Genomic DNA, 57671 nt, shown 5'->3' with positions numbered 1-57671 from the left:
CAAGGTTTTTTCTGTCTGACAGCGAATTGAGAAGAGAGCTCTTGCCTACATTGCTTCTTCCAAGAAATGCTACTTCGCTGAGGCCTTCGGGCGGAGCCTCTCTGATAGAAGGTGCGGAAATTACAAAAGAGGCATTTACTGCCCTTATCACTCCGTAGCCTTTGAACTATTATCATCTATTTTAAATATAAATTTGACAGGTTTGCTGTCTTTTCCGGTAACTTTTGCCTGTCCGCTCTCTTTGTTGATAATGATTTTTTCACCATAAATTTTTCTGTCTTCCGGTTTTTGATGAATATATACATTCTTTTCAAATATATATTCCGCCTTCTTCGGCAGATATATTATTTTTCCCGCTCTTCCCGAATATATTTTGTTTTTATTCAAAATAATTAAAAATTTCACATTTTTAATCGCTTCATATTTGAAAGGTTTTTTGTTTTCATCAAAATAGACAATGACTTTCGATGCATTTATTTCGTCACTTCCCCTTTTTATATTAACATTGCCTTCAAAAATAGATATTCTTTTCATCTCGTCGGCTTCAAAGCTGTTTGATACAATTTCAACATTTTCGGCCAGCATAAACATAGGCAGTAAAATTGCGGCAATTTTCATAAATTTCATCAAATTTTCCCATTTTCAAATATTTTTGCATCTATTTTTTTCGCTAAAATTTTACCTCTTTTTCGGTAATAAATCAAATCTCTCCCATTGACAACAGCGCTTTTTGTTATAAGAGTAAATTTAGTATCAGTAGAGACTATCTCTTTTTTCGTATCATATTTAGCACGCTGTGACTTGAAGATAAAATCTTTCCCTTTTTTATAGACCACATCCCCAAAGACTCTGACTATATCATTTTTATAAACTCCTCTTTTTGCGGTCAGTTCTTCAAAGTCACCGTTCTTTTTAAAATATTTTATCTTATCTATCTCGTATCTGTCGGCAAACTTTCTACCTTCTTGCCCTATAATATTTTTTTTGATGCCCTCTTGTTCAATCTCCAGTATTAGAAAATTCTTAAAAACAAGTTCGGCGGTACTTTTTGCCTCTTTTTTTTCTAAAACTCTCGGTTTCATAAACAGTGTCCATAACAATGAACCGGCTAAAATAAAAAAAAGAAAATGGGAGAGTTTCATTCAATCCACTCTTTCAGAAACTCTGCTTCGAGTCCCTCTTTTTTTATCAGATACTCTATCATTTCTCTGACGGCGCCGTCTCCACCCTTTTTGCTTAAAATCACATCTGCAACCTGATGAAGATATGGTGAAGCATCTTTTGGAATAAAACTTATTCCCGCGTTTTTAAGCATTTTATAGTCGTTAAGATCGTCTCCGATAACAGCTATCTGGGAAAATTCAAGATGAGATTTTTTTCTTATCTCATCAAGCGCTTCAAGTTTGTTACTGCTTCCCTGATAGAGATAATGAACTCCCAACTCTTTAGCTCTTCTCTCAACAATTTCGGAATTTCTTCCGGTAATAATTGCCACTTTTTTACCGAGTCTCATCCAGGCTTTTATTGCAAAACCGTCCTTGACATTGAAAGATTTTATCTCATCTCCGCTGTTAGTATATATGATTTTACCGTTTGTCATACATCCGTCAACATCAAGAACAATCAGTTCAATCACAACACACCTTTTGTGCTTGGAACCTTGATTTTCTCATTTGGTCTCAAAGCTCGTCTAAAAGCCACTGCAAAAGCTTTATATGCAGCTTCGGCTATATGATGTCTGTTTTTGCCTCTTTTTTGTACAAGATGAAGAGTAATTGAGGCATTTAAAACAACAGCTCTGAAAAACTCTTCAAACAGTTCCGCATCAAATTCGCCTATCTTGCCATCTATATCAATATCGTATACCAGATATGGTCTGTTGCTCAAGTCCAATGCCGCTTCAACGGCTGCTTCGTCCATAACCACCACAGCATCGCCGAATCTCTCAATTTTTTCTATTGGATAGATGGCTTTTTTGAGTGCAGTGCCCAAGACAATACCCACATCTTCTACAGTATGGTGAAAATCAACATGCAAATCACCTTTGCACTTTATTTCAAGATCTATTAATGAGTGTTTTGCAAAACTCTCGAGCATATGATCAAAAAAACCGATCCCTGTAGATATTTTATATTTTCCGCTGCCATCAATATTTAATATCAACTCTATATCCGTCTCTTTTGTTTTTCTGCTTATTTCCACCATGTATCATCCTTGAGTTTTGTTTCGGACACTATTCCCTGACAATAAATGCACCGGGGAACTCGCCTCTGTTAATAAAATCTCTCGCTTCGGCTTCACTTTTGAAACCTTTAAGCCATACTCTGTAAAGAGGTGCTCCTTCAAAATAAAACTTTTTGATAACCGCTCTGTACCTTCCGTCAACGAGTGAATATCTCTCTTTGGTTATTTCTGCTCCCTGTATACGTCTAAAAGATCCGATTTGAACGGCAAACTCGCTAATCATAACCTCCTGTTTGGTACCTGCAAGTCTTGATATGGTACTATCAAAACCAAGTACTTCTACAATAACAGGGGCCGTGCCCACTCTGTCCATTCCTATTCTCTTTGCCGCAGCATAAGAGAGGTCTATGATCCTGTTCTTTACAAACGGTCCCCTGTCGTTTATTCTTACGACAACACTTCTGCCGTTATTTAGATTTGTTACTTTTACCATCGTATTCATAGGAAGAGTCTTATGGGCTGCAGTAAGCGCATGCATATTGTAGTATTCCCCGTTGCTTGTCTTCCTGCCGTGAAAATCTCTTCCGTACCAGCTTGCAACCCCTCTGTATACAGTACCCACACTTACCACTGTCGGATAGTAGGTTCTGCCGTTGATGGTATACGGTTTCATAGTAGCCCTGTGCACGGCTTTGGATGTTTTTGGCTTGCCGTATGTGGGAACACTTTCATAGACTCCGTAATTATATGTTCTTGTACACCCGGCAAAAAAAACGGCTATCACAGCAAATAAAAAAATTTTTCTAATTGAGAATGACAATTTTTTCTCCCACTCTTATGGTAGAAGTTTTAAGACTGTTTATTTTTTTGATTTTTGCCACACTCAAACCGAATCTTTTGGAAATCGATATAAGAGTATCGCCTTTTTTTACAGTATATACTCTTTTTTGTGCCTTTGCAACAGGAATTACAAGTTTTTGATTGATTCTTAAAATATGACTTTTCAGATCGTTAAAGTCTTTGATGATTTTATAAGATACTCCGTATCTTTTCCCGATTTTTGAAAGGGTATCTCCCTTTTTTACTTTATATACGATAAATACTTTTTCTTTGTTTGAAGGTCTGTAGTTCTCTTTGAAATCAGCAAGTTTGATATAAGGAATATAGATATTGTATTTTTTGGAATATGGAGGAACAAAGTCATACTTAAGATGCGCGTTGAGCTTTTTGAGCTCTTTGTGGTCCATTTTTATCGACCTTGCGATATCTCTTAGTAGATCACCGCCTGTAGCTTCAACGATAGCAAGAGAATATGCCGACCCTCTATTCAATATATAGTCAAAATCATCTTTAAGCATAAACTCCGTATTTCCTGCCATCAAAGCAAGTGCAACGATTTTTCTCAGATATCTTCTGCTCTCTCTTGGCAAATATCTTTTTTTAGGATCGATCAATACGCTTAATTCGTCTGTTCCCGCTTTTTTGATGGCTCTTTTTACTCTTCCTTCTCCCGTATTGTATGCAAGAGCGGCAAGATACCATTTTCCGAAAAGATTGTGAAGATGTTTCAGGTATTTTATAGCTGCCTTTGTGGATTTGATAGGGTCTTTCCTCTCATCTACATAATCGTCTATCTTCAAACCGAACTTCTTGGCGGTTGCCGGCATAAACTGCCATACACCGGTAGCTTTTTTATTCGAATAGGCATGAGGAGAAAAATTTGATTCCGCCATAGCCATAAACAGAAACACCTGTGGAATTCCGGCCTCGTTTATCAGTCTTTTGATAGTAGGAATATATATAAAAGCGTTATCTATAGTTTTGAAAAAATGCTTTTTTCTATATTTTTCCAAAAACTCGTTCTGAATTTTCATAAACTCAGGATCATTCAAAAAACGCGGATCAATATCCAGACTATTCAATATCTCTACTTCTTTTTGGTACCTGTTCGAAAAGTCGAGACTGGCAAACATATAAACCGAGATCAAAAACAGAAACACTAAAACTCTTATCGGCAAAACTTCTCCTGTAACAATAAATATATTTTTCAAAAGCACTATTATATCAATTTATCGAATCAAACTCCCTGAAGAGAGTTTTTGCATTTCTTGTCGTCAATTCACAAACCTCATCAAAGTCCATATTTAATATTTCGGCTATTTTTTCGGCAATGTATACGGTATATGCCGGCTCGTTTCTTTTTCCACGGAAAGGATGGGGGGTCAGATATGGCGCATCGGTTTCTATCAAAATCTTTTCACGTGGCACTTCAGGCAGTATCTGAACAAGCTTTTTGGCGTTTTGAAACGTTATCACACCGCCTATTCCAAAATAGAAGTTTCTCTCAGCCATATCAAGAAGCATTGGACTTGCATTATAACAGTGGAGCACACCTCCTACCTCTTGCGCCCCCTCTTTTATCAAAATCTCTCTTGAATCGAAACTTGCATCTCTTATATGGATAATCAACGGCTTTTTCAGCTCCTTTGCAAGGGCAATCTGGGCTTTAAAAACAGCTTTTTGATTCTCTTTTTCTTCGATTTTCCGCTTCTCATCATCAGGCAATCTGTAATAGTCTAAACCGCATTCGCCTATAGCTATGCATTTTTCGTCTTTTGCAAACTCTCTAAGTCTTTCCTCATCATATTTTTTCCATTCATAAGGATGAACTCCCACCGCAAAAAATACGCCCTCATATGTATAGGAAAGCTCCCGTGCTCTTTCAAGATCATCAGGGTCGGCTCCCGGTATAAGAAAACCTTTTACATCTTTTTCTCTCGCTCTTTTTATAACTTCATGAATATCTTCATCAAATCTTTTATCGTCCAGATGACAGTGGGTATCTATTATCAACCATTCTCCTTTAAAACCTTTTTTGCAAATTCAACTGCTTCCTCGGTTACCTTTTCTCCGCTTACAATTCTTGCTATTTCAAAAACCCTCTCTTCGTCCGTCAACTCTTTTAGACAGCTTTCCCCTTTATCTTTGTAAACAAGGAAATGCTGGTCTGCAACGGATGGGAGCTGTGCTTGATGAGAAATCGCAAAAATCTGATATTTTTTTGAGAGCTCTTTAAGTACTTTTGCCACTCCCATAGACTCTTCACCGCTTAGATTTGCATCGATTTCATCAAGAATAAGAACTCCCTTTTCATCTTTTGGAGAGGAGGCTAGAAAAGCGAGTCTTAGTCTGTTAAACTCTCCAGAACTTATCTTGTCAAACCCGACACCTTCCAATTCTATCGAAGCTTTATCTCTCCCATATTCTGAAAGTTCGGTATGCGAAATCTGGACCGACGCAGCCGGCAGTTTCAAAAGTGCCGTATAGCTGTTGATTTTTTCTTCAAATATTTGTGCACTTTTTTTCCTGTATTCAGATATCTCTTCAGCCATTTTTTCAAGACTCTCTTGGCTCTTTTTCAGATAATCTTCAAGCTCTCTCTTTTCGAAAGAGAGATTTTGATATCTTTCAAGTTCCATAATTTTTTTGTTTCTATACTCCAGAGCCTCTTCAATAGAGCCGTATCTTCTTTTCAGATCGGAGAGTTTTTCTATCCTGTCAAGAACCTCTTCAACATCGATATTCTCAAGTTCCAAAAGCATCTCTTTTGAGTTTTCGAAAATATTTCTCAGCTCATTCATCGTTTCGTCAAAAAAGGAACTGTCTATATCAAGAAGCTGCAGAGCTTCGTTTACAAGATATTCCGATTCAAATATCAACTGAGCTCTGCTTACGGCTTCTTCAATCTTCTCTTTTTTGGAAAGATCTTTTTTTATCGCATAAAGTTCTTCAAGTTCACCTGTTTTGGGTGAGATTTCGTCAATTTTTTCTATTTCAAATTTTGCAAATTCTATAAGATCGTTTACCTTTTTCTCTTCTTCATATATTCTTTCCAGTTTTTCCAGTACCTCTGTGTATCTCTTATACTCTTCGGTATAGCTTTTTTTCAGCGAAGAAAAACCGGGGAAATTTTTTGATGCGGTAAGATCCAGAACTTCAAGTATATTTTTAGATTTGAATATTCCCGTATCTTTCTGGCTCAAAAAGCTCACTTTAGAAGCAAAAATCTCGTTTAAAACCCTTTTTGGCACACTCTGGCTGTTTATAAAAAATCTCGTTTTCTCCTTTTTGATTCCTTTGACCACAACAATATCGTCTCTCTCTATTCCGTATTTTTCAAGATCCATATCATCTGCAAACACTATTTCGCTCAATTTCGCCTCTGCCGGTTTAAATCCGGTAAGCGATAAAATGGAGTTTATAAGAAGAGACTTTCCCGCTCCGCTTGGACCGGTAAATACAACAAGTCCTCTTTTAAACTCCGCAGCAACTTCTTCAAATGAAAAATAGCTCTTTATATAAAGTCTCTCTATCACTATTTACCCCAATGAAGTTTTTCTCTGAGTACTTCAAAATAGTTTCTCTCAAGCCTATGCACAAGTTTGGCACCGATTTTCGCTTTTTTTATGATAATAGAATCTTCAGAAGTAAATTCGTATATCTCCTGACCGTCGATTACCATAAGAGCGCTTTCATCTCTGACTTTTATCTCGATCTCAAATTCCGCAGGCAAAACAAGCGGTCTTTGAGTAAGAGAGTGAGGACAAATGGGTGTGAGTATATATGCATTTGTAAGGGGATAAACAACAGGCCCTCCAGAGGCCAGATTGTATGCGGTTGAGCCGGTTGGAGTCGATATGATAAGCCCGTCTCCAAAATATGTATTGAACCATTTTTTATCTATAAACGCTTCAACATGAATCATTTTTGAGATTGAAGGCCGTGTTATAACAATATCGTTGAATGATACAAGCTTTTCTCTTTTTCCTTTGAATTTCGCTTCCATCATCATTCTTTGGTCAATTCTGAATCTGTTCTTTTTAATGTTTTTTACAAAATCTGCCACCTCGTGAGGCATAATATCTGTCAGAAAGCCTAGTCTTCCCACATTTATGCCCAGGACGGGTTTATGAAAAGGATAGCTTCTTCTGACAAGAGATATAAGAGTTCCGTCACCGCCGATTGATATGAGTATATCGCTTTTTTCACATACCGTATCAAAATCCTGGCCCAGAACTCCTATCATTCCTGCACTGATGCTGTCTATAAGAACTTCCATATTCTCTTCTTCGAAAGCGCTCTTTACTTTGAAAAAAAGCTCTTTCAAATCTGGAGAGGATGGACGTAAAACAATACCTACCGTTTTAATCTGCATATATTCTCCGTTTATACTCTTTTGAATAAAAAACTAGCATATTTTAACATAACTAAGTCCCTGGAGTATTGCCGTATTCACTTTTTGCTAAGAAATACTTTGCTATAATCACGCTAAATTTCAAGATAAAAAGGAAAGGCTTGAGAACGCACTACTGTACTGAACTGACCGAAGAAGATATAGGCAAAGAAGTGGTTCTTTGCGGCTGGGCAAACAGCTACAGAGATCATGGCGGGGTTGTGTTCATCGACCTCAGAGACAAAAGCGGAATAATACAGCTTGTCTGCGATCCTGCAGATGACGAAAAAGCCCATAAAGTGGCTACTGAAGTAAGAGACGAGTATGTGCTTATCGCAAAAGGCAAAGTGAGACTCAGGGGAGAAGGTCTGGAAAATCCCCGACTCAAAACAGGAAAAATAGAAGTTGTGGTCAATGACCTGACTATCGAAAACAGAAGCGAACCGACACCTTTTGTGATAGGTGATGAAAACGTAAATGAAGAGATAAGACTCAAATACAGATATCTAGATCTTCGAACACAAAAAGCATATGAAACATTCAGGCTCAGAAGCAAAGCGGCAATCGCCGCAAGGAACTTTCTTGATGCAAACGGTTTTTTGGAAGTAGAAACTCCTATACTTACAAAATCTACCCCCGAAGGTGCAAGAGACTATCTGGTTCCTAGCAGACTATATCCCGGGGAATTTTTTGCACTTCCTCAGTCACCTCAACTTTTCAAACAGCTTCTGATGGTAGCGGGATTTGACAGATACTTTCAACTTGCAAAATGTTTCAGGGACGAAGACCTCAGAGCAGACAGACAGCCAGAATTTACCCAGATAGATGTTGAGATGAGTTTTTGCGACGACGAAGAGGTAATGAATGTTGCCGAAGGTCTTATAAAAGCGATATTCGCGGCTTGCGGAATAAACATCCAGACACCTTTTAAAAGAATGAGCTACAAAGAAGCTATGGAAACATACGGATCCGATAAGCCCGATTTGAGATACGACCTGAAACTGGTAGATGTAATAGATGTATTTGAAAATACAGAGCTTAAAGTCTTTAGAGATATAGCTCAATTTAAAAAACTAAATCGTATAAAAGCACTATGTGTTCCGGGTGGAGAAAAACTTACAAGAAAAGAGATCGACTCTCTGACCGATTATGTTGCAAAATTTGGAGCAAAAGGCCTTGCCTGGGTAAAAGTAAAAGAAAATAGGGAGTTACAGGGTCCGATAGTTAAATTCCTTAGCGATGAAGAAAAAGCGGCTATATTGGAAAAAACAGGTGCAAATACCGGTGATATAATATTTTTCGGGGCAGGAAGCAAAAAGACAGTTCTCGACTATATGGGAAGACTAAGGAACAGAATTGCCGAAATCTTGGGACTTATTGATAATGACAGATATGAATTTGTCTGGGTTGTGGACTTCCCTATGTTTGAAATCGAAGAGGGTCATGTAAAAGTTAAGGCTCTTCACCACCCTTTTACTATGCCGAAAAATATAGATACCGAAGATATCGAAGAGATAAAATCGGTTGCTTATGACGTTGTGGTAAATGGGGTCGAACTTGGAGGAGGAAGTATAAGGATACATAAACCCGAAATACAGGAGAAGGTTTTCGAAATCTTAGGCATTGGCGAAGAAGAGGCAAAAGAAAAATTTGGATTCCTACTTGAAGCTCTCAAGTTCGGCGCACCTCCGCATGGCGGATTTGCCATAGGTTTTGACAGACTCATAATGCTTCTTACAAAAAAAGAGAGCATAAGAGATGTCATAGCGTTTCCTAAAACACAGAAAGCCCAGTGCCTTCTTACAAATGCCCCGAGTCCGGTAGACCCGGAGCAGCTTAAAGAACTCCATCTCAGAATAAGAGAACCGAAAAAGGCATGAAACTAAGCGATGCCAAAGTAGGTGAAGTTGTAAAAGTTATCGGCTTTTCCGGTGGCTGCGATGAGTTTAAATGCCGTCTCGAAGCGATGGGATTTCGAGTCGGCGATATTGTCAAAATAATAAACAAGGGTTTTTTCGGGCCTCTTCAGATAGAATCAAGCGGTAGTAAAATCGCACTATGCAGAGGACAGGCAGAGAAAATCCTAGTTGAGAAAGTAGAAAGTCAGAAAAAAGTGAACAAATAAATGGGATACACCCATACACCAATTAACTAATTACGAATTTAAGGAGAAATAGATGAAAAAACTGTTTTTGATAATAGGAGCACCAGGAAGCGGTAAAACAACAGATGCAAATCTTATCGCCAAAAGAAACGAGGAGCTTATAGCTCATTACTCTACAGGTGAACTGCTTAGAGAAGAGATGGCAAAAGGGACACAATTGGGAGCATTAATAGGCAGTTTTGTCAATGAAGGCAAACTTGTTCCTCTGGATATCGTCATTGACACAATAGTTAGCGCTATAAAAAATAGCGACAAGGACATTATACTTATAGACGGTTTTCCAAGAAGCGTTGAACAGATGAAAGCTCTTGATGAAATTCTTAAAAAAGAGCCTGATATAAAACTAGAGGCCGTTATTGAAGTAGAAGTTAGTGAAGAGACAGCAAAAGAGAGAGTCCTTGGGCGAGCCAGAGGCGCAGATGACAACGTAGAAGTTTTCAACAACAGAATGAAAGTTTATCTTGAGCCTCTACCTGAAATAGAAAAATTTTATGAATCAAAAGGCCTTCTTAAAAAGATCAATGGAGAAAGAGGAATCGAAGAGATAGTGGACGAAATGGAAGAGTTCATAAAGTCAAAAATATAATCAAAGGTCTAAATTGAAGATTGAAAGTCCAAATTTCTATACTGTTATCATAGGGACGGAAATTCTTAACGGCAGACGTAAAGATAAACATTTTGAATTTGTTAAAAATGAACTTTTAAAAAGAAACTTGGAACTTAAAGCTGTTTTTTTCATAGAAGACGATCCCGATCTGATAGAAAAGATTTTCAATCTTGTAAAAGCGGACCCAAACTCTGTCATGTTCAGTTTCGGAGGCATAGGAGCGACGCCTGACGACTATACAAGAGATGTAGCCGCCAAAGTGTTTACAGGGGGCAAGAAGGAAGTAAACGAAGAGGCAAAAAAACTCATCATAGAAAGATTTGGCAAAGATGCCTATCCATACAGGATTGAAATGTCAAATCTGCCAATAAACGCGGGTCTTCTGAGCAACCCTGTAAACAAAGTTCCCGGCTTTTATCTTGAGAGGCGTTTCTTTTTTGTTCCAGGTTTTCCGGAAATGGCTCATCCAATGATTATCGAGGCTCTTGAAAAATTCTTTCCAAAAGCCGGTGAGAAAACCAGGCTCAGCATGTGTGTGGAAGCCAGTGAAAACAGCATGATAGATATAATGAAAGAGATTCCTAAAGATATAGAGTTTTCCAGTCTTCCTGTTATTAAAAACGGCAAGTACAGTGCCGTCATATCTATAGCTCACAAAGACAAAAAAGAAGCCAAACAGTGGTTTGATTACTATAAAAAAAGACTGGACGAAAAAGGTATCAAATATACTGAAGGCGAAAATTGCAGATAGTAAATTTACTGATTACTCTTGATTTTCCTTATATACAAAGTCTAAAGGGCAGAAGAAAGATATTAAACTCTATAAAAGAGAGATTATCAAAACTAAATGTTTCAATCCTTGATATCTCAAGCGAATATCCAAAAGAGGGAGAACTTGCTGTTGTGTTTTTGTCTTTAGGAGAGGAGTATACACACAAAAAAATTCAAAATATTGAAAAAATTTTAAACAGATACTTCAGTGATATCGAATACTCTATATCTTATGAAATCCTCTGATCAAACTATTGTCTCATTGCTGTTCTTAAAATAGCATAATAGTATATATATGATAGTTGTTATATAATACCACTTCAAAATTATTAAATAGGAGAGTGTATGGATATCAATAAAATAGGTTATGGAGAAAATCCAGACAAGGTGCATGCTCTTATAGAGATACCTTACGGTTCGAATATAAAATATGAGATAGACAAAGAGAGCGGAGCTGTTTTTGTAGACAGAGTTCTTTACAGCGCAATGTTTTATCCCGCAAATTACGGCTTTGTTCCTAATACTCTCGCAAACGACGGAGACCCTGCGGATATACTGGTATTGAACGACTACCCTCTTCAGGCAGGTAGCGTTATCAAATGCAGACTTATCGGTGTGCTTATAATGGAAGATGAGAGTGGAATGGACGAGAAACTATTGGCGGTTCCTGTTACAAAAGTAGATCCCGCATTTGAGGAGATAAAATCAATTAACGACCTTCCTAAAGCTACATTGGAAAAAATAAAAAACTTTTTTGAAACATATAAAATGCTTGAACCAAATAAGTGGGTAAAAGTTAAAGATTTCAAAGGAAAAGAAGAAGCTGAAAAAATTCTCCAGGAAGCTATAGAGGCATTCAAATAAATATACCGGGGTAATCCCCGGTAATTTAAAATTTATAGTTGGCAATAACTCTGTATTGTGCCATAGAATCTATCTGAGATACAGTTCCATCCGCTGCAGCAGAAGTGGGGTTGTCAACCCAGATGCCTTTAAGAGCTATAGAGTAATTATTCTTAGAATAACTTATCACAGCATTTATATCTCTTTGCGACTCAGGAAACCTGCCGTTTGTAAAAAGTGCGTATGCTATAGTAGTCTTAAAACCTTTGACTCCGGTAAAATCAAATCCTTGCGTATATCCAACTCTTACACCCTGAGTACCTCCTATATAAGCACTGTCACTCTTAAGCGCTTTACCGTAATTTGACTGAAAAAGATTGTTTGCCGTAATCATATTTGTAAAAAGAGGCGTTCCGTCCCACGGTAAAACAAGCGAGTCGTGAGAATTTTCATCTTTAAGTACTTTTGTGTAAGCCAGGCTTAGTGTACTTTCTTCTTGTGTCAAAGCAACTTTTGCACCGAAAGCATCTGTATTTATATCTTTGCCTCCGGTTACAGAACCGGCAATCGCCAGATTATCATCTGCATTTCCTATACTTCTTTGACCTATATACTGGAAAGATGCCTTATAGGAGATACCGTTTGAAAGAGAGTTTTTAAAATCACTTTGAAGATATACGGAGTTTATAAAATCTTTAGAGTAGTAATCATATATTTTTAAAGTATAATTTTTTTTCGAATATATGGCACCGAGCATTGCTACATTTCCAGTATCAGATCCTGTTATATCTTTTGTCAGATCACCTAGTGCATGTTTTACAATATTCATAAAGTTGTCAGATGTTCTTTGCTTGAATCTTTGAAGATATGCAGCTTCTATTTTTGTACCGTATTCTAGTTTCATATTTGCAAATGCACCCTCTACGGCACTGGGTAGCATCCTTACCTCTTTTGCGTTTATAAGCGGAGTTTTTATCACTTTTCTTCCGTATGATAAAGACCAGTCATTTTTACTGTAATCCAAATAGGCCTCACCCACAACAGCAAACCCTTTTTCAGGATTACCTCCTGTAAGTCCGTTGTCTCTGCCTATAATGGACGTATCGACTTTACCGGGCAGCCAGAAAGGATTTGTAGTCATCATTGTAATTGCCGCACTTACTCCATTCCATTTTCCTGTTTTATATCCTAACTGTCCGCCAATAGAGTTTGCATGTGCAGAACTGTCTGTTCCATCTAGATAATCTTTGTTTGTCTCAATATAGTAATATTTAATATTCCCGTAACCTTTGCCTTCTTTAAACCAGCTATCCAGAGAATCAGCAGCGAACCCTGTGCTTCCCAATAGAAGCAGCGCAACGATAGAAAGTCTCTTCATCAAATCTCCTTTTATAATTTTAAATTATGAATAACATAAGGTAAATTGCGGCTATACCGCTATTTTGTAAAACCATTAGAATAATAACCAAGAAATTTTGATGATTGTTTTAAAAATTTTTTATAGAGAAAAAACGGTTTGAAGTGAGTAGTTTCTACACAGTCAAAAAAGTGACATGTCAATTTTTTTCAAAATAGCTGTCTATGCCGTCTGCAATACCCTGGGCAAGAAGTTTTTGATAGAGCGGATTGAAAAGTCTTTTTGCTTCTGTTGGATTAGTTATATATCCTACCTCTACGAGGACAGAGGGCATCTGTGCACCTACAAGTACCCAAAAAGGTGCTTCTCTTACCCCTCCGTCCTGGACTCCTCTGAAATGCATTCTAAGATTTGAAAGTACCCATTTTTGTATATCGATTGCTAGTTTGTTTGAAGCGATTATCCTTTCTCTGTTAAGAAAGTTTAAAAATGTCATTTTTGAGTAATAACCCATTGATGAAAGCTCCACTTTGTTCTCTAAAGCAGCAACATCTTTGGCTCTTTTGCTTCTTGCAGGGGATAAAAAGAATGTTTCTATTCCTTTCATAGAGAGATATTTACTCTTTTTGGGTGCCGCATTTGCATGGATAGAAATAAATATATCGGCTTTTTTTCTGTTCGCATATTTTGTTCTTGACCTCAAATTGACAAATTTATCCCTGCTTCTTGTTAGATACACCTTATATCCCCGTTTTTTTAGCTCTTTATACACTCTTTTTGCAATCGCCAAAACGGCATCTTTCTCTCTTTTTCTTTTATATCCCACCGCTCCCACATCTTTACCGCCATGTCCCGGGTCTATAACAACAATTTTGTTGATTCTGTAAAAAACGGAAGAAGGAGCGTTTTTTGAAACACTCTTTGCCTGGATTCTCTTTTTTGTATTTTGGATTTTGGATTTTGAAGGAGCGGAACTGTTCAGATAAAAGACGATACTTTTTCCATCTATTTTATAACTGCTTTTTATAGGCTTCTTATCTTCAAAAACAACTCTTATACGCTCTTTGTCAAACTGCGCAATTCTAAGCTCTTTAACGGTTGAAAGATTATACTTTCTATAGTTTCGAGGCCAGACCCCTTTTATATCATATACATCTTTATAGGTTTTTTTGTTGAGTTTGAAAAACCTAATCTCTTTTTTATCCAATTGTCTGGAAAATTCAAATATAACTTTTTTAGGCTCAAATTTTACGGATTTTAAAACGGCTCTCTTTGAAGATTTTGAAAACCGAATTTTTTCACTCTTTTTTTTCTCTTTTTTTTCTCTCTCTATCTTTTTCGAAGCTACTTTTTTCTTTTTGGCTGATTTCTTGCCTTTACTCTCAAAATTTTTTAGTTTTTTCTTGTATTCGGTTGCATCGTAACCGAGTATTTTCGCACCTTCTATGAGGCTTTTGAGAGACTCGATTACAGCTTTTTCATCACCTTCCAAAAGAGCGTTGATATAGATGTTTTTGATTCTGTTATACGCTTTGTAGACTACCTCTTTGTCAGGCGAAGAGAATTCTGCTCTTGCCTTGGCAATCTCTTGTAAATCCGCTGAAAATAGAGATATAGCAAACAGAAGAAAAAAAAGGAGCCGTTTGATATTATTCTCCCTCTACGAGTTTCTTCATAAGCTCTTTTACGGATATTATTTCATTCAGACGATAGCCATTTGACCCACTGAAATACAGACCTGTCTGAGTGTTTCCCATATATGCGTCGCCCAGTCTGTCAGCTATGCAAAAACCGACCTCTTTTGCCTCAACGCCTCTGTTGCAGGGAGCTACACAGTTACTAATACATTTAATAGGAGGACCTGACCTTTCATTTATCAAGTCTATCAGATTGGTTTTTACTCCCCGTGCAGGATATCCTACGGGAGACTTTAAAAGCAGAATATCCTCTTTTTTCGCATTTAAAAGTATCTCTTTAAATGTGTCACTGGCATCGCATTCATGAGTGCCAATAAATCTTGTCCCTATCTGAACTCCAGCGGCTCCAAGAGCGAGAAATTTTAAGATATCGTCTCTGTCCCAGATACCTCCGGCAGCAATAACGGGAATATCTCCCCATTTTTTTGCTTCTTCTATTACTTCGGGTACAATATTTTCAAGCTGATACTCATCCATAAAACACTGCTCATATGTAAAGCCCTGATGCCCGCCGCTAAGCGGCCCTTCAACAACGACGGCATCGGGCAGCTTGTCATATCTTTGCTTCCATCTTTTGCAGATAATTTTCAGTGCTTTTGCAGATGATACTATAGGAACAAGCGCTACATCTGGAAAATCTGCCGTAAATTCAGGCATATTCGTGGGAAGTCCTGCACCAGTTATAATAATATCCGCACCTGCTTCACACGCATCTCTTACAACTCTACCATAATCATTTATCGCATAGAGTATATTTGCCCCTAAAGGTGCATCACCGCATATTTTTCTAGCGTTTTCAAATATTTTAAAAAGAGCTTTTCTTGAATAGAAGTTTTCTACTTCAAGCGGTCTGCCTATAATTTCTTTATCTACATAGCTCATATTTTCATAATAACCTGTTCCGACACAGCTTATAACTCCTAGACCGCCCTCTTTGGATACTGAGCCGGCAAGCCTGTCCCAGCTTATACCTAACCCCATACCTCCCTGTACAATGGGAAATTTTAAATGGTGCTTTCCTATTTTCAATGATGGTAGGCTCACTTTGTTACCTTTAGTTTTGCGAATTTTCTTTTTCCAACCTGGAGGATATACTCTCCTGGCTCCAACTGAAGATTCATGTCGTTTATCTTTTCTCTGTTCACCCTTACCGCTCCGGCATTTATATCACGCCTTGCCTGTGAAGTGGAAGGCTCTATCCCGCACTCCACCAGAGCTTTGGCAATCCATACAGGACCCGCCATCTCATATTCGGAAATATCGCTTGGTATATCTCCTTTTTTATGGACCCTGTCAAACTCCTCTTTGGCTTTGTGTGCCGCTTCATCACCGTGAAATCTTGCTGTTATTTCAACTGCAAGTAGCTCTTTAGCATATTTTGGATGAACTTTGCCCTTTTGGACTCCCTCTTTCAGAACTCTTATCTCCTCGAGAGTTTTTGAACTCAATAGCTCAAAATACCTCCACATCAACTCATCCGATATACTCATTATTTTAGCATACATCTCATTAGGCTCGTCTGTAACGCCGATATAGTTTCCAAGACTTTTACTCATTTTCTGAACGCCGTCAAGCCCTTCGAGTATAGGCATCATAAGCACTGCCTGCTCTTTTCCTATGTTATAGCTTCGTTGCAGATGTCTGCCCATAAGCAGATTGAACTTCTGATCAGTACCTCCGATCTCTATATCGCTTTTGAGATAAACACTGTCATAACCCTGAAGAAGAGGATATATAAATTCGCTTATAGATATGGGTGAGCCGCTTTTGTATCTCTTTTCAAAGTCATCACGCTCAAGCATTCTTGCAACACTGAAAAGTGTAGTTAGTTCTACTATTCCGCTTGCTCCCAGTTTCTCTATCCAATGCGAATTGAAAAGCACATGCGTTTTATCCGGATCGAGTATCTTGAATACCTGTTCCTGATAACTTTTTGCATTTTCAAGAACAGTCTCTCTGTCAAGTTTTTTTCTCGTTTCGCTTTTGCCGGTTGGATCACCAATCATAGCGGTAAAGTCGCCTATTATAAACTGTACTATACCGCCGTATCGCTGAAATGTGGCAAGTTTTTGCAAAAGCACCGTATGTCCCAGATGAAGATCCGGTGCAGTCGGATCAAATCCTACTTTGACAAAATAGTGTTTGTTTTTTTCAAAATACTCTTTAAGCAGATTTTCGATTCTCTCTTCATCTATTATCTCTGCAGTACCTCTCTTTATCTCAGCTAACGCCTCTTTTACCATTCAACACCCTTTCGATTGTTACCTTTTATATGCATCGTTACAGCTGATAAACTCAATAATTTTGTTTTTCGATTCAATTTTCTTTCTAAGCGTTTCGATGTCGTCTATCCTACTCTCAAACTCAAGCTCACAGAAGTTGCTTGATTCAAGTTTACGTCCCAGTTCAATGGAAACCACATTTATATCAAGTTTTGCCAAATAATGCAAGAAATTTGCAAGTGCACCTTTTTTGTTTGCGAGGGAGACTATAAGTCTAAATCTATTGGGATTTTGTTTAGACCACTTCACATAGAGCATAGGTTCCCCGCTTCTTATCATATCCTGAGCTCTTTCACACAATTTATGATGAATTATTGCTTTGTTCCCCTTTTTAATAGAGACTATTTCATCCCCTCGTTTTGGATTACAGCAGTAGTCAAACTCTATCTGATTAATTGAGAAACTGGTATATATAACAAAATTCTCTTTCTCAATCCTTTTAAGTTTTATATTTTTGCCTCCAATGAACGGCAGTATTTTTTTTGTACGTCTAAGTTCGCTAAGATATCTGTTTTTTATCTCTTTAAAAAAATTTGCATCTTTGGGAAGTTTATAGATAACGTTTTGAAGCTGATTTTTATCTATCCATGACTCTATGTAATCTCTTTCTACTCTAAGTTCTGAGGAGAGGATATTAAGAGCAATATTTGAGTCTATCTCTTTGATTTTCTGTTTGCAAACCTGTCTCATATGATTTTTTGCTTTCGATGTCTTTACCGCATCTATCCAACTGCATCTGAGTATCGGCTTATCGCTTGTAACTATGCGAACAATATCACCATTTTTAAGCTCAGTCAGAAGCGTACTCTTCTGCTTATTTATATAAACCTCTTTTGCCCTGCTACCTATATCCGTATGTACCGCATATGCAAAATCAAGCGCTACTGCTCCTCGTGGAAGCGTAAAAAGGTCTCCTCTTGGAGAAAAAACAGATATGTCTTCACTGTATAGATCATTTTTTACAAGCTCATAAAACTCTTCTATATTGTCATTTTGATATTTTAGATTTTGTAACCATGCCAGATTTATATTGTTACTGCCTATTTTATATTTCCAGTGTGCGGCAACGCCGAACTCTGCAGTTTTATGCATCTCATAGGTTCTTATCTGCACTTCGAAAATGGAAATATTGTCAAAAATTGTCGTATGTATTGTCTGATATCCGTTCTCTTTAGGTATCGCTATATAGTCCTTAAATCTCATTATAAGAGGATTGAAATTTAGATGTATAATACCCAGCACTTTATAGCAATCAAGCTCTTTGTTTGTTAAAATCCTGATTGCAAGCAGGTCTAAAATCTCTTCAATAGATATACCTTTTCTCTGTAGTTTTAAATGTATGGAGTAGTAGTGCTTTATTCTTCCGATTATCTCAAAATCTTTCTCCCTGAAACCGTTTTTGACCATCAGTTTTTTAACTTTATCTATAAAAGAGTTTATTTTTAGCTGCAGTTCAAGTTTGTGTGACTGCATATAATCATCTATCTTTTTATACTCTTCAGGAAAAATATAGTAAAAACTCGTATCTTCAAGTATGTTTTTGAGTGAAGCGATTCCCAACCTATGAGCAATTGGAGCATAAACTACGAGTGTCTCTTCGGCTATCCGTTTTTGTTTGTTAGGCGGAAGTGCATCAAGAGTCAGCATATTGTGAAGTCTGTCACACAGTTTTATAACAAGAACTCTCACATCCTCAATAGATGCCAAAAGCATCTTTCTAAAAGACAACGCTGAGGTTATAAGTTTTTCGTTTGAAGTAGAAGGTATAAGCTTAGTGTCTCTGATTTCGACTATTTTTGTAAGCCCTTCCACCATCTGGGCCACATCTGAACCGAAATCTCTTCTGATATCCTCTATACTCTTTTCAGTATCCTCCACCACATCATGCAAAAGTGCGGAAATTATCATAGTTTCATCGCGACTCAGAAAAGCTACTATGGAAGCTACAAGTATAGGATGAACCGCATAGGGTTCACCGCTTTTTCTAAACTGATTCTCATGTGCCTTGATACAGAAATTAAGTGCATATTCTATTTTGGGATTTTTTTCAGTTACTTCAAAAAGAAGTTTTTTAGCATCTGTAATATTCTTGCACTTTTTTATCCGTTCTACTAGTTCTTTCACTGCCTTTCCTGAGCCTACCTATATCCTCTCAATCTCTATCTTTACAACGCCTTCGGCAATTTCCATTAAAGCGATATCGGTATATTTATACTTTTTAATATCCACATCTATAACAGGCTTTTCTCCGGCCGCAAGCTCATTTGCTCTTTTCGCAACCGCTACAGAAAGCATATATCTGTCAAAATTTGCCCTTTCCAATGCTTTTGCAGCAATTTTTTCCAGTCTCACATCCACTCCTTATATATTATTTTATATTATTTGAAACAATAGAACATTTTGTGTAGTCGCCCTTGATAATCTCCAGAAGATTCCCGCTTTCGAACATATTGCATACAACAATAGGCAGTCTGTTGTCTTTTGCAAGTGCTATGGCTGTATCGTCCATCACCTTTATATTATCACTCAATGCTTCGTCATATGTAAGAGTATCGAGTTTTTTTGCATCGGGAAACCTATTTGGGTCTTTATCATAGACTCCGTTGACTTTCGTAGCTTTTATTATCATCTCTGCACCTATCTCTATGGCTCTGAGCGTAGCTGCGGTATCTGTTGTGAAAAAAGGATTTCCCGTACCGGCAGCAAATATTACAACTCTTCCTTTCTCCAGATGCCTTATAGCACGCCTTACAATAAAAGGCTCGCAAATTTCTTCCATTTTGATAGCACTCTGGACTCTCACTTTAAGCCCCCAATATTCCAAAGCTTCCTGAAGAGCAACAGCATTTATAACTGTTGCCAGCATACCCATATAGTCTCCTGCTGACCGTCTGATAATGCCTTCTTTGGCAGCACTTACACCCCTGATGATATTTCCTCCGCCAACAACAAGACCTACTTCTATACCGTTCTCAACAAGAGATTTGATCTCTGAAGCTATATATTTGAGTATGGCGGTATCTATACCGAAACCCTCTTTTGATGCCAGTGCCTCACCCGAAAATTTAACCAGTACTCTTTTTGCCATCAACCTCACCTTCTTTATGTTAAGTTAATTATTCTACTAAAAAACTCTTTAGCAATTGATAAATTTGGGATATTAGAAGACTTATCGTCTCTTTCTTGGAACCTTTATAAGATCGAGCGGATTGATATGATAACTCTTTTTTGTAACTTCAAATGTCAGTCTTTTGCTAACACGTCCTATAACGTAACCTTTTTTTATTTTTCTTCCCTGCCTTATAGTAGGCGCTATCTTATCTAGATGTGCATATATTGTATAAAGACCGTTTCTGTGCTTTATAATAACCACTTTATCCAGATGCGGCGTATCTTTTGCAAGTACAACTTTTCCGTTCAGAACATTTTTTACTTTAGCATTTCTTTTAAGGGGCTTGAGTTCCACTGATTCGTTGAATATCTTTATTTTATAAATCGGATCCACATAGGGACCGTAATATTTTGTTATCCTGAAGCTGTCAAGAGGAGGAATGGTTTTGGGCCCTCGATATCTTATAGTTTTTGCACGAAGATATGAAGAACCTATCTTTTTTACATTGATATTGGTCTCTTTACTTTTTTTAGATACAGTTTTTTTTCTTTTTTTCAGGATTTTATATTTCTCCAGCGTTGCCCTTAAAGAATTTTGCTCCTTTATCAGCCTGTTTATCGCTTTTTTATATTTCTTTCTTTTTCTATCAAGTTGCGAAAGTACTCTCTTTTTCTTTTTTTTTGCAGATAAAAGCTCCCTTTTCTTTTTATCCAGCTCCTCTATCTCTTTTTTTAACATTTCTGTCTTTTTATGGTATTCATCTATTTTTTGATTTGTATTTTTAAACGAAAGAGATAGTTTCTTTATCTTTTCATCTTCGCTTTTTTGCAACGCCATTAATATCTCTTCATTTATGATATCTTCCGCAGAACCGCTTTGGGCACTGTTTAAAACTATAGATTTTGAAAACTCTTTTGCAATAAGCAGTGTAAGTTCCTGCTGAAGGATATTTCTCTTCTCGTAAAGCTCTTTTTGTGTACTTTGCAGATTTTTAAGCAACTCTTTATTTTTATTGTATGTTTGCTCTTTTTGCGAGAGGATATTTTCTAGTTCTGCGATTTTCAAATCAAGCTTTTCGAGCTCTTTTTTTTGCTTTTCTATCTCTTTTGCGATTTTTTCAAGAGCAGTATTTAACCCTGTTATTCTTTTTGATTTTTTGGTCAACTCTTTTTTTGAATTCTCGATTTTGAATTCTATACTGCTTTTTGCCCAAATATTTGTACTGAGCAAAATCGTAAAAATAAAAATTAAAACTCTCTTCATTCCTTTATTTGCCTTGTTGAGACGATTATCACCGAAAAAAGAGCCGTTGCAAGCCCAATAAGAGCAAGCAAAGCAGCATCATTTGCAAAGTTAAATTTTGCTATAGCAACACCGGTCTTTTCCGTAAACTGCCGTAAAATATCTGTATTGGTAATATAATAAAAAAATGCCGAAACCATCGCCGTACTTAACAGAGCATCCACAATCGCCAATCTTATCAGCACACCGCTTCTCATCCACAGAGGAGCACCAAAAAGTGCCATAATATACATTCTTTCACTATGCTCATAGTGCCATACCTGCATCTGTTTTATTATTAGCAAAAAACTTATAGCCGCAATAAGGGCTAAAAATATTTTTGAGATCTGTTTTAAAAGCACAAGAAGGGTATAGGTTTTGGAATGTGTTTTTGCAAAAGTCTCAACTCTTTCGACATGAGGAAGGCTCAATAGCTTCTTTTTGATATCTTCAAGCTCTTTCGCACTCGGATATCGACTCAGGTGAAGATTATAAAACTTCGGTAGAAAATTTTTTAGAGACTCAAAATCGATTTGAGAAGCACCCTTTTTAAGTCTCTGTATTATATCTTGAGGATTTATCTCTTCCAAATCTGCCGCATTTGGCAAAATATCCTTTATATCATTAAATGAAAACTCTTTTTTTGATACCAGAATTATTGCATAGTCTTTTACAAGATTTTTTTCATAATCTTCTATAGCTTTTTCAACCATAATATAAAACTGTATTGAAAAGAGAATTGCGAAAAGAGGAAGAATAAGTGATAAATGGCTTTTAAGAAATTTCATAAATTGTTCCATCCTCTATATGAAAATGCTTGAAATTTACACTCAGATGTACCGGTATATGGTGTGTAACAACTACTACTGTAGTACCTAACTGTTCATTTGCTCCCTCAAGAAGATTCCAGATAACTTCACTGGAATATTCATCCAAGTTTCCGGTAGGCTCGTCCGCAAGGATAATTACCGGATTGTGTGCCAACGCCCTGGCCATTGCAACTCTTTGCTGTTCACCACCGCTCAGTTCATAGGGATATCTCTCTGCCTTGTGTGAAAGCTTCACATGTTTTAAAAGTTTCTGTGTCTGAAGTTCGCAAACATCTTTTGAATAACCAGCTATTATAAGAGGAAGCATTACATTTTTCTTAACATTCCACTCTTTTATAAGTTTGTAGTCTTGAAATATGATTCCCAAATATTTTCTCAAAAAGCTCAGTTTTGAACTGCTTATTTTGTTAAGTTTTACTCCGCCAACTTCCAATATCCCGCCGGATGGCTTGAGTGCTCCGTAGAATGATCTGATAAGTGTAGATTTTCCACTTCCGCTGGGGCCTGTAATAAATACAAAACTTCCGCTCTCTATCTCAAAAGAGCTTTCGGTTATAACAGGCTCGTTTTCGTTATAGGCCAGTTTAAGATCTTGTGCTACTATTACTTTGTTTGCCATACAGCATCTCTTTTATTTTATTGTGTGCTTTGAGATTCAACCGGGATAATACAGGATTCCTGGGAAAATATTTTGCACCTTTTGCGTCTATTATAATATACAGATGTTCAGGTCTGTCAAAAGCTCCGAATGAAAGCTTTATCAATATTGAATCTTCGGATATTTTGTAAAGTTTCTCAAAATGTATGAAATACTCATCATATTTTATCGGTCTGTTTGAAAAATTTTTTATAATGTTGCGTACATTCAGACCCCCTTCAAAATCAAAACTCCCCTTTAATATCAAAGATTCTGAAACCTCGTCATTAATCATTCTTATCTCATATATATCTTTCTCCATCCTTCGCCATCTATCTTCGTACTTGCTCCTGACAACTGTTTCGATGTTTTTAAGAACTTCCAGATGGATTCTTGGCTCATCCATAAAAAGTTCCATCGCATAATCAAAATAGTTTCTGCTATCAGTCCTAAGCTCTAGAATACCATTTTTTTTCAAAACTCTTTTCGCCTCTTTGATAAACCTTTTTGAAAAGACTCTTCTGTGAGGTTTTTTATCCCACGGAACCGGAAAATGTACAAAAATTTTTCCTACCAGATTCGACGGAACAAACTCTAAAAACAGTCTCGCATCATAATCTATCACATAAAGGTTATCGAGCTTTTGTATCTTTATCTGCTTTAAAACCTGTTCGATAGATGGCTTGTGAATCTCAAGCCCTATAAAAAGGATATCAGGATTTTGTCTGGCCTGATGAAGAAGATGTCTGCCACTGCCAAAGCCTATCTCTATCCACACCTCTTTGTCTTTGGGAAAATTCTGTGCAAAAAACCATATATCTTTTAAAAACCTGCTTCCCTCTTCCAGATGGCGGTCTTTTATATTTGCGATATTCGAATATATAACATCACATTCAGCCAGGGAGCAAAAAGATTTCAGAGCTTTTTTTACGATAGTGGAGGGTGTAGGCCTTGTGGTTTTGTCGCTCTTTATTATAAAATTACCGTTTTTTCTCTTTATTGTAAGCAAAAAATATATATTTTCATGCTTTGCACATACAAGAGTTTCCGATGCGTTTGCCAACGGCTCGGCAAACCATAAAAACTCAATTCCATCCCTCTGTGCGGGGGTTTTTATCTTTTTATACTCTCTTGCTATTATATGAGGCATTTTTATACTTGATTATCAGTTTTTAACGGGCAAAAAAAGCTCTATATCTTCGGTAGGCTTTGACTCTATTCCGTACCTGTCGACTGCTATTATGCTGTATTCATATTTTACGTTGGGAATTATACTTTTGTCTATAAATGTTGTAGAAGTAATATTGGTGTATTTATACTCTTTGGAATCCAGCCAACCTTTTTTCTCTTTCTTGATAATGATGAAACTTACAGCCCTGTTATCGGCCGGTCTCCATTTTATAATCGCTTTTGAATCCTGGATAGTCGCAGAAATAATTATAGGAGGCAGTGGTTTTGACAGTGTGGAACCCATTACAGGTGTGTCCTGTTTGTGACTCTCTAGCCCATCCTTATCTACTGCTGTCACTTTATAAAACTTTACAACACCGTCTTCACCGATCAGATCAACATATTTGCTGCCTCTTACTTTTGCATGGAGCAAAAAAAAACCTTTGGAAAATGGACTTCTGTAGATATTGTAGTGATCGATGTCGGGTTCTGCATTTGGTTGCCAGGTAACTTCTATTTTTTTGGGCAGATTTGTCGTAGCATTAAGACCCTGAACCATTCCAGGAAGAGGTTTTGTCGAAGCTTTTACAACTTTACTGGGTCTTGATATAACACCGCTATATGTTTTGACTTTTATCCTGTAATAGTAGACTTTGTTGTCTTTAAGCCCTTTGTCTATATATTCTGCCTGCAGCCTGTCTTTTATGACGGCCACCACTTTCCATTCGGGCTTGTCCGGCTCGCTTCGTTCGATGATATATTCCGCCACTCTGGGATCTGGATGGGGACGCCAGATAATCTTTACACGTTTGGGAAGATGGCCTATAGCCTGGATAAAACTTACAGACTCCAGTCGCGGAAGCGTCTTCACTTTTACAGTCTCACTCGGAGCGGACTCCTTTCCGGCTTTGTCGTATGCAGACATTCTGTAATAATAGAGAGTATTCGGTTTGAGACCCTTGTCCACATAGTGCGAACTATATCTGTCTTCTATTACAGCCACTCTTGTAAGCTTACTGGCTGCTCCGGTACTTCTGTAAAGATAGTACCCTTCAATTCGTGGATCATACAAAGGCTGCCATTCAAATGCAACCTGATTGATATCGGCAATTGTTTTGATATTTTCAACTTTCGGTAGCGTCGGATCTATCTGCGGTTTGCTTTCAAGCAGAGGCTGTTTTGCACATCCGTTAAGAAACAGAATCAAAAATAGTGTCAAACTGCTCAGGAACAATTTTCTCATTTATACTCTCCCAGTCAAATCTTTTTTTTAGAAACTCCCGCATATCATCAGGCAAAGGAGCGACAAATCTCATCTTTGTCCCTGTTTTTGGGTGTCTCAGGTATAAAATATAAGCATGTAAAAAAACTCTTTTAATTTTATCACTACGGCTCTTAAAACCATATAAACAATCCCCCAAAATATGCCTTCCTATAGCATTCAGATGAACTCTTATCTGGTGGGTTCTTCCTGTAAAAAGCTTCGCACCTATGAGTTCTGTTTTTTGATCTTTACTGAGCGCAATTTTTGCAAAAGCCGTTTTTGCTTCTCTGCCATTTGGAACCACTGCCATTTTTATTCTGTTTTTGGGATTTCTTCCTATAGGTTTTTCCACAACAGTATCCTCTTTCAAAGGAGGCTCTATAATGGCAAGATAGTATCTTCCCATGCTTTTGTCCTGTAGCTGCTTAGAGAGGCTCAGATGCGCCGAATCATTTTTTGCTATGACAAGTACTCCGCTGGTCTCTTTGTCTATTCTGTGAACTATACCATGCCTCTCTTCACCTGAAATTGTCGAAAGAGAGACCCCTCTCTTTTTCAGCCAGTCCACAAGAGTCGGCTCTTTTACGCTCGGAGCAGGATGGACGGTAACACCGCTCGGTTTGTTCAAAACAAGAATATCTTCATCTTCATATATTATCTCTACATCAAAACCGGGCTCTTTTGCTTCGCTTTTTCTAACTTCAGGATACTCTATCTCAATCGTTTCGCCGACTTTCAGTTTGATTCCGCCTTTTTTTACGGTTTTTCCATTAACTTTTACATATCCCGATTTTATCAGTGCCTCTATCTGGTTTCTGGTAGTCTTCAGTTCGGCAGATAGATACTTGTCAAGTCTCTCCTGTTTTCGTACTGTCAATTTTTCAGTTTTGCCCAAACTTTTTCCTTTGGTATAATTTGCAGACTAATCCAACAAGGATCAATTTTATGCGCTTTATGATAGACAGACGTATTATTACACATTTCGATTTTATTCTGATTGCGCTTCTGATACCTATAATTACTTTGTCATTTTACCTAATTTCGGAGATAGACCCTGTTTTGTCGCAAAAACAGCTCATATATATCGGCGTTGGTATCGCTGCTTTCATAGTTTTTTTTCTTATGCCCCTTAGAGAATTCAAATGGTTGATTCCTACAATTTACTGGATAAACATAGGACTTTTGATTAGCGTCGACTTTTTCGGCGTCAGCAGACTCGGAGCGCAAAGATGGCTTGAAATCCCTTTCATACACTTTACCCTACAGCCTTCCGAGATATTCAAACCTGCTTTTATTCTGATGCTTGCGTATCTCATACATGAAAACCCGCCGCCTAAAAACGGTTATAGCCTGAAAGAGTTTTTGAAAATCTCTTTTTATATTATTTTGCCCTTTGTTCTCATTGCAAAAGAACCGGATCTGGGAACCGCACTGATACTGCTCATAATCGGCTACGGAATCCTGTTTTTTGTAGGAGTAAACTGGAAAATATGGGCAGGCATTGCCATCATTATGGCACTGTTTTTGCCACTTTCTTATAAATATCTTCTGCATGATTATCAGAAAAAAAGAATTCACGATTTTTTAAGCGAAAAACCGAGTTATCACGTTCAGCAGTCTATCATTGCGATAGGTTCCGGAGGGCTCACAGGTAAAGAAAAAGACGAGGCAACCCAGACTCAGCTCAAATTCCTTCCAATCGCTTCGAGTGACTTTATCTTTGCCTATTTTATGGAGAGATTCGGCTTTTTCGGTGCCTTTTTCCTTATATCTCTGTATGCGATGCTTATTTTGCATCTGCTAAGCCTAAACTACAAACTATCAGGAGACTATTTCACTCAGGTGGTCACAACTAGCATTGCCTTTCTTCTGTTTGTATATATGAGCGTAAATATAGCGATGACTATAGGTTTCGCCCCTGTCGTGGGAGTTCCGCTACCACTTTTCAGCTACGGCGGGAGCAGTTTTGTAAACTTTATGATACTTTTTGGAATTTTGGAACATCTACTTGCATTTCGTTTTAATTTTTTGTATAATTCCACCCGTACTTAACAACTGCTACGGGCTCGTAGCTCAGTTGGTTAGAGCAACCGGCTCATAACCGGTTGGTCGCAGGTTCGAGTCCTGCCGAGCCCACCACTTCAAAGATACCGCTCAAACTAAAACCAAAAAATATCGATTTATACTTCCATGTTTCAGTATTGATCCAATTTTTAGATTTAATTAAGCATTTTCTCTTGATCCTATGCCATATTGCTAAAATTTTTGATATATTTTATGAAACTTTATACGAACAAGCAGATAAATATATATATCGAATAATTGATAAGAGTTTAAGAGAGTCGATTATACAATTGCACTCCGCTTGTAGCTGACACTGTTTTTTATGAAATCATCGTCATTTTCAAGCGGTCTAAATACTCAGTCCTACTAGCTTCAATTTTGGCTCCGCATAACAATCCATAATAAAGGCTTTGTTATGCGAGCCAAACAGTTTTATCTCAAAAATCCGCTTTCACATCTTTTGCAAAACCAGTTGTGACGATCTGCACCTATGGCGGCGGCTCCTATTTTTATTTCGCCTTTTTGCTCTTTTTCCAAAAGTTCTTCTGTTATTTCAAAACCGTAAACAACAGGTATCACTTCATCGTTTTTGCGACAAAATCGGCATCTTGGTCTAAAAGGCTTTTTCCTTTTGTTTCTGATTGACGGCATCTCCCACGGATACGACAAGATTTCTCCTATTTTGTATATTCGGAAAGTTTGCGTTTGAAATGATTTACTATAGGATCTGGAACTTTGATATTTGCGTATAGAATATCTCTTGGTCTTATACCGGGCTTTTTATAAAATTGGGTATTGGCATCAATATCAACCTTCAAGACTGCACCTTCAAGGGAAACCCCGATAAAAGCTCCTCTGCTTCTGGAATATGCGTATATTTCCGATTTGAGTTTTATATCTGTTGCCGCTTCGGCACTTCTGCCTACAGGCCCGGCTGCTACTGAAGCATCCGCTCCGAGTGTAACTTTACCTTCTAGTATATCCTCTACGCTTCTGTTTGTTTTGAAAACAAGGATAATATCTACCGATTGTGCTCCTATCTGCCAGCCTAGGCTTCCTCCTGTAAGGGTTATAAAAAGGGGATTGCTCCATGAACCGTCCTTTCTTCTTACGGCCAAAACACCACTGCCGTGTCTGCCACCTATGATAAATCCCACTTTTATAAGGTTTGGTATGATGGCTATGGCTTTTGCGTCTCTTAAAAGAGTCTCAGGGATGCTCTCTTCCGGTATTGCCATAAATCTATCAAAAACATTGATACAATCCCTTATCTTTTTGGTTCCTTCATTTTCTGCAAAAGCGGAAACGGCAACAAACAGACTCAAAACAATCAGTACGATTTTTTTCATCATCCTTCCTTTCGCATTATTTTTAATTGTATCAAAAACCTGATTAAATTAACTTGGTTTTTTAATATTTATTTAACTACAGCTTTAATATTATTTAAAAAAAGCTTATATGAGGAGCGACTACGCAAAGCAAACACTTTAAAACTTTTCACAGAAACTGCCAGTCGGCGGATATAGAAAACATTATAGAGTTTTATTCCGTTTTCGGAGGAGCCGAAAATATTGTCTCTGCTGATATTTCCAGACCGATTCTACATGAAATAGAAGAAAAAATCCTAAAAAACCATACATTTTTGAATGCATATTTCAATATCAGCCCTCAATACAAAACTTTTAGTAAAAATCTGCTACAGATTTTTGCAATCGGCGACAGAAAGATATTTACAGCATTTAAAAAAGCCGATATCCCGGAACATCTTGGGAAAATCCATCTTGAAAAATTGATAGAAAACAATATTCTTATAAAAGAGTATTCAAGAGAAAAACCTATAGAAAAAAAGCATCCGAAACAGAAACTCAAGAAAAATCTCAGACGTTACCGTATCCAGCACAAGATAAAATTTGCAAAGCCCTTTTTCAGATTCTGGTTCAGGTACTGCGAACCGAATATCGATCTTCTTGAAAAAAAAGAGTTTTCAAAGATATTGAAACTTATAGAAAACGATTTTGAAAACTATGTCAGCTTTACATACGAAGAACTCTCAAATGAACTGATAAAACATAAATTCAAAGATTACGAAGAGACCGGCAGCTACTGGGACAAAAATATCGAACTAGATATTCTCACGACTCTGAAAGACGGCAGAGTAATAGTGGGCGAATGCAAATGGAAAAACAGTAAAATCTGCAAAAAAACACTCACCTCTTTGCAGAAAAAGTGTGCAGTTGCAGGAATAGAAGCGAACTACTACGCTCTTTTTTCAAAAAGCGGCTTCAGCAATGAGCTTCTAAAAAACAGGGACAACAATATCCTCCTTTTCGACCTGGACGATCTCAAAGAGTGGGCTGGAGCGAAACCGGCATATAGGAAAAGAGAGAAAGTACCGTACAGTTTTGAGTTTTAACTGGCTCAGGCTACCTCGACTCCTTCAAACTTTGAAACTTCTTCTACCATCTCATTGTTTACATACACGTTTGCTTCGATTTCCACTTCCTGCAGTTTTGACCTTATAAGAAGCTTCAGAGGCCTTCGTCCAGGATGGCTTTTTGCTATACGGTAAAGCTCTTCAAGTATGTGCAGTTCATGGGAAAGATCCAGTTTTATAACAAGAGGCTCTTCATACTTCTCTTCTATTTTCGTATCGACCTTCTCACCTTTTGCATCTTCAAGCCTCATTATCTTGTCGCATCTGATACGGGTAAAGTCACCGTCTTTTGTGATATGCGCTTTAAATGCTATCGGTTTTTCAAGGTCCATCTGCTCAAGCTCTTCAAGTTTGTCGGAAAAAAGCATAATTTCTATATTTCCGTGAAGGTCCATAATATTTATGATACCGAACTTGTTGCCTTTTTTACTGATTTTTGTCTTTATCTCTTCCACTACGCCTATAAAAAGAGCGTCGCTTCCGTCTGCAATATTGTCAAGGTCACTTGAGAGCGTATAACTGATATCGGAAAGCTCTTTTCTATAACCCTCAAGCGGATGGCCGGAGACGTAAAATCCCAGAGTCTCTTTTTCAAGTTCTAGAATCGTCTTCATATCAAACTCATCGAAATTGTCGATTTTCAGCTTTATGGATGTCATCTCTTCGCTGTCGCCGAAAAGAGAATTTTCGGCCATCTTTTTGGCCCTTGCTATCTCGTGGGTCGTCTCTACAATCTTTTCGATATTTTGCAAAAGCGCCCTTCTGGTATATCCAAAACCATCCATCGCTCCCGATTTTATGAGAGATTCCAAAACTTTTTTATTCACTTTGGAAGGATCGATTTTATTTAAAAAATCGTCAAGACTCTCAAATCCGCCGTTTTTCCTTGCCTCGAGTATGGAGACTACCGCGCTTTCTCCTACTCCTTTTATGGCTCCAAGACCGAAAAGTATCACATCTTCGCCGTCTATTTTGGTTGCACTAAACTCCAGCGCCGACTTTTTCACATCGGGCGGCAAAAGTTTAATGCCGAGTCTCTTTACCTCATCCACATACTTGACTATCTTATCGGTATTATCCTGCTCGCTTGTGAGTAATGCAGCCATAAACTCCTGCGGATAGTAGGTCTTCAGATATGCCGTCTGGAAAGTGACCATAGCATAAGCGGCTGAGTGTGACTTATTAAAGCCGTATCCGGCAAATTTTACGATCAGGTCGAAAAGCTCCTCTGCTTTTGCCCTGTCAAAACCTTTCTTCTGCGCTCCGTCGGCAAACTGGGTTTTTAGACGCTGCATCTCTTCGGGTATCTTTTTACCCATGGCACGCCTTACAAGGTCGGCTCCGCCCAGACTAAAACCGCCTATAGTCTGAACTATCTGCATTACCTGTTCCTGGTAGACTATAACACCGTATGTAGGTTTTAGTATGGGTTCAAGTTCTGGAAACATATATGTTATCTCTGCGCGTCCGTGCTTTCTTTCTATAAAATCATCAAGCATCCCCGATTCCATAGGTCCCGGACGATAAAGAGCCAAGACCGCTATGATATCTTCGAAAGTGGTGGGTTTGAGTTTCGCATTAAGACGCTGCATACCTTGCGACTCTATCTGAAACAGCCCGATTGTGTGACCGCTTTGAATGAGGTCGTAAACCTCTTTGTCGTTTACGTCTATCTCCTGCCACTCTATCTTTTTACCATATCTTTTTTCTATGAGTTTTAGGGCATTATCTATAACAGTAAGGGTTTTAAGGCCAAGAAAGTCAAATTTTATAAGATCAACATCTTCGAGATATTTAAGTGAGTACTGCGTAACTATCGTATCTTCGCCCGAAGGTTTGTAAAGAGGCGTTTTGTTCCAGAGTTCATCATTGCTTATAACAACCCCGGCCGCATGCATACCGGCATTTCTTTTGAGTCCCTCCAGAGCCAGGGCAAATTTCCAAACTCTTGCAGCCATCGGATCGCTTTCGATAAGCTCTTTGATTTTAGGCTCTTTTTTGTATGCCTCCTCAAGCGTAATTCCTAGCTGGTCGGGGATGAGCTTTGCCATTTTATCTGCATCGGCGTAGCTGACTCCCAAAACTCTTGCAACATCTCTGATAACACCTTTTGCCAGCAAAGAACCAAAGGTTATGACTTGCGCCACATTGTATCTGCCGTACTTTTCAACCACATAGTCAATGATCTCCCCTCTTCTGTACTGACAGAAATCCATATCGATATCGGGCATGCTTATACGCTCGGGATTCAAAAACCTCTCAAATAGCAGATTGTATTTCAGCGGATCGATATCCGTTATCTCCAAAGCATATGCTACAAGACTTCCTGCCGCGGAACCCCTTCCGGGTCCCACCGGAATTCCTCTCTCTTTGGCTTCCCTTACGAAATCCCAGACTATTAGCATATATCCCGGAAATTTCATATTGTTTATTATCTCTATCTCTGTTCTCAGTCTATCCCAATATTTTTCATGCAGATCCTCCGGGACATGCAAAAGCCTCTTTTTAAGCCCCTCTTTACAGTAGTGTTCAAATAAAACTTTGTCATTTTCAAGACTGTAAAGGCTCTCTTCCGGAAGCGGTACCCCTGCTTTTTGCGCATACTCTTTTGTAAATTTGAAATTTGGAGGTGTAGGATTTCCCAGATCAAGTTCAAGATTGCATTTTTCCACAATCTCCTGAGTATTTTCCAAAGCTTCCGGAATATCCGCATAAAGAGCCGCCATCTCTTCGGGAGATTTGAGATAAAACTCATGAACAGAGTGTCTGAGGCGGTTCGGATCATCATAGAGTTTGTTCATTGCTATACACATAAACGCTTCATGAGGCTCCGCGTCATCGGGATAGAGATAGTGGGTGTCGTTTGTTGCAACTATCTTTATACCGGTCTCCAAAGAGAGCTGTATCACCGCTTCGTCGATATACTGTTGGTCATGTATGCCGTGGCGCATGAGTTCCAGATAAAAATCCTCTCCAAAAATCTCACGGTACTCAAGAGCTATTTTTTTGGCCCTCTCATAACCTTTCGCGCCAAATTTCCTGTTTCTTTCGCTGTTCAGGTTCAGATGCCAGTTTACCTCTCCCTGCAGACAGGCACTTGTGCATATCAAACCTTCGCTGTGCTCTTTGAGCAATTTTTTATTGATTCTGGGATAGTAGTAGAAGCCATCTATATAGCTTTTGGAACTAAGATACATAAGGTTTTTATATCCGATTTCATTTTTGGCAAAAAGGCAAAGATGAAAACGCTGCTTTGTAGACTTGTCACTTAAGTCATCCTGGTTGTGCAGATACGCTTCTATTCCGATGATAGGTTTTATACCTTCAGCCTTCATCGTTTTATAAAAATCTATAGCTCCGAACATATTTCCGTGATCGGTTATGGCAACCGACTCCATTCCGAGCTCTTTGCATCTTTTTGCAAGTTTTTTGATTTTGTTTGCCCCGTCAAGAAGAGAATACTCCGTGTGCAGATGCAGATGAGTGAACTTCGGCTTCATCTTTTACCTTTATGTTCGTAATCTGGCAAAATTATATTCAAAAATCGTTGTATAAATGATAAAGAGCAGATTTATTCCGCTCATATCAGAAAAAAACAACTTTTGACAATCGATAAAAAATAGTATAATTTCACAAAAAAACGGAGCTTTTATGTCAAACAATATAATTCTTGTAGGTTTTATGGGCGTTGGAAAAGGAACCGTTGCAAGAGCGCTTAGCGGCAAAACAGGCAGATATGCAGTAGATACTGATGATCTTATAGAAAGCCTTACAAACAAAAAAATAAAAAAGATTTTTAAAAAAAAGGGTGAAGAGTATTTCAGGCAGCTTGAACAGCGTACGGCCAATTGGCTTGAGTGCTGCGTAAAAGATACCATCGTCTCCACGGGAGGTGGTTTCTATAAAGTAAAAAATCTTAAAAAAATCGGCACAGTTATATATCTCAAAGCCGATTTTGACTGGATATATGAGCGCATTACAAAAAGCCCGAATGCAAAAAGCAAAATAAAAAAACGACCCCTTTTCAAATCATACAAAGATGCAAAAACTCTCTATAACGAACGCTCACAGGCATATGAAGAAGTAGCGGACATCACCGTAAATGTTCAAAACAGAGATCTGGATGACATTTTAAATGAGATTATAGAAAAAACGAATATTTCTTAAACATCTTTTATTTTTTTTAACAAATGTGCAGTTCTCTGCCTATCGACAGTCCTTTGCTGTTATAATTTTGTCACACGACCGCAAAGGAACAGCTATGAAAAAATTCTCTATATTGCTTATACCGGTTCTCTTTTCCCTTTCTCTTTTTGCCCAGAACTTAGATAAAGAGAAACTTCTTGAAAATATGATAAAAGAGTATGGAGGCAAGCAAGCCCTGCAAAATGCAGTAAGTTACATTCAGCACTGGAAAGTGACAAGAGCGAGCGACAAAACTATAGGCGCTGACACAAGAAGAGTTACCTTGCCAAAGAGACTCTACATAGATATAACCTATCCGGACAAAAGCGAAACAAGGATACTCGAAGGAACAATCGGAATAAAAGTTTTCAACAAAAGAGTAAAAAAACAGGCACGCGGCCCTATGCTCGATGCTATGAAAGTGCAGCTCATGAGGCTTTACAATCCTCTTGTATTGAAAAAATTCGCTGATGTTTTGAAAATAAGATCCGACGACAAATACTATATCCTGACACTTTCAAGAAACGGTGTGGAATGCGACTATTATGTAAATCCACAAAACTACCACATAGAGAAGACAGTAGGAAAACTGAAGATGGGACCTGGAAAAATGGAGTTTCTGACTATTTACAAAGATTTCTCAAAAGAGAGCGGTGTTTTGATGCCGCATACCGAGATAAAATATGCCGGCAGCGTAAACACTGCCACAATGAAACTTATAGATACAAAATTTGTCAGAATGAAAAAAGTATCTACTCATAGATACGAATCTATCTGACTTTTTTAATTTTTGCTAAAAAAAATCCGTCAAAAAGGCCATCAGGAACTATTCTAACAGCCTTTTTAAGTGACTCGTCAAACGCCCTGCCCTCCCAGAAAGTCAGGCCGCTTTTGAAATTTTCCAGAATGATGTCGGGTTCAGTTAAAAAAGCATCCGCTCTTTTTTCAAGAAGAAAATTCACCACCTCTTCATTCTCTTCAGGCGAAAAAGTACATGTTGCATAAACAAGTACTCCTCCCGGTTTCAGACTCTCCCACGCGGAGAGTATAAGTTCTTTTTGAAGCCTGCTGTTTCTGTAAACACGCCTGATACTCCAGTATTTTACGGGATTTTCTATTGAGAGATCGAATTTAGACTCGCTAGAACACGGTGCATCTAAAAGTACTTTGTCAAAATATTCTGGACATCTTTTGCCTATAGTTCTGCCATCTTTTTGATATGCTCTGATATTTTTCGCACCGCTTATTTTAAAATTTCTTTTCAGCATAAAAAATCTGTTTCTATCAGGCTCCACAGCAGATATCTTTCCTCTATTTTCAAGTAAAGAGCTCCAAAGAAGCGCTTTGCCTCCGGGAGCGGACGCCAGATCCAAAAGCCATTCATCTTCTTTGAGAGACAGCTCAAGAGCAGCAACCATTGAGGAGAGATTTTGTATATAGATTTTGCCATCTGTATATAGATCGGTTTTTATAAGATTCTGCCGCTCTTCCAAAGGCAATACGTAAGCATCCTCAAACCACTCTACCCTTTTGGGAACAATAGAGACTTTTTCAAGCTTATCAAGAACTTCATCATTTGTAGTTTTAAGCCTGTTGATACGAAAGCTAAACCTCTTTTTTGGAAGTTTTAGAGCCGAAATTATAGCTGGGTCTATCTTTTCAAGTCTTTCGAAAAATATTTTTTCGTTATTCTGTCTCTTCAATCCTAACCTTTTGCCCATAATTTTCAGTATATTATGCCATGTTATAATAAAAAGAAAAAGGCTTTATTATGTTTAAAGACAGAAAAGACGCCGGTAAGAAACTAGCCCAAGCTCTTATGAAATACAGAGATGAAAAACCTATAGTTCTGGCAATCCCAAGAGGTGGTACGGAGGTTGGTTTCGAAATAGCAAAAGCTTTGGATGCAGATTTTTCTCTCATCATATGCCGAAAACTCCCCTTTCCATACAATCCCGAAAGCGGCTTTGGAGCAGTTGTGGAAGACGGTACAGTCTTCATAAATAGAGCGGCAGCGGCAGGACTTGACGATGAAGAGATAAATCGTATCATAGAAAAACAGTTCCAAGAGACAAAAAGACGAATAGAGATTCTAAGAAAAGGCAAGCCTCTACCGCCACTTGAAAACAGAACCGTTATTCTTGTAGACGACGGGATAGCAATGGGCTCTACTATGACTGCCGCGGTAGAGATGTGCAAAAAGAGAGGAGCCCGAAAGATTGTCGTAGCCGTACCGGTAGCAGGCAAAAGAGCAATAGAGTTTTTCAGACATTTTGCTGATGAGATAATTGTCCTGGAATCTCCTGCAGATTTTCATGCAGTTGCACAAGTCTATCTAAACTGGTATGACGTAAGTGACAAAGAAGTTCTGGAAATTATGAAAAAATGGGAAGAGTATAAAATAAAAAGAGAAAAAGAAAATTAACACTCTCTTAACATATATCTGATAAAATGTCCAAAACAGAAAAAGGATGGATAATGTTAAAAAAAGCTCTTATTATGATTGCCGGTACATCTTTGCTCTTTGCAATGCAAAGCACAGACACCCCTTCAAAAACAGAAAAAATAAAAAAGTATAAAAAACATATGAAGATGAAAGGTTCGCCCTTTCTTATAATCGGAAAAATGCCACATCTAACAAAACTTGTCAAAAAACATTGGGATGATCCTAAACTGGCTCTAAGAGATGATCAAAAACCCAAACTTCTTAAAATCAGAAAAGAGACGATAAAAACTGTTATGTCTCTTGCCAAAGAGATAAGAGCACTTGAAAACGAAATAGCGGCTGCAGCTATGAAAGGTGAAATGCCGGAAAACCTCAAACCGAAAGTGGACAAATTGGCAAAACTTAAAGCCCAGGCGACAATGGCCCATATCAGATGTATCTACAACACGAAAAATGTTCTTGACGAAGCACAACTCAACTATCTTTTGAATTTGAAAAAGAGATAAACAGACCTCCCCTGTAATTTTTCGGCAAAATATGATAATATCGCATTAAAAATTACAGGGGATATTATTGAAAAAACTCTTCGTAACCGACCTAGATAAAACATTTTTAAGAACCGACCTTACTCTTTCGGAATACAGCAAAAAAGTATGGAATGAAAAAGCAAAAAACCATCTGCTCTCTATCGCAACCGCAAGAAGCCTCAAAACCAGTCTTCAGTTTCTGGATGGACTCAGTATCAATCTTCCTATGATACTACTTGACGGAGCGATGGTAGCGACGAGCGAAAAAAAACTGATAGCTCTTAACGCTCTTTCAAAAGAGATAACAGACTCCATAATAGCAGAGGGAAAAAAGTTCGATATTCTTCCTTTTATCGTAGGAATCAACGAAGGAGTCAACGAACTTTTTCTATATCCGGAAAAAACCAACATCTACCAAAAAGAGCTTTTGGCAAAATACAAAAACGACAGCCGCCTTACAAATATCAAAGATATAAAAGGGATAAACAAAAACCTCAAAGTTGTCTATATGGGTGAAGAGAAGCATATGAGTGAACTGTCAAAAAGACTTAAAGAGGTATTCGCAAACGAAATAGAGATAAAACTTTCAAAAGATCCATATATAGACTGTCATTTCCTGACTCTGCTTCACCCAAAAGGGGATAAATCTCATGCCCTTGAAGAACTCCTTGAATATACAAAAAGCAAAAAAGAGCACCTGACAGTTTTCGGTGACAGCCATAATGATGTTGGAATGTTCAAAAAGGCCGGAAAAAGTGTAGCGGTAAAAAATGCGGTAGAAGAAGTGAAAAAGATAGCCCACATAGTCCTGCCGCACACAAACGACGAAGATGCGGTTGCCCGCTATCTGGAAAAAATTTAGAGGTTGAACCTTAAATTTTAAGGACGAAGGATGAAGGTATTTTCCTCACCCCTTCACTTCGTCACTTCCATATCAGCAGTAATCAGCAAGAAGGCCGGCTTTTAGCTGAGAATATGTATCTTCACCTTTAAGTTTTCTGACAATCTCAAGAGCGAAACAGATAGCGGTACCCGGTCCTCTTGATGTTATTACATTGCCGTCAACTACAACTTTTTGATCAGGGATATAACCTTCGATACCGGTTTTTTCTTCAAAACCGGGATAGTTTGTATGTTTTTTACCCTCTAATACTCCAGCCTCTTTCAAAGCCCATGGAGCTGCACATATTGCGCCTACCATTTTGCCTTCTGCATCAAGCTCTCTTATGATCTCTTTTACTCTTTCGCTATTTGCAAGATGCTCGGCTCCCGGAAGTCCGCCCGGAAGTACCATCATATCAAAATCACCGGCATTAACCTCATCAAGCGTTACCGGCACTTTTACTTTCAGTTTGCTGTTTGCACCCTCTATCTCGGTGCCACCTAGTCCGGCAACGGTTACATCTATACCCGCTCTGTTTAGAACGTCTATTATAGCCATAGCTTCTATCTCTTCAAATCCATCAGCCAGCGGTACAAGTACTTTTGCCATTTCGACCTCCTGTAAAGAGTTGTTATTTCACTTTTTCGATATATTCGCCCGTTCTCGTATCAACCTTTACAACATCTCCTTCAAGAATATGGAAAGGAACGTTGATAGTAACTCCGGTTTCAAGCTTCGCAGGTTTTCTTCCTCCGGTAGCCGTATCGCCTTTGAAAGCCGGCTGAGTTTCCACAACCTCAAGCTCTACAGTCATAGGAGGCTCTACTGTTATAGCTTTGCCGTTATGATAGAGAACCTCCACATTCATCCCGTCTTTGAGCCATTTAGCCGCATCTGCCACCTGTTCTCTTGTTAAAGTCTCCTGTTCATACGTCTGTGTATCCATAAAATGAAGATATTCTCCGTCGTCATAAAGATACTGCATCGTTTTTTGTTCAAGATCCGGCTTTTCACATTTATCGCCTGCATGGAAAGTCTTTTCAAGAACCCTTCCGTCAAGAAGAGATTTTATCTTTGTTTTTACAAAAGCTGCACCTTTTCCAGGTTTTACGTGCTGATATTCGACGATTCTGTAAGGTACGCCGTCAATTTCGATTCTAAGACCTTTTTTTAAATCGTTCATAGAATATGCCATAAATTTCTCCTATAGATATATAAGTAGCCAAATTTTACCAAAATTACTTGAAAAAACGGCTAAAAATGTAGAAAATGAGCGAGATAATGATGCTAAGCAGAATAGATGTAGTTATAGGAAAATAGAAAGTAAAATTCTCTTTTTTTATATAAATATCACCGGGAAGTCTGCCTATATACGAGACAAACAACCCGATGATAACAAGAACAGTTCCGGCAAAAATAAGAAATTTTCCAAATTCCGGCATTATTCCTCTTTTTTGGTAAAGTCCATAGCCTTTGTGTTATCCATCAAAACAGGTATAAAAATAAGTGACACTAAAACAGCTGCTACAGTTCCAGATATCAAAGCCACCCCCAGTCCGCCAAATATCGGATCGCTTGCAAGGAGTGCAGAACCGAGTATTATCGCAATGGCTGTCAGAAATATCGGTTTCGCTCTTGTAGCTGCTGCAACCGCTATCGCTCTTCTTTTTGACATATCTTTTTGTTCCATCAAAGACTTTGCAAAGTCTATAAGAAGCAATGAGTTCCTTGAACTTATACCCATAAGGGCGATAAATCCTATCAAAGAGGTAGCAGTAAGAAAAAATGTATCCTCTGTAACAAGATCAGCTACCCAGTGACCGAAAATCACGCCTATTATAGAGAGAAAACTTCCAAGCAGAACGATTCCGCTCAAAACATAACTTTTATAGTATACCACCATCAATATGAATATCAAAACAAGAGCCGCAATAAATGCAGTTCCCAGGTCTCTGAAAGTATCAAGTGTTACTTTCATCTCCCCGTCCCATTTCAGATCCAGCACTTCACCGGTCTTTTTATCAATAAATCTCAGATTGAAAAGATAGTCTGTTGTCGTTATATCATACTCATTTTTCAGTTCTTCCATTATTTTGTTTCTTGCATCTAGAAGCGGGTATACCTGAGAGACCAGATCGGTTTCTGCAATGACGTTAACCATTCTTTTGAGATTTTTATGCATTATCATAGGTTCGTTTTCAACCTCTTTTACATCTACAACTTCTTTGAGCGGTACCATCATACCCATTTTGTTCATCAGCTCAAAAGATGCCAGTTTCGCTTCCATAGCCTCTTTTGATTTTTCTGGCAGATTTTTGCTTTTTTCATCGAGCCTCAAAAATATATCTATCTGTCCCGGATAATCTTCCGCATTTTTTACCCCTACCGTCATACCCTCAAAAGCAAGATAAAGTATCTTGTTTACCTGTTCTACGCTGAGTCCGCTTTTGGCAATCTTCTCTTTGTTCGGTATAAGCTTGAATTTTTTAAATATCTCATCAGCCATAATATCCACATCTACAAGTCCATCTGTTCTTTTGAAAATATCGGCAACTCTTCCGGCAAGCTTTCTGATTGACTTCTCATTATCACCGTATATTTCGGCAACTACAGCAGCAAGTGTAGGAGGTCCTGCAGGCTGCTCTATCATTTTTATAGAGGTACCGGATACTACATTTTCGCATTTGCTCTGAATTACAGGTCTGAGTCTGTGGACCATATTGTAAGAGCGTTCTTCTCTTTCATGTTTGTCGGTAAGGTTTACAACAATCTCGGCCACATTTTCGCTCTGTTTAAATGCTGAGCCTTTAACAAGACCCGCATAATCAAGAGGTGCACCCTGTCCCAAAAATATCTCAATATCGGTAACTTCCTTCTCTTTTTTGAGGATATCCGCAACACACTGGGCAACGCTTTTTGTCTCCTCTATCGAGCTCCCGGTAGGAGCATCAATATATACCGAAAAAGTATTTGCACTTTTTCCTGGAAGCATCTTTGCAAGGACTATCTTTGTAGGAAGAAGTGCGATAGATGCTGCAAAAAGTATAACGGTTATTAATATTACCAGCAGTTTCCTGCTCTTTTTTTCTAATATCTTATAGACAAACTCTTCAAATCTTTTCACTTTGTCTCTCCTCTGTCTATATCACACGATTCTGTTTTATCCCCCTTCTGGAAATGGTGGTGATGATGATGCAGGCGCGGCTTTTTCAAAAGCTTTTTGGACAGATATGGCGTAAATATATATGCAATCACGAGAGATGCAATCAATGCAACAGGCACGTTGTATGGAATCGGTTTCATAAATTCTCCCATCATACCGCCCACAAACGCCATTGGGACCATAGTCAGAATAATAGCCAGTGTAGCTATATTGGTAGGAGGTCCTATCTCATCGGTCGCTTCTACCAGAATATCATCCATATCTTTATCAACCGCATCGTGTGAATGAAGATGCCTGTGGATATTTTCTATCACGATAATTGCAGCATCCACCAAAAGGCCAAGCGAGAGAAGGAATGCAAAAAGTGTAATTCTGTTTATTGTCTGCCCCGTCAAATAAGCAATAAAGAGAGTAATTGCCAATATGGCCGGAACCGTGAAGGTTACTATCAGAGACTCCTTCCATCCGAGGAAGAAAACAAGCATAACAGCTATAATAGCAATAGTTATAAGCAGGTGATCAACCAATTCATTGACGGCTTCGTTTGCCCTTTTCCCATAGTCTCTTGTAAGAACATATCCTATACCTTCTTTTTCAAGCATAGGTTTCAATAACTCCAACTCTTTCATAACGTCTTCTGCAACGAAAACCGCATTTGTTCCTTTTAGTTTTGAAACTGTCAGGGTAATCTGCTCTTTTTCTGTATTTTTGTTATTTTCACCCTTCATTACTATCTGGGCCGACTTGAAATTTTGAATATCTATACCGTCTTCAACCGTCGCTATATCTTTGATATATATAGGTGAGCCCATATATGAGGCAACCATAATATTTTTTACATCTTCAATGGAATCGATGGCATTTTTGACACCAAATATAACAAGCTCTTTTTTGTCTGTCTTGCTTTTTACTTCAGGCACCTCGACTGCAACGGCTCCTATTGCCTGCATTATCTGTCCCATGGAGAGATGGTACCCTTTCAGTTTTCCAAGATCAACAAGAACGTTAAACTGCCTTTTATGCGCACCTTTGAGCTGTGTCTTTGCAACATCTTTAACACGGTTTAGGCGATATTTTATATTTTTTATAATTTCATACATTCTTGCATCGGAAATATTCGAACCCTCTTTTTTGTAAAAAGCAAATGTCAAAATAGGAATATCTATATCAATATCAAAAGGTTTTATAATAGGTTGCATAACTCCTTTTGGCAAAAGATCCATATTCTGCATAACTTTGTCATAAAGTTTAAGGTTTGATATCTCTCGTTGTTGACCTATATAGTACTGCACATTGACTATCCCCACATTTTCCATAGCCATACCGTAGATATGTTCAATTCCTGAAATTTCTCTCAGTTTTTCTTCAAGAGGCTTGACTATAACATTTTCTATCTCTTTGGGAGTCCCTCCCGGCATAGGAACTATTATCGTACCGCCGCTTATAGCTATTTGCGGGTCCTCTTCTCTGGGAGTTATTTCCAAAGCCAGATATCCAACTGCCAGTATAAATATAGCCAGCATCGAAGTCAGCGGGTTGTGCAAAAAGGTTTTTGCCAGCTTACCGGCACTGTCTTTGGGAATAAATTTGCATTTTTTTTCTGCCATCTTTTGTCCTCGCTATTTTATAATGACTTCTGCATACATACCCGGGATAACAGTCTCTTTTTCACCTTTGTCAAAAGAGATTTTGACTTTGAACTTATGTGTCATAGGATTTGACGCGGGTATGACAGCGGCAATTTTCCCGGTTGTCTGAAATCCGATAGAAGGTATTAGAACATCAACTTTGTCACCGATTTTTATATGCTTCAGACTGCTCTCACCAACTTCTACCAAAATTTTAAGGTTTTCAAGGCTTGTGAGTATAAGAGCCGGCATTCCGGGCATTGCAATTTGACCCGCTTTTATGTTTTTCTGAATAATGACACCGTCGTTGGGAGCTCTTAGTTTCAGGTATTCATACTGATGCAATACCTCTTTCAGTTTTGCCTGTGCCTGCTTTACCTGTTTTTTGGAGATCTCAACCATGGCCTTGGTGTTCTTTTCGGCAAGCTCCATATTTTCCAGCTCATGCTTTGCAACCATTCCTTTTTTGTATAACCTTCTAAATCTCTCAAGATTTGTAAGAACGTTGTTGTACATGTTTTCATTCATCATAACGGCAAGTTTTGCCTGTGATATCATTAGTTCCACCTGTGTCTTTGCAAGATCTATCTCTTTGCTGTCTATAATATAAAGCAAGTCTCCTTTTTTTACTCTGTCACCTTCAGAGACATAAATTTTTTTGACAAACCCCATAAACCTGCTGGATATCATTTTGGTATCGTCTGAAACAACGCTGCCCGAAAGCTTCATCTCCGCTGCAAAAAGTCCGGCAGCCAAAAACAGTATTGCAAATATTTTTCTCATCTATTCTCCTTTATCCAGTATGCTTTCCAGTTCGAATACTTTTTCGTTGCGTTCAGTCTTGACTTTCAAAAGGTTCATCAATACCTTTATCTCTTCGGAGTGTTTTATAAGAACCTCATTTATACCTACAAGTCCCTCTTTATATCTCTCCTGATAGTTTTCATAAACTCTTTTTGCAAAATCAAGCTGTTTTTCATTGCTTTGTATATCATAATCTTTGCTTTTAACTTCAGTTTTTATTTTATTGATTTTAAGAGCAAGCCCTCTTTTCGCAAGAGAATACTGCTCATACACTTTCATTTTCTCTATTTTTGCCTTCTGTACACTCGCACTGGTCTCTCCACCGTTAAATAGATTCCATTTCATCTGCATGCCGACAGTATATGCGTCTTTATCGGTAAAGTCATTAAAAGGCTTATTGTCTGCGCTTCCGTATTCGCCAAATGCTCCCAAAGTAGGATAAAAGCCTGATTTTTGGAGTCTCACGTTCATATCGCTTATCTTCATGCCCAATTTGACTTTTTTAAGGTCTATAGTTTTTTCCACAAGCTCTTTGGTCTCACCCTCCGGCAGTCTGGCAAGCTCATCGGTATGCCTGATAGATTCGACCTGGGTACCCACTAAAAAAGAGAGAAACTGATATGCCAGATCTCTGTTTAGTTTTGCCTGATTCAGGAAACTTAAAACTTCAGCTTTTTTTGCCTGAACTTCTAAAAGATCAGTATCTTTCGCATATCCTTCTTCTATCATAGTTTGAACAATATCTTCAAGTTTTTCAATATTGCCGTAAAGAGTTTCTAGATTTGAGATAAGATTGTCAACCAATGTTATATCGTAAAAGGTCTTTTTAGTTTGGTAAATTTTTTCATTGATTATCTTTTTCGTATCGAGATGACTCATCTTTTCCATAGCCCTGGAAATCTTTTCGTACTGTGTAAGTTTTCCTCCCGTATAAAGCGGAACCATGTAGGAGAGTTTCGTCTGAAAATGGCTTCTGGCTTCAGGGTAGTTCAGAAGTTTGGGTTCTATGCCCAAAATCGAGTTCATATTTTGCAAATCCTGTGGGGTAAGAGACCCACTATTTGCCTGCCTCAATGCATATCCCATCGGGGCGAGAAATTCATCAAAACCGAAGTCGGCAAATGTGGCCTCCCTGCTTTGCAGTTTAAATCCAAAAACATTGCCGGCATCGTTTGAGCGCAATGCATTGAAAGTCAGATCAAGCATACCGTAGTTGTAGCTTTTTGCTATTTTCGTCTGAAATTTTGCAATATCTTCATTAAATTTTGCTATTTTGATATCGCTATTGTTTTTCTTCAGAAGTTCAATCGCACTATTCAAATCGAGATTTTGCATCCCCGCAAAAAGAGAGCCGTATAAAAAGAGCAAAACAAAAAGATATCTCATATATCTCCTCCATGGAATGATACTTTGTAAGTACATAATTATTTTACTAAGGTAGCAAATTATAATAAAGTGGGACTTAATTTTAACTTAATTAAATTTAAGCAATAACTTTGGCTTATAATACTGGGGTTTAAAAAAAGGGCAGAGAAGCCCTTGAAATAATCAAATTACGGCATAATGGACAGAAATACATGCTTTCAGAGCCGCAAGTTCCGAAATTGTTTTTTTGTCTACATCATCATCGACAATAATCACAGCCAGAGCCTGTCCATGCTCATCACGCCCAAGCCTGAAATCTGCTATATTGATATTGTTTTTGGCAAGAATCATGCCCACATCGCCTATGACACCTGGAACATCGGTATTTCTGAAGAATATCATTTTACCTTTAGGCTCTACATCGAGTGCAAAATTGTTTATCTCCACTATTCTTTGAACATTCTCTTCAAATATCGTTCCGCCTATCTCTATTACATCCTTGTCGGTTGTAAGTTTGACAGCTATCTTGTTTTTATATCCGGATATATTTGACTTCTTCTCGTAGCTTATGCTTATATCTCTCTCTTTTGCTACAAACTCGGCATTTACATAGTTTATCGCCTCACCAAGAGACTCTTTCAAGGCTCCCACTACGGCAAAAGTAGTCAATGACTTCAAAAAGTCGCCTATTTCACCCTCTGCAAATACTTTTATCGATTTTATAGCCCCTTTGTTTACCTGAGCCGCCAAAAATCCTATCTTTTGGGTAAGTTCCAGATAGGGTTTTACAAAAGGAGGAATTTCATCTTCTTTTATAGGAAGATTCAAAGCATTTGGATAGCTAACACCGCGTGCAGCTTCTATTGCCTGGGTGGCTGCCTGGGTGGCTATTCTTTCCTGAGACTCGACCGTATTTGCTCCAAGATGCGGGGTTACCGTCACATTATCCAGTTCAAGAAGCTTGTTGTCAGTAGCCGGCTCTTTTGCAAACACATCTATTCCGGCAAATTTTATTTTTCCGCTTTTAAGCCCATCATATAAAGCATCTTCATTATAAAGACCGCCTCTAGCACAGTTGATTAGAACTACACCGTCTTTCATTTTTGCAATCTCTTCGCGGTCTATCATATTGATGGTCTCTTTAGTTTTCGGTGTATGGATAGTTATCACATCACAGGCAAGAATATCATCAAAATTTGTAGTATATTTCACACCGAGATCCGTAGCTTTGCTCGGACTTATATAAGGGTCGTAAGCGATAACATCCATGCCGAATGCAAGTGCTCTGACTCCTACTCTGCTTCCGATATTACCAAAACCGATAATTCCCAGCTTTTTGCCTTTTAGTTCGTTACCTATCCAGTTTTCTCTTTTCCAGATTCTCTCAAGCTTTAATTGATTATGCGCATAGGGAAATGCTCTCATGCATCCTAGCATATGGGCTATAGTCAGCTCCACAGCGGCGATTGTATTTGCTGTGGGAACGTTCATAACGATTATCCCTCTTCTGCTGCATCCTTCAATATCCACATTGTCAACGCCGACCCCGGCCCTTACAATAGCTTTGAGTTTTTTCGCAGCATTCAAAAAAGGCTCATCAACATCGGTTGAGCTTCTTGTTATAACAACATCGGCATCAGAAACAGTTTCATATAAAGGCTCACCTTTTGGAATATCTGCTGCATTGACAAGTTCAATATCTTTCTCTTTTTCAAGAAGTTCTATGCCTTTTTGATGAATATGATCGCATACAACTATCTTCTTTTTACTCATCCGTTTCCTTTAAAACTATTTGTTCAATTTATCTTTTATAATTTCACCGAGAGTCAGTTTTTCATTCTGGCTGTTTATCTCTTTGAGCGCCTCTTTCTCTTTCATTTTATCGAGTCTTCTTACAGAAAGTCTTATTTTATTTCTTTTAGGATCCAATAGAGTGATCACGCCCTCAATTTCATCACCTTTATTCAGCTCCTCAGCTTTCAAAGGTCCAAGATCCTCTTTTCTTATCAGGGCTTCAATATCATTTGTAAGTTCTACAAACAGACCGAAATCTTTTATGTCTTTTATGATTCCTTTTACAATATCACCTACATTATGCTCTTTCGCATATATTTCGATAGGACTTTCGAGAAGTGCTTTTCTGCTTAGAGAAACTTTTTCTGACTCTTTGTCTATTTTAACGATTTTCACCTCAACTTCATCACCGGATTTCAATACATCTTTGCATTTTTCATTTTTGTTCCAACTGATATCTTGATTATGAAGAAGTCCTTCGATTCCACCAATTTTTATAAATGCACCGAAATCCGTTACAGAAGTCACCTCTCCTTTTACTGTATCACCGACACTGTATTTTTTAACAAACTCTTCAAAAGGCTTGGGAAGAAGTCTTTTCAACGAGACTCTAAGTTTTCTGTTTTCAGGATCTATCTCAATTACTTCAACATCTATTTCATCGCCGGTATTTAGATACTCTTTGGGGTGCTTCGCTTTTTTGTCCCAGGAAATTTCAGATATATGCAAGAACCCTTCTATATCGTTTCCAAGATCAACAAATACACCGTAAGGCTCAATATTGCTTACTGTCACTTTTATAGCGTCACCCACTTCAAGCTCATCTTTGATCTCATTCCATGGATCGGGCTGTGTCGCTTTTATAGAAAGTGATAGTCTGTTTTTCTCTTTATTGAAATTTATTGCTTTAACACTGACACTCTCTCCTTCATTATAATACTTTGAAGGGTTAACAGGCCCTTTATAGCTTATTTCGTTATAATGAACAAGTCCCTCTATTCCTTCGGCAACTTCTACAAACATCCCATAGTTTGTAATTTTTTTGATTTTGCCTTCTATTATTTTATCTTCACTCAGTAGTTTATTTATAATCTCTTTTCTTCTTTTTCTTTCATCTTCTATATATTTTTTTCTTGAAATCACTATTGAACCGCTTAGAGGATCCATTTTTATGATTTTTGCTCTTATTTTTCTGTCATATTCCGGTTTTGCTTTCAGCAAAGAGAGTGATATAGGCATAAAAAATTGCACTCCTTCGCTTTCTACCACATATCCGCCTCTGTTTTTTCCTACTATATTGCCTTCTACTACAATATCTTCGAAATCATCTTTATGTTTTTCTATAAATTCGGCGGTTTTCTCTTTTGCTAGCGCTTTTTTGTGCGAAATAACCGGTCTTTCGTTTCTAAAACCCGAAATTAAAACTTTTAATGTATCTCCCACACTGTATTTTAGGTTGCCTTCTTCATCTTTGATTTCGTTAATGTTGAGTATGCCTTCCTGTTTTTCCCCAACATCGACCAAAACTTTTCCGTCCGCTTCCTGAATTTCGACAATATGTCCGTTTAACAGTTTCGATTCTCTCTTTTTGAAAGACTCCTCTAGCATTGCGGCAAAATCTTCATTCATTTCACCGTTATTCAAAATATCCTCTTTATCCATACCTTTTCCCTTGACCTTTTTTTCATTTTTTGTTCAATTTTTTATGATTTAATCGACAAAAATTTAGACATTATACTTTAAAATCCCTTATTTTGCCAATAATCTTCTCAATTATCCAATCAGGAGTTGAAGCTCCTGCCGTTATACCACATATTTTTTTATTTTCGAACCACTCTTTTTTGAGTTCGTTCTCATCTTCTACAAGATAACTGTCTTCACAGTTTTCCTTACATATGTTGTATAGCTGTTTTGTATTGGAAGAGTTTTTCCCTCCCACCACTATCATCACATCAGCCTCTTTTGAGAGATCTTTCGCAGCACTCTGATTTTCAAAAGTAGCGTTGCAAATCGTATTGAAAACTCGTACTTCTTTATAATTTTTAACAAGATAGTCTACTATTTTGAGATATTCATCTATTTTTCTTGTAGTCTGGGCAACAACAGCAACCTTCTCCTTCAACCTTTTGCCTTGAATCTGCGAAACATCAAGAATAACGTGAGGATTTTCGGCGTAACTCATAACACCTTTGATTTCAGGATGCTGTATATCACCGAAAATAACGATATCGTAACCCTCTTTACTCATCTGCTCTACTATCTGCTGCGGTTTTGTAACAAACGGACAGGTAGCATCGATGATATTGAAGTTTTTCTCCCTTAGATTTTCAAGGTCATTTTTTGGTATCCCATGTGTTCTTATAATAACATCGGCACCATTTTCAAGATTTTCACTGGTTTCGGCCACTTTTACACCATATTTTTCTTCCAGTCTCTTTATCTCTCGCTTATTATGAATCAATGGACCGAGTGTATTGCTGTTTTTACTCTCTTCGGCTATTTTAATAGCCCTTTTTACGCCGAAACAAAATCCGTAGCTTTTTGCAAGTCTAATTTCCACTCTCTACCTCTGCAATTTTTTTCAGTATCTGGATAAAATTAGGGAACGATGTGGCGATACATTCGGTATCCTCCACTCTCATTCCTGACAGAAGACCGGCAATCAAAAAGCTCATGGCTATCCTGTGATCTCCATAACTATCTATTACGGCCTCTTTGAAAGAACCGCCTTCAATCATGTATCCGTCTTCAAACTCTTCTGTTTTTATACCACATTTTTCAAGATTTTCAACCACACTTTTGATTCTGTCGCTCTCTTTGACTCTCAGCTCTTCGGCATTTGAAACTCTGCTTGTGCCCCTGGCTACTGCCATCGCTATGGAGAGAGCGGGGAGTTCATCAATAAGCCAGGCGATATTCTCGCTTACTTCCACACCCTTCAAAGGAGCATATTCCACTATTATATCACCTATCGGTTCATATATATTCTCTTTTTCAACAAATTCTACTTTGGCACCCATTCTCTTCAAAACATTATACGCTTCTATACGGGTAGGGTTTAAAGTTATATCTTTTAGCACTACTCTGCTTCCGGGAACAATTGCGGCAGCAACAGCAAAGAAAAAAGCACTTGATGGATCAGCCGGAACTCTTATGTTAAGAGGCTCAAGAGGATTTTCCATAGGTGAAACGGTAATGTGGACACCTCTGTTTCCGGATCTCTCGCTTCTGATATCCGCACCCATGCCTTTGAGCATTCTTTCGGTATGGTCACGGGATAGTTCGGGCTCACTGTATCTACATACCCCGTCTGCATGTAAAGCCGCAAGTATCATTGCGCTTTTGACCTGAGCCGAAGATATTTTGCTCTCGTACGAAAAAGCTTTCAGCTTTCCCCCTCTGACAGCAAGAGGTGCAAGATTACCGTTTTCTCTTCCGTCTATTTTTGCACCTATGCTTCTTAAAGGTTCAGCAACCCTCTTCATTGGTCTGCGTCTAAGATATTTGTCCCCTGTCAAAACAAAAAAACCTTCGCAGCTTGAAAGCAATCCGCAAAAGAGCCTCATGGCCGTACCTGAATTGCCGCAGTCAAGTATATCGTCGGGTTCGCGTATTTTATCTGGTGTTATAACAATCTCATCATTTTTCTCTTCGATTGTTGCACCAAGTTTTGAAACTATATTGAGCGTATTGAGCGTATCTTCGGCTCGAAGATAATTTCTGATTACGGAAGGTTTGTCTGAGAGAAGAGAAAACATAGCACATCTATGTGAGATTGATTTATCCGGAGCTATATCGGAAATTTCAATATTAAAAGGGGCCGATTTTTTTACTTCTATATAGTTCATCTAAGTTCTGCTCCGATTTTTGCTTTCAGTTTATCTAAAATTTTCTCCAAAATTTCCGAAATCTCACTCTCTTCAAGAGTTTTTTCGTCCGATTGTATCAGGAATCTGACAGTAAGGCTCTTTTTCTCTCCCAACTCTTCGCTTTCATAAATATCTATTGGATAAAACCTTCTAACTTCTTCCGGAAGCTCTTCTTTTATGGCTTCTTTGACCTCTTTGAAAGTTATGTTTTTATCAATAACTACACTGAGATCTTTAAACGAGGGCTGAAACTTAGAATATTTTTTTGCTTCTTTAAGTTCAAAAGGAATTTTATCAAAAAAGAGTTCGCATATATATGTGGGTGGAAGTTCAAGCTCTTTTTGTATTGACAGGTGAAGCTTGTATATAACTCCAACTTCATCTGAATCTACAACAACTTTGGCACACTGGTAAGGATGTGCGAGCAGATTATCCGGTTTTGTTTCAATAAGTTCAAAGTCTCCTATGATGGAAGATATTCTATTTGCAAATGTTGCAAAGTCTATAAATTCAGGTTTTCCAAGGTTGCTTACCGAGTCGTTCTCTTTAAAGCCGCTGAATATGAACGACAAAAAGATCTTTTCATTTCTATCCGAATCAAAAACTGTTCCGGTTTCAAAAAGTCTGACACTTTTTTTACCAAAATTCATATTGTTTCTGGCCTGTTCCAAAAGCCCGGTAGCCAAAGTCGTACGCAAAGTATTTAATTCATTTGTGATAGGATTTATCAACTCTTTTTCAGGCTTTATCGTCTCAAAACCATATTTTTTCAAAATATCTCTGTTTGTAAATACATAATTTACCGTTTCATAAAAACCGGCTGCTACAGCTCTTTGTCTCAGCTCTTTTCTCTTTTTGAATTCTTTGTATGCATCGTTTATTCTGTTTTTTTCTTCAAGTTTAAACGGTTTTGCTTCTATATTGTCTATACCTACAAGTCTGACTATCTCTTCTGCAATATCCTGTTCATTTTCTATGTCGTGCCTGAAAAGCGGTATTTTAACTACAAGATTGTCGTTTTCTGCTTTTGTAACCTCAAACTGCAGTTTTTGTAAAATTTTCACGATTCTGTTTTTATCAATTTCCTGTCCTATAAGGGAATTTAGATTTTCCAGATTAATGTTTATGATCTTTGGAGATACTTCGGTTATTATCTCATGCGTTCCGGCAAATATTTTAAGTGCCGTATATTTTTTGAACAGTGAGCACAGATAGTCAAGACCGAAAGCAAGATTGGGTTCGCTTCCTCTGCTACTTCTGTAATAGACCCAGTCCGTTTCAACTTTCTCTTTTGCTTCAAAAACTTTTTTGGATACGGTTTCAGGATCTATATAACTCGCTTCTATTATAAAATATTCATCTTTTTTTAGAGGTTTGGACTCTTCTATCTGATTTACTCCCACCATGGAAACTTTTTTGGAGTCATAGACCGAAGTGAAGCCCATCTCATCTCTTTTTATCTCTATCTGAGCACTTTTTTCGTCTTTTTTGAATATCTCGTAACAGTAGCTTCTGAGAATCACGCCTGTCGAATATGTAGCATAAAAGGCAAAATCCTCTATCGGACTTTTGAACGACTCTTCAATAATGGAAAGTCTCGCTTTGATTTTCAGAGGAAGAGACTCTACATCATTTGAATAGACTTTATACATCAGGCTGGCATCGATATTGTTCTCATGCTTCATATGCAAAACTCTGCCTATACCTATCTGCAATTCGCCTTTTTGTAAAAACTCCTCTTCAAAAGATTTAACAGGAAGGTCAAACGCAGCTGAAAGTTCTCTGGCAATACCGCAGATACTCAGGCAGTCTCCTCTGTTTGCGGTAAGCTCTATTTCGATTATCTCATCATTCAGTATCGGATACTCTCTTAGTTCTCTGCCAATTTCAAGTCTGCCTATACTTTCATCAAGCACCAAAATTCCCTCTTCGATTTTTGGAAGCCCTATTTCGGTACTTGAGCATATCATTCCGTCACTCTCAACACCTCTTAGCTTTGCATGTTTTATTTTAAAATTGCCGGGTAAGAGCGCACCTATCGTAGCAACAGGCACAAACTGACCCTCTTTGATATTTTTGGCACCGCATACTATCTGCCTGACAGCACTTCCGATATCAACCTGGCATACACTAAGTTTATCGGCATCAGGATGTTTTTTACATTCCAGAACTTTTCCTATAACTACTTTTTCGGGAATATCAATCTTTTTGTATTCTGCAACTTCAAGACCTATTTTGTTAAGTGTCTCCAAAAGTTTTTCAGTTTCAATTTTACCCAGGTCTATCCATTCATTCAGCCAGCTTCTGGTTACTATCATCTAAACTGCTCCAATAGTCTCAAATCTCCTTCAAACAAAGAACGAAGATCCGGTATTTTATGTATCAGCATCGCAAATCTTTCCACTCCAAGCCCGAAAGCATATCCGCTTACATTATCATATCCTACAGCTTTGAAAACATTCGGGTCAACCATACCGCATCCTAAAACCTCAAGCCAACCTGTCTGAGAACAGACTCTGCAACCTTCGCCTTCGCAGAATATACAGCTTATATCAACTTCTGCTGATGGTTCCGTAAACGGAAAAAAGCTCGGTCTAAACCTTACTTCTACATCTCCGAACATATATGTTAAAAAATCTTGAAGAAGAAATTTAAGATTAGCAAAAGATACCGCACCTTTTTCATCTACCAACAGACCTTCTACCTGATGAAACATAGGTGTATGTGTGAGGTCAAAATCTCTTCTAAATACCGCTCCCGGACTTATCATCCTGATAGGAGGTTTTGTGTTTTGCATCGTTCTTATCTGTACCGGAGATGTGTGCGTTCTTAAAAGCATATCATCTTTAAAGTAGAAAGTATCCTGCATATCTCTTGCAGGATGGTGTTTTGGAAGATTTAAAGCTTCGAAATTGTGAAAATCATCTTCTACCAACGGACCCGTCTGGATAGAAAAATTCATATGAATAAAATATTCGATTATCCTGTCCATTGTATCCCTGACAGGATGAATTGCACCTTTGATACCTGCAGGACTATATAAAGAGAGATCTATTTTTTCCGCTTTCAGAGCTTTTTCAATCTCTTCTTTTTCCAAAGCTGCTTTTTTTTCGTTTAAAACTCTGTTTATTTTTTCTTTAAATTCATTAAGCTCTTTTGCAACTTTCGGTTTTATGTCATTTGGCAGATTTTTTAGTTTTGCGAATTCACTTGCCAAAATGCCTTTTTTGCCAAATATTGCAACTCTTATTTTGTCGAGCTCTTCAAGGCTCACAGCGTTTTTAATTTTTTCTATCCACTCTTCCAAGGATATCCCCTTTCTTTTAAAGCGTGCCCGAATTCTATTACAAAGTTTATTATAAAAAGATTAGCAACTCTTCTTACACATTGTGGTGTAATTGGATATAATTATACTAAAAAGGAGTTTTATATGTGTATTTTTTGCAAAATTGTTACAGGCGATATTCCAAGCAATAAAATTGATGAAAATGATGAGTTTCTGGCATTTCACGATATAAATCCAAAAGCTCCCGTACATATCTTGATAATTCCTAAACAGCATATAGAAAATTTCCAAAGTACTCCCCCTGAAGTTATGGCAAAAATGACCCCTTTTATACAGGAGATTGCAAAAAAAGTAGGGCTTGACCAGACAGGTTACAGACTTATCGTAAACAACGGAGAAGATGGTGGTCAGGAAGTCATGCATCTTCACTTTCATATGCTTGGCGGAGCGAAACTGAAATGGCCACACCTTGCTCCGGATACTGTGAAAAAAAATATTTAATACTTTGGGTAAAGCAATATCAGCTTTACCCCTTATCACTCATATTTTCTAGCCAATTTTCAAAATACTCTATCTGTTCCTCTACTCTTTTTACAGATGTGGCTCCCTGAGAGTTTCTGGAATTCATAGAGTGTTCAAGCTGCAAATACTCCATCACATCCTCTTTTATTCTATCATCGATACTTTTTAGCTCTTCAAAACTCAGATCACTTATATCTTTGCCGTTCTTTTCGGCAAGTGCAACGGCTCGTCCTGTTATAAAATGGGCTTCTCTGAAAGGTATATGACATTTCTCCACAAGATAGTCAGCAAGGTCTGTAGCAGTCAGATGTCCTGTTTTGCAGGCTTTGTACATGTTTTCTTTGTTTATTTTCATACTTTTTATAACTTCATTAAGAATAATAAGTGAAATTCTGGCTGTTTTTACACTGTCAAAAACACCTTCTTTGTCTTCCTGCATATCTTTGTTGTATGCAAGAGGCAACCCTTTCATAACGGTAAGCAAAGAGATGAGATTTCCGTAGACTCTGCCGGTTTTACCTCTGAGAAGTTCCGGAACATCAGGATTTTTCTTTTGTGGCATTATGGAACTTCCTGTTGCATAGTCATCACTTATCGTAATAAATTTGAATTCATAGCTCGACCAGAGTATCAACTCTTCGGCTAGCCTTGATATATGCATCATCATAGTGGCAATATTGAACAGAATTTCAAGCGCAAAATCACGATCACTTACACTGTCCAGGCAGTTTATCGTCGGAGCATCAAAACCCAGCTCTTTTGAAGTAAACTCTCTATCAATAGGATGCGGTGTACCCGCTAGAGCTGCACATCCAAGCGGAGAAAAATTGTTTCTTCTGAAGCTGCTTTCAAATCTCTCCACATCTCGTTTAAACATTGATGCATAAGCCAACATATGATAGGCAAAAGATATAGGCTGCGCATGCTGAAGATGTGTCATTCCAGGAATCAGAGTACTTTTGTGTTCTTTTGCAACTTCTACAAAAGTATCAATAAGATTTAAAAGGAGCTCTTTTATCTCTTTATTCCTTCTTTGTACATAGAGTCTGAAATCCAAAGCTACCTGATCATTTCTGCTTCTGGCAGTATGCAGCTTTTTACCGGCATATCCGATAATCTCTGTAAGTCTCTTTTCAACTGCCATATGTATATCTTCATCGGATATTTCAAATTTGAATTCGCCCTTTTCTATCTCATCTCTTATCTGACCTAATCCTTTGATAATATCTTTTAGTTCCTCATCAGTTAAAATACCCTGCTTATTCAGCATTTTTGCATGTGCTATTGAGCCTTCAATATCTTCTTTATATAGCTCTTTATCAAACATAAGTGATGCATTGAATTCATCAAGGAGTTTGGAAGCGCTTTTTTCAAATCTTCCCGACCACATCTTTGCCATTAAACACCGCCTAATATTTTTTGTAGAATGATAACAAAAAAGAGAGGCTATTTGAAGGGGCAAACATAAATAAAGAATATAAACTACAATGGTTATTCAGAAGGTCAATATACAAAATTAAGCTTAATTACAGGCAGGAACGTTGCCGCTGTCTTTTGCATATTTTTTGAAAAAATCAAGCAGATGCCTGCTCTCTTTTTTAAATCTGTCACCACTGAAATATTCATCTGCCTGTTTCTTTTTTTTATGTAATTTGGCGATTTTCTCTCCTCTTTTCTCGAATAAAACTTCCCATTCCTCCATATTCATTAAAGAAGATACTTTAGATCCAGACTTGTGGCACATTTTGCAATGTTTCATATAAGCTCTTTGGCCTTTGTAAACAGAAGAGAAAAGAGGAATAGAAATAAATAATAAAATAATTTTTATTAATAGTACTTTCTTCATCGACAACACCTTTTTTAGTTATTATTTAGATGGTTTCTTAATATATGCTACATAAGTATTTATTATATCAAGCTTAGCCATTGAAGATTTGACAGAAAGAAAAGAATAAAGGCGCAAATATAAGTTATCATAATATATTCATTTTATGAAGTTAGTAAAAGAATTTTATATTTTACAGGAGGGTAATTTAAAAATAGAAGAAAAACCTGGCCTGGCGCCGACCTACTTTTCCACACCCGAGGGGTGCAGTATCATCAGCGATGCGGAGCTTAGCTTCCGGGTTCGGGATGGGACCGGGCGTTTCCTCCGCTCTATAGGCACCAGGACAGAAAGAGTAAAAGCTTCGAGAAGCCCTTAATCTTTCTGTCATTTTCATTTTGGTTTTGTATCAAAGAACAAAAACTCATTGTTAACAGCCCAAATAAAGATGCAATCTCTTTAAGTAACTCAGTAAGGCGGCATACGCCCAGATCTTTTATATGTAAGCCGAACGGACTATTAGTACTGGTCAGCTAAAGGCCTTGCAGCCCTTACACACCCAGCCTATCAAGCAGGTAGTCTTCCTGCGTCCTTCAGGGAAGGCTCATCTTGGAGTCGGCTTCCCGCTTAGATGCTTTCAGCGGTTATCCGTTCCGTGCATAGCTACCCAGCGGTGCCCTTGGCAGGACAACTGGTACACCAGTGGCACGTCCACCCCGGTCCTCTCGTACTAGGGGCAGCTCTCCTCAGCCTTCCTACGCCCACGGAAGATAGGGACCGAACTGTCTCACGACGTTCTGAACCCAGCTCGCGTACCGCTTTAAATGGCGAACAGCCATACCCTTGGGACCTGCTCCAGCCCCAGGATGCGATGAGCCGACATCGAGGTGCCAAACCTCCCCGTCGATGTGAGCTCTTGGGGGAGATCAGCCTGTTATCCCCGGGGTACCTTTTATCCTTTGAGCGATGGCCCTTCCACTCAGAACCACCGGATCACTAAGACCGACTTTCGTCTCTGCTCGAGTTGTCTCTCTCACAGTCAGGCTGGCTTATGCCTTTATACTCTCCAGACGATTTCCAACCGTCTTGAGCCAACCTTTGTAAGCCTCCGTTACTTTTTAGGAGGCGACCGCCCCAGTCAAACTACCCGCCAGGCATTGTCCTCCATGTGGATAACACATGCAAGTTAGCCATCAGAATAAGGAAGGGTGGTATCTCAAGGTCGCCTCCACCCGAACTGGCGTCCGGGCTTCTCAGGCTCCCACCTATCCTGCACATCCTTATCCCGATGGCAGTGCCAAGCTGTAGTAAAGGTCCACGGGGTCTTTCCGTCTTTCCGCGGGTAGGAGGAATTTTCACCTCCACTACAATTTCACTGGATCCCTGGTCGAGACAGCTCCCATCTCGTTACGCCATTCATGCAGGTCGGTATTTAACCGACAAG

56 protein-coding genes, 1 tRNA gene and 2 rRNA genes (2 of these 59 only partly in view) are annotated in these 57671 nt (G+C 38.2%); 15 read left to right on the top strand and 44 right to left on the bottom strand.

Annotated elements, in window-relative coordinates:
- The 10 genes in view from yihA to EPR_RS03505 are tightly spaced (at most 46 nt apart) and all read right to left on the bottom strand, a layout consistent with a single transcriptional unit that may run on beyond the window.
- Positions 1–151, bottom strand: partial view of a ribosome biogenesis GTP-binding protein YihA/YsxC gene (gene yihA / locus EPR_RS03550; RefSeq protein WP_200763902.1) — the beginning only. Its footprint begins 452 nt before the window's first position; the window shows 151 of its 603 coding nt (coding positions 1–151); the start codon lies at positions 149–151; its stop codon lies beyond the left edge, outside the window.
- Positions 148–627: a lipopolysaccharide transport periplasmic protein LptA gene (gene lptA, locus EPR_RS03545; RefSeq protein WP_200763901.1), complete on the bottom strand. Its 480-nt coding sequence runs from the start codon at positions 625–627 to the stop codon at positions 148–150. Before lptA ends, yihA begins: the two co-directional genes overlap by 4 nt.
- A complete protein-coding gene (lptC, locus tag EPR_RS03540; RefSeq protein ID WP_200763900.1) occupies positions 627–1142 on the bottom strand; it encodes an LPS export ABC transporter periplasmic protein LptC in 516 nt (171 codons plus the stop codon). Before lptC ends, lptA begins: the two co-directional genes overlap by 1 nt.
- The gene (locus tag EPR_RS03535; protein ID WP_200763899.1) at positions 1139–1636 is read right to left on the bottom strand and encodes a KdsC family phosphatase; all 498 of its coding nucleotides are present in this window, start codon (positions 1634–1636) and stop codon (positions 1139–1141) included. Before EPR_RS03535 ends, lptC begins: the two co-directional genes overlap by 4 nt.
- A complete protein-coding gene (gene hisB, locus EPR_RS03530) occupies positions 1633–2205 on the bottom strand; it encodes an imidazoleglycerol-phosphate dehydratase HisB (protein WP_200763898.1) in 573 nt (190 codons plus the stop codon). The genes EPR_RS03535 and hisB overlap by 4 nt, the downstream gene beginning before the upstream one ends.
- Before the next feature lie 28 nt (positions 2206–2233).
- The gene (locus EPR_RS09320) at positions 2234–3004 is read right to left on the bottom strand and encodes a septal ring lytic transglycosylase RlpA family protein (protein ID WP_275944509.1); all 771 of its coding nucleotides are present in this window, start codon (positions 3002–3004) and stop codon (positions 2234–2236) included.
- Positions 2988–4202, bottom strand: coding sequence for a lytic transglycosylase domain-containing protein (locus tag EPR_RS03520; RefSeq protein WP_200763897.1), 1215 nt, complete (start codon positions 4200–4202; stop codon positions 2988–2990). Before EPR_RS03520 ends, EPR_RS09320 begins: the two co-directional genes overlap by 17 nt.
- Before the next feature lie 46 nt (positions 4203–4248).
- Positions 4249–5037 carry a TatD family hydrolase gene (locus EPR_RS03515; protein WP_200763896.1) on the bottom strand — a complete coding sequence of 263 codons (789 nt, stop codon included), beginning with the start codon at positions 5035–5037 and terminating at the stop codon, positions 4249–4251.
- Positions 5034–6560 carry a DNA repair protein RecN gene (locus EPR_RS03510; RefSeq protein ID WP_200763895.1) on the bottom strand — a complete coding sequence of 509 codons (1527 nt, stop codon included), beginning with the start codon at positions 6558–6560 and terminating at the stop codon, positions 5034–5036. The genes EPR_RS03515 and EPR_RS03510 overlap by 4 nt, the downstream gene beginning before the upstream one ends.
- Positions 6560–7399, bottom strand: a complete 840-nt coding sequence (locus EPR_RS03505; protein WP_200763894.1) for an NAD(+)/NADH kinase — start codon at positions 7397–7399, stop codon at positions 6560–6562. The genes EPR_RS03510 and EPR_RS03505 overlap by 1 nt, the downstream gene beginning before the upstream one ends.
- A gap of 140 nt (positions 7400–7539) precedes the next feature.
- On the opposite strand from EPR_RS03505, the gene aspS reads away from it, so the two are divergent.
- The 6 genes from aspS to ppa all read left to right on the top strand — a co-directional run bounded on the left by aspS (position 7540) and on the right by ppa (position 11823).
- On the top strand, positions 7540–9297 hold the full coding sequence (gene aspS / locus EPR_RS03500; RefSeq protein ID WP_200763893.1) for an aspartate--tRNA ligase: 1758 nt from the start codon (positions 7540–7542) through the stop codon (positions 9295–9297).
- Positions 9294–9542 carry a FeoA family protein gene (locus EPR_RS03495; protein ID WP_200763892.1) on the top strand — a complete coding sequence of 83 codons (249 nt, stop codon included), beginning with the start codon at positions 9294–9296 and terminating at the stop codon, positions 9540–9542. The genes aspS and EPR_RS03495 overlap by 4 nt, the downstream gene beginning before the upstream one ends.
- A 52-nt stretch (positions 9543–9594) precedes the next feature.
- Positions 9595–10167, top strand: a complete 573-nt coding sequence (locus EPR_RS03490; protein ID WP_200763891.1) for an adenylate kinase — start codon at positions 9595–9597, stop codon at positions 10165–10167.
- 13 nt (positions 10168–10180) lie between these two features.
- Complete coding sequence (locus EPR_RS03485) at positions 10181–10939, top strand: competence/damage-inducible protein A (RefSeq protein WP_234697171.1); 759 nt, start codon at positions 10181–10183, stop codon at positions 10937–10939.
- On the top strand, positions 10930–11205 hold the full coding sequence (locus EPR_RS03480; protein WP_200763890.1) for a DUF503 family protein: 276 nt from the start codon (positions 10930–10932) through the stop codon (positions 11203–11205). The genes EPR_RS03485 and EPR_RS03480 overlap by 10 nt, the downstream gene beginning before the upstream one ends.
- A 99-nt stretch (positions 11206–11304) precedes the next feature.
- Positions 11305–11823: an inorganic diphosphatase gene (gene ppa, locus EPR_RS03475; protein ID WP_200763889.1), complete on the top strand. Its 519-nt coding sequence runs from the start codon at positions 11305–11307 to the stop codon at positions 11821–11823.
- Between the two features lie 25 nt (positions 11824–11848).
- Here ppa and EPR_RS03470 read toward each other — a convergent pair whose 3' ends face one another.
- The 13 genes from EPR_RS03470 to EPR_RS03410 all read right to left on the bottom strand — a co-directional run bounded on the left by EPR_RS03470 (position 11849) and on the right by EPR_RS03410 (position 26327).
- The gene (locus EPR_RS03470) at positions 11849–13180 is read right to left on the bottom strand and encodes an OprD family outer membrane porin (protein ID WP_200763888.1); all 1332 of its coding nucleotides are present in this window, start codon (positions 13178–13180) and stop codon (positions 11849–11851) included.
- A 178-nt stretch (positions 13181–13358) separates the two neighbouring features.
- Positions 13359–14651 carry an N-acetylmuramoyl-L-alanine amidase gene (locus EPR_RS03465; protein ID WP_200763887.1) on the bottom strand — a complete coding sequence of 431 codons (1293 nt, stop codon included), beginning with the start codon at positions 14649–14651 and terminating at the stop codon, positions 13359–13361.
- Between the two features lie 157 nt (positions 14652–14808).
- Entirely contained in the window at positions 14809–15900 is a 1092-nt protein-coding gene (locus EPR_RS03460) for a nitronate monooxygenase (protein ID WP_200763886.1), read from the bottom strand.
- Positions 15897–17099, bottom strand: coding sequence for a tyrosine--tRNA ligase (tyrS, locus tag EPR_RS03455; protein ID WP_200763885.1), 1203 nt, complete (start codon positions 17097–17099; stop codon positions 15897–15899). The genes EPR_RS03460 and tyrS overlap by 4 nt, the downstream gene beginning before the upstream one ends.
- Before the next feature lie 18 nt (positions 17100–17117).
- Positions 17118–19262, bottom strand: a complete 2145-nt coding sequence (locus tag EPR_RS03450; RefSeq protein WP_200763884.1) for a RelA/SpoT family protein — start codon at positions 19260–19262, stop codon at positions 17118–17120.
- Between the two features lie 18 nt (positions 19263–19280).
- The gene (locus EPR_RS03445; RefSeq protein WP_200763883.1) at positions 19281–19490 is read right to left on the bottom strand and encodes a DNA-directed RNA polymerase subunit omega; all 210 of its coding nucleotides are present in this window, start codon (positions 19488–19490) and stop codon (positions 19281–19283) included.
- 16 nt (positions 19491–19506) lie between these two features.
- Positions 19507–20226: a UMP kinase gene (pyrH, locus tag EPR_RS03440; RefSeq protein ID WP_200763882.1), complete on the bottom strand. Its 720-nt coding sequence runs from the start codon at positions 20224–20226 to the stop codon at positions 19507–19509.
- Positions 20227–20307: 81 nt separating this feature from the next.
- Positions 20308–21513, bottom strand: a complete 1206-nt coding sequence (locus EPR_RS03435; protein WP_200763881.1) for a murein hydrolase activator EnvC family protein — start codon at positions 21511–21513, stop codon at positions 20308–20310.
- The gene (locus EPR_RS03430; RefSeq protein ID WP_200763880.1) at positions 21510–22319 is read right to left on the bottom strand and encodes a cell division FtsX domain-containing protein; all 810 of its coding nucleotides are present in this window, start codon (positions 22317–22319) and stop codon (positions 21510–21512) included. Before EPR_RS03430 ends, EPR_RS03435 begins: the two co-directional genes overlap by 4 nt.
- Entirely contained in the window at positions 22306–22980 is a 675-nt protein-coding gene (locus EPR_RS03425) for a cell division ATP-binding protein FtsE (RefSeq protein WP_200763879.1), read from the bottom strand. Before EPR_RS03425 ends, EPR_RS03430 begins: the two co-directional genes overlap by 14 nt.
- Positions 22946–24148 (bottom strand): tRNA (guanosine(46)-N7)-methyltransferase TrmB, encoded by a 1203-nt coding sequence (trmB, locus tag EPR_RS03420; RefSeq protein ID WP_200763878.1) that lies wholly within the window; start codon positions 24146–24148, stop codon positions 22946–22948. The genes EPR_RS03425 and trmB overlap by 35 nt, the downstream gene beginning before the upstream one ends.
- 15 nt (positions 24149–24163) lie before the next feature.
- A complete protein-coding gene (locus tag EPR_RS03415) occupies positions 24164–25411 on the bottom strand; it encodes a fibronectin type III domain-containing protein (RefSeq protein WP_200763877.1) in 1248 nt (415 codons plus the stop codon).
- The gene (locus EPR_RS03410) at positions 25359–26327 is read right to left on the bottom strand and encodes an RluA family pseudouridine synthase (protein ID WP_200763876.1); all 969 of its coding nucleotides are present in this window, start codon (positions 26325–26327) and stop codon (positions 25359–25361) included. Before EPR_RS03410 ends, EPR_RS03415 begins: the two co-directional genes overlap by 53 nt.
- Positions 26328–26377: 50 nt before the next feature.
- Here EPR_RS03410 and EPR_RS03405 point away from each other — a divergent pair, with 50 nt between their 5' ends.
- The gene (locus EPR_RS03405; RefSeq protein WP_200763875.1) at positions 26378–27484 is read left to right on the top strand and encodes an FtsW/RodA/SpoVE family cell cycle protein; all 1107 of its coding nucleotides are present in this window, start codon (positions 26378–26380) and stop codon (positions 27482–27484) included.
- 10 nt (positions 27485–27494) lie between these two features.
- Positions 27495–27571, top strand: a tRNA-Ile gene (locus tag EPR_RS03400).
- A gap of 357 nt (positions 27572–27928) precedes the next feature.
- On the opposite strand, the gene EPR_RS03395 is transcribed toward EPR_RS03400, so the two are convergent.
- Positions 27929–28165, bottom strand: coding sequence for a hypothetical protein (locus tag EPR_RS03395; protein ID WP_200763874.1), 237 nt, complete (start codon positions 28163–28165; stop codon positions 27929–27931).
- 8 nt (positions 28166–28173) lie between these two features.
- Positions 28174–28845 (bottom strand): lipid-binding SYLF domain-containing protein, encoded by a 672-nt coding sequence (locus tag EPR_RS03390; protein ID WP_200763873.1) that lies wholly within the window; start codon positions 28843–28845, stop codon positions 28174–28176.
- Positions 28846–29138: 293 nt separating this feature from the next.
- On the opposite strand from EPR_RS03390, the gene EPR_RS03385 reads away from it, so the two are divergent.
- A complete protein-coding gene (locus EPR_RS03385; RefSeq protein ID WP_200763872.1) occupies positions 29139–29909 on the top strand; it encodes a DUF234 domain-containing protein in 771 nt (256 codons plus the stop codon).
- A 5-nt stretch (positions 29910–29914) separates the two neighbouring features.
- Here the strand turns inward: EPR_RS03385 and dnaE are convergent, their stop codons facing one another.
- Entirely contained in the window at positions 29915–33430 is a 3516-nt protein-coding gene (gene dnaE / locus EPR_RS03380) for a DNA polymerase III subunit alpha (protein ID WP_200763871.1), read from the bottom strand.
- A 151-nt stretch (positions 33431–33581) separates the two neighbouring features.
- Here dnaE and EPR_RS03375 point away from each other — a divergent pair, with 151 nt between their 5' ends.
- Together EPR_RS03375 and EPR_RS03370 are read left to right on the top strand one after the other, a co-directional pair.
- Positions 33582–34097, top strand: a complete 516-nt coding sequence (locus tag EPR_RS03375; protein ID WP_200763870.1) for a shikimate kinase — start codon at positions 33582–33584, stop codon at positions 34095–34097.
- A gap of 94 nt (positions 34098–34191) precedes the next feature.
- Positions 34192–34893 carry a hypothetical protein gene (locus tag EPR_RS03370; RefSeq protein WP_200763869.1) on the top strand — a complete coding sequence of 234 codons (702 nt, stop codon included), beginning with the start codon at positions 34192–34194 and terminating at the stop codon, positions 34891–34893.
- Here the strand turns inward: EPR_RS03370 and EPR_RS03365 are convergent.
- Positions 34886–35818 carry an RsmB/NOP family class I SAM-dependent RNA methyltransferase gene (locus EPR_RS03365; RefSeq protein ID WP_234697170.1) on the bottom strand — a complete coding sequence of 311 codons (933 nt, stop codon included), beginning with the start codon at positions 35816–35818 and terminating at the stop codon, positions 34886–34888. The genes EPR_RS03370 and EPR_RS03365 overlap by 8 nt on opposite strands.
- A 68-nt stretch (positions 35819–35886) precedes the next feature.
- Here EPR_RS03365 and EPR_RS03360 point away from each other — a divergent pair, with 68 nt between their 5' ends.
- The 3 genes from EPR_RS03360 to EPR_RS03350 all read left to right on the top strand — a co-directional run bounded on the left by EPR_RS03360 (position 35887) and on the right by EPR_RS03350 (position 37950).
- A complete protein-coding gene (locus EPR_RS03360; RefSeq protein ID WP_200763867.1) occupies positions 35887–36540 on the top strand; it encodes a phosphoribosyltransferase in 654 nt (217 codons plus the stop codon).
- Positions 36541–36593: 53 nt separating this feature from the next.
- Entirely contained in the window at positions 36594–37067 is a 474-nt protein-coding gene (locus tag EPR_RS03355) for a hypothetical protein (RefSeq protein ID WP_200763866.1), read from the top strand.
- Between the two features lie 67 nt (positions 37068–37134).
- A complete protein-coding gene (locus tag EPR_RS03350) occupies positions 37135–37950 on the top strand; it encodes an HAD-IIB family hydrolase (RefSeq protein WP_200763865.1) in 816 nt (271 codons plus the stop codon).
- Between the two features lie 72 nt (positions 37951–38022).
- On the opposite strand, the gene EPR_RS03345 is transcribed toward EPR_RS03350, so the two are convergent.
- The 13 genes from EPR_RS03345 to pheS form a co-directional block, all read right to left on the bottom strand.
- Positions 38023–38580, bottom strand: a complete 558-nt coding sequence (locus tag EPR_RS03345) for a DJ-1 family glyoxalase III (protein WP_200763864.1) — start codon at positions 38578–38580, stop codon at positions 38023–38025.
- Positions 38581–38602: 22 nt separating this feature from the next.
- Complete coding sequence (gene efp, locus EPR_RS03340; RefSeq protein WP_200763863.1) at positions 38603–39166, bottom strand: elongation factor P; 564 nt, start codon at positions 39164–39166, stop codon at positions 38603–38605.
- Positions 39167–39209: 43 nt separating this feature from the next.
- Positions 39210–39413, bottom strand: coding sequence for a DUF2905 domain-containing protein (locus EPR_RS03335; RefSeq protein ID WP_200763862.1), 204 nt, complete (start codon positions 39411–39413; stop codon positions 39210–39212).
- Positions 39413–41095: an efflux RND transporter permease subunit gene (locus EPR_RS09280; RefSeq protein WP_200763861.1), complete on the bottom strand. Its 1683-nt coding sequence runs from the start codon at positions 41093–41095 to the stop codon at positions 39413–39415. Before EPR_RS09280 ends, EPR_RS03335 begins: the two co-directional genes overlap by 1 nt.
- Positions 41092–42741 carry an efflux RND transporter permease subunit gene (locus tag EPR_RS09275; RefSeq protein ID WP_200763860.1) on the bottom strand — a complete coding sequence of 550 codons (1650 nt, stop codon included), beginning with the start codon at positions 42739–42741 and terminating at the stop codon, positions 41092–41094. The genes EPR_RS09280 and EPR_RS09275 overlap by 4 nt, the downstream gene beginning before the upstream one ends.
- A 12-nt stretch (positions 42742–42753) precedes the next feature.
- Entirely contained in the window at positions 42754–43545 is a 792-nt protein-coding gene (locus tag EPR_RS03320; protein ID WP_200763859.1) for an efflux RND transporter periplasmic adaptor subunit, read from the bottom strand.
- A complete protein-coding gene (locus tag EPR_RS03315; RefSeq protein WP_200763858.1) occupies positions 43546–44952 on the bottom strand; it encodes a TolC family protein in 1407 nt (468 codons plus the stop codon).
- Between the two features lie 162 nt (positions 44953–45114).
- Positions 45115–46704 (bottom strand): phosphoglycerate dehydrogenase, encoded by a 1590-nt coding sequence (gene serA / locus EPR_RS03310; protein WP_200763857.1) that lies wholly within the window; start codon positions 46702–46704, stop codon positions 45115–45117.
- A 15-nt stretch (positions 46705–46719) separates the two neighbouring features.
- Positions 46720–48387: a 30S ribosomal protein S1 gene (locus EPR_RS03305; RefSeq protein WP_200763856.1), complete on the bottom strand. Its 1668-nt coding sequence runs from the start codon at positions 48385–48387 to the stop codon at positions 46720–46722.
- A gap of 70 nt (positions 48388–48457) precedes the next feature.
- Entirely contained in the window at positions 48458–49285 is an 828-nt protein-coding gene (locus EPR_RS03300) for a 4-hydroxy-3-methylbut-2-enyl diphosphate reductase (RefSeq protein ID WP_200763855.1), read from the bottom strand.
- Entirely contained in the window at positions 49275–50573 is a 1299-nt protein-coding gene (aroA, locus tag EPR_RS03295; protein WP_200763854.1) for a 3-phosphoshikimate 1-carboxyvinyltransferase, read from the bottom strand. The genes EPR_RS03300 and aroA overlap by 11 nt, the downstream gene beginning before the upstream one ends.
- Complete coding sequence (gene pheT, locus EPR_RS03290; RefSeq protein WP_200763853.1) at positions 50570–52912, bottom strand: phenylalanine--tRNA ligase subunit beta; 2343 nt, start codon at positions 52910–52912, stop codon at positions 50570–50572. Before pheT ends, aroA begins: the two co-directional genes overlap by 4 nt.
- Positions 52909–53901, bottom strand: a complete 993-nt coding sequence (pheS, locus tag EPR_RS03285; protein WP_234697169.1) for a phenylalanine--tRNA ligase subunit alpha — start codon at positions 53899–53901, stop codon at positions 52909–52911. Before pheS ends, pheT begins: the two co-directional genes overlap by 4 nt.
- Before the next feature lie 123 nt (positions 53902–54024).
- On the opposite strand from pheS, the gene EPR_RS03280 reads away from it, so the two are divergent.
- Positions 54025–54381 (top strand): histidine triad nucleotide-binding protein, encoded by a 357-nt coding sequence (locus EPR_RS03280; protein WP_200763852.1) that lies wholly within the window; start codon positions 54025–54027, stop codon positions 54379–54381.
- A 25-nt stretch (positions 54382–54406) separates the two neighbouring features.
- On the opposite strand, the gene argH is transcribed toward EPR_RS03280, so the two are convergent.
- From argH to EPR_RS03260, 4 genes are all read right to left on the bottom strand, one after another.
- The gene (gene argH / locus EPR_RS03275; RefSeq protein ID WP_200763851.1) at positions 54407–55801 is read right to left on the bottom strand and encodes an argininosuccinate lyase; all 1395 of its coding nucleotides are present in this window, start codon (positions 55799–55801) and stop codon (positions 54407–54409) included.
- Positions 55802–55924: 123 nt separating this feature from the next.
- A complete protein-coding gene (locus EPR_RS03270; protein ID WP_200763850.1) occupies positions 55925–56161 on the bottom strand; it encodes a hypothetical protein in 237 nt (78 codons plus the stop codon).
- Positions 56162–56457: 296 nt separating this feature from the next.
- Positions 56458–56573 (bottom strand): 5S ribosomal RNA (gene rrf / locus EPR_RS03265).
- Positions 56574–56725: 152 nt separating this feature from the next.
- Positions 56726–57671 (bottom strand): 23S ribosomal RNA (locus tag EPR_RS03260); it runs 2271 nt beyond the window's last position.

The sequence above is a fragment of the Nitrosophilus alvini genome (assembly GCF_015100395.1).
GTDB lineage: Bacteria > Campylobacterota > Campylobacteria > Campylobacterales > Nitratiruptoraceae > Nitrosophilus > Nitrosophilus alvini.
The sequence above is the reverse complement of the archived record's forward strand: the minus strand, read 5'-3'. Positions and strand labels throughout refer to the sequence as shown.

Bases quoted from the DNA above. Each gene is read 5' to 3' on its own strand.
- EPR_RS03435 (WP_200763881.1), bottom strand. From the start codon at position 21,513: ATGAAGAGAGTTTTAATTTTTATTTTTACGATTTTGCTCAGTACAAAT.
- EPR_RS03430 (WP_200763880.1), bottom strand. From the start codon at position 22,319: ATGAAATTTCTTAAAAGCCATTTATCACTTATTCTTCCTCTTTTCGCA.
- efp (WP_200763863.1), bottom strand. From the start codon at position 39,166: ATGGCATATTCTATGAACGATTTAAAAAAAGGTCTTAGAATCGAAATT.
- tyrS (WP_200763885.1), bottom strand. From the start codon at position 17,099: ATGGTAAAAGAGGCGTTAGCTGAGATAAAGAGAGGTACTGCAGAGATA.
- EPR_RS03470 (WP_200763888.1), bottom strand. From the start codon at position 13,180: ATGAAGAGACTTTCTATCGTTGCGCTGCTTCTATTGGGAAGCACAGGG.
- EPR_RS03305 (WP_200763856.1), bottom strand. From the start codon at position 48,387: ATGGATAAAGAGGATATTTTGAATAACGGTGAAATGAATGAAGATTTT.
- EPR_RS03315 (WP_200763858.1), bottom strand. From the start codon at position 44,952: ATGAGATATCTTTTTGTTTTGCTCTTTTTATACGGCTCTCTTTTTGCG.
- EPR_RS03345 (WP_200763864.1), bottom strand. From the start codon at position 38,580: ATGGCAAAAGTACTTGTACCGCTGGCTGATGGATTTGAAGAGATAGAA.
- EPR_RS03495 (WP_200763892.1), top strand. From the start codon at position 9,294: ATGAAACTAAGCGATGCCAAAGTAGGTGAAGTTGTAAAAGTTATCGGC.
- EPR_RS03270 (WP_200763850.1), bottom strand. From the start codon at position 56,161: ATGAAACATTGCAAAATGTGCCACAAGTCTGGATCTAAAGTATCTTCT.
- EPR_RS03415 (WP_200763877.1), bottom strand. From the start codon at position 25,411: ATGAGAAAATTGTTCCTGAGCAGTTTGACACTATTTTTGATTCTGTTT.
- ppa (WP_200763889.1), top strand. From the start codon at position 11,305: ATGGATATCAATAAAATAGGTTATGGAGAAAATCCAGACAAGGTGCAT.
- argH (WP_200763851.1), bottom strand. From the start codon at position 55,801: ATGGCAAAGATGTGGTCGGGAAGATTTGAAAAAAGCGCTTCCAAACTC.
- EPR_RS03375 (WP_200763870.1), top strand. From the start codon at position 33,582: ATGTCAAACAATATAATTCTTGTAGGTTTTATGGGCGTTGGAAAAGGA.
- serA (WP_200763857.1), bottom strand. From the start codon at position 46,704: ATGAGTAAAAAGAAGATAGTTGTATGCGATCATATTCATCAAAAAGGC.
- EPR_RS09275 (WP_200763860.1), bottom strand. From the start codon at position 42,741: ATGGCAGAAAAAAAATGCAAATTTATTCCCAAAGACAGTGCCGGTAAG.
- aroA (WP_200763854.1), bottom strand. From the start codon at position 50,573: ATGAACTATATAGAAGTAAAAAAATCGGCCCCTTTTAATATTGAAATT.
- lptA (WP_200763901.1), bottom strand. From the start codon at position 627: ATGAAATTTATGAAAATTGCCGCAATTTTACTGCCTATGTTTATGCTG.
- EPR_RS03360 (WP_200763867.1), top strand. From the start codon at position 35,887: ATGTTTAAAGACAGAAAAGACGCCGGTAAGAAACTAGCCCAAGCTCTT.
- EPR_RS03280 (WP_200763852.1), top strand. From the start codon at position 54,025: ATGTGTATTTTTTGCAAAATTGTTACAGGCGATATTCCAAGCAATAAA.
- pyrH (WP_200763882.1), bottom strand. From the start codon at position 20,226: ATGGCAAAAAGAGTACTGGTTAAATTTTCGGGTGAGGCACTGGCATCA.
- pheT (WP_200763853.1), bottom strand. From the start codon at position 52,912: ATGATAGTAACCAGAAGCTGGCTGAATGAATGGATAGACCTGGGTAAA.
- EPR_RS03355 (WP_200763866.1), top strand. From the start codon at position 36,594: ATGTTAAAAAAAGCTCTTATTATGATTGCCGGTACATCTTTGCTCTTT.
- lptC (WP_200763900.1), bottom strand. From the start codon at position 1,142: ATGAAACTCTCCCATTTTCTTTTTTTTATTTTAGCCGGTTCATTGTTA.
- dnaE (WP_200763871.1), bottom strand. From the start codon at position 33,430: ATGAAGCCGAAGTTCACTCATCTGCATCTGCACACGGAGTATTCTCTT.
- EPR_RS03370 (WP_200763869.1), top strand. From the start codon at position 34,192: ATGAAAAAATTCTCTATATTGCTTATACCGGTTCTCTTTTCCCTTTCT.
- EPR_RS03505 (WP_200763894.1), bottom strand. From the start codon at position 7,399: ATGCAGATTAAAACGGTAGGTATTGTTTTACGTCCATCCTCTCCAGAT.
- EPR_RS03490 (WP_200763891.1), top strand. From the start codon at position 9,595: ATGAAAAAACTGTTTTTGATAATAGGAGCACCAGGAAGCGGTAAAACA.
- EPR_RS03335 (WP_200763862.1), bottom strand. From the start codon at position 39,413: ATGCCGGAATTTGGAAAATTTCTTATTTTTGCCGGAACTGTTCTTGTT.
- EPR_RS03405 (WP_200763875.1), top strand. From the start codon at position 26,378: ATGCGCTTTATGATAGACAGACGTATTATTACACATTTCGATTTTATT.
- EPR_RS03390 (WP_200763873.1), bottom strand. From the start codon at position 28,845: ATGAAAAAAATCGTACTGATTGTTTTGAGTCTGTTTGTTGCCGTTTCC.
- trmB (WP_200763878.1), bottom strand. From the start codon at position 24,148: ATGCCTCATATAATAGCAAGAGAGTATAAAAAGATAAAAACCCCCGCA.
- hisB (WP_200763898.1), bottom strand. From the start codon at position 2,205: ATGGTGGAAATAAGCAGAAAAACAAAAGAGACGGATATAGAGTTGATA.
- EPR_RS03425 (WP_200763879.1), bottom strand. From the start codon at position 22,980: ATGGCAAACAAAGTAATAGTAGCACAAGATCTTAAACTGGCCTATAAC.
- EPR_RS03320 (WP_200763859.1), bottom strand. From the start codon at position 43,545: ATGAGAAAAATATTTGCAATACTGTTTTTGGCTGCCGGACTTTTTGCA.